Genomic DNA, 57,520 nt, shown 5'->3' with positions numbered 1-57,520 from the left:
AGTCCCGCATAGGCACGGTCCAGCGGCGCGTCCGCTTGGCCGTCCAGCACGGATCGCAGCGCAGTGCCTTCCAGGCGCGCCTCGAAGTCGTCGCGCAGCGCCGCCATCTCCCGTGGCGGGAGGTGCTGGTCCAGGCGCCAGCTCAAGCGGTAGGTTGCCATTCGCAACGAGCCTGCCGTGTTGATCGCGGCCGCGTCGCCAGCGCTGAACCACGCGATCGCCGCGCCGCTGAACGCGCTCGATAGCGCGAGCAGGGCGATCACGCTGACTGCGAGGCCTGCCCGGAACAGGATCGACCGGCCCAACCACCCTCTCATCTTCGTCCTACTCCTAAATAATCGCCGGCCCGAACGGCGTTGCCGCGCGGGCGTCCCACGCATGATAAGGCACTGAGCCGCATGGAATTTCTTCAGTGCTGCCACTACCTCCAACGAGGTAGGGGCAGGAACGCGCGCGGGGGGGCGGCCCACCACGTCTTGATGCAGGTCAATCGGCGAAAAGCCCGGCCCCTTAGTGTACGAATCAAGTCGTTACGTTGGACAGCGCATCATGGCAACACGCAAGACCGCACAATATTTCGTGCTCGGCATCAGCACCACCGCCTTCACCATCTGCTTCATGACGTGGATGATGTTCGCCGTGCTGGGCGTGCCGATCAAACAGTTGCTGCAATTGAGCGAAACCGAGTTCGGCCTGCTTGCCGCGGCGCCGGTCTTGACCGGTTCGCTGGTCCGGCTGCCGCTCGGCATGGTGGCCGATCGCTTCGGCGGGCGCCCGGTCTTCTTCTTCCTGATGCTGGCGTGCGTGCTGCCAGTCTATCTGGTTGGCGAAGCCACTCGCTACTGGCAGTTCCTGACGCTGGGCCTGCTGCTCGGACTTGCTGGCGGCTCCTTCTCGGTTGGTATCGCTTATGTCGCGAAGTGCTTCGACAGCGCGGATCAAGGCCTCGCGATGGGCATCTTCGGCGCCGGCAACGCTGGCTCCGCGCTCACCAAGTTCACCGCGCCCGCGATCATCGCCGTCGGCACCTGGCAACTCGTTCCCAAGGTCTACGCCGCGACGCTGCTGATCGCCGCGCTTGCGTTCTGGTGCCTGACGCCGGGGCGCGGGGCACAGCGCACGCAGGGCGTGCGCAACGGTCCGGATGCAGGGCAGGGTGCGACGTTGCGCGCGCAGCTCGCGCTGCTGCGCGACCCCGCCGTGTGGCGGTACAGCCAGTACTACTCGATCGTGTTTGGCGGCTATGTCGCGCTGGCGCTGTGGATGACGCAGTACTACGTTCAGGAGTACGGCATGTCGTTGCGGACGGCCGCGCTGCTGGCGACCTGCTTTTCGCTGCCCGGCGGCGTGTTGCGCGCCGTTGGCGGCTGGGCGTCCGACCGTTGGGGTGCCCAGTCCGTCACCTGGTGGGTGCTCTGGGTGGCCTGGGCCTGCCTGTTCCTGCTGTCGTATCCGCCTTCGCACGTCAGCATCGCGACCGTCGACGGTTCGCTGGGCTTCACCATCCGCCTCGATGCGATGGCCTTCACCGCGCTGATTTTCGTGCTCGGCACCGCCTTTGCATTCGGCAAGGCCTCGGTGCTCAAGTACGTGGCCGACGACTATCCCACCAGCATCGGCGTCGTGTCGGGCATCGTCGGCCTGGCCGGCGGTCTGGGCGGCTTCGTCCTGCCGATCCTGTTCGGCATGCTGGTCGACCTGACCGGCGTGCGTTCCTCCTGTTTCATGCTGCTGTACGGCGTGGTGTCCGTCTCGCTCGCCTGGATGTACCTCGGCGAGATCCGCCGTACCGCCGTCCTGGGACGCGCCGTTGGCGCCGCATCCCCATCCCCGTCGAAAGGAGATTCACGACATGACTAGCGCAAAAGCCGCAGGTAGGCAGATGCCGCTCGCCCCGCGCGGGCCATTGATCAATGACTGGCGGCCCGAGGATGCGCAGTTCTGGGCCAGTACCGGGCGACGCGTCGCGACCCGCAACCTGTGGATTTCGATCCCGGCGCTGCTGCTGGCGTTCGCGGTATGGTCACTGTTCAGCGTGGTTGCCGTCCGTTTGAACAGTGCCGGGTTTCGGTTCACCGACCAGCAGTTGTTCCTGCTCGCCGCGCTGCCGTCATTGTCGGGCGCGACGCTGCGCATCTTCTTCTCGTTCGCGGTGCCGGTGTTCGGTGGACGCCGCTGGACCGCCCTGAGCACCGCCGCGCTGCTGGTGCCGTGCGTCTGGCTCGGCGTGGCCGTACAGAATCCGCACACCCCGTACGGGGTGTTCCTGGCAATCGCGTTGCTGTGCGGCATCGGCGGCGGCAACTTCGCATCGAGCATGTGCAACATCAGCTTCTTCTTTCCGAAGGACCAGCAGGGCACGGCCTTGGGCCTGAATGCCGGGCTCGGCAATGTCGGTGTGTCGCTGCTGCAGTTCGTCGCGCCGCTCGTCGCCGGCATCGCGGTGTACGGCGCGTGGGGCGGCGCGGCACAGCACGGTGCCACCGGCGAAGCCGTGTGGCTGCAGAACGCCGGCTTGGTCTGGGTGCCGCTGCTCGCCGTCGTTGCGCTGCTCGCCTGGTTCGGCATGAACGACCTGGCCAGCGCGCGCGCCTCGCTCGCCGAGCAGGCGGTGATCTTCAAGCGCAAGCACAACTGGGTGATGTGCTGGCTCTACCTCGGCACGTTCGGTTCCTTCATCGGCTTTTCGGCGGCGTTCTCGATGCTGAGCAAGACACAGTTTCCAGCCATCAATCCGCTGCAGTACGCGTTCATCGGCCCGCTGGTGGGTGCGCTGAGCCGTCCGCTCGGCGGCTGGCTGGCGGACCGTTTCGGCGGCGCCGTGATCAGCCTGTGGAACTACGTGGTAATGGCGGCGCTGATCGGGGCGGTGCTGGTGTTCCTGCCGCACGGCGCTGCCGCCGGCAATTTCTGGGGCTTCCTCGGCGCGTTCGTGTTGCTGTTCTTCTTTGCCGGGCTCGGCAACGGGTCCACCTTCCGCATGATCCCGGTCATCTTCCGCACCGAATGGAACCGGCGCGCGGCACGCGGCGAGGCGAGCGCCGAGCAGGCAATGCGCGAGGCCGGCAAGGAAGCGGCGGCCGTGGTCGGCTTCAGCTCGGCAGTCGGCGCGTTCGGCGGTTTCTTCATCCCGCAGGCGTTCGGCCTGTCGCTGTCGGTCAGCGGCAGCGCCGAGGGTGCGTTGTTCGCGTTCGTCGCCTATTACGCCACGTGCGTGGCGGCGACATGGTGGTGGTACGCCCGCCGGCGCGCCGAGGTGCGTTGCTGAGCCCGTCTTAGCGAACCGTCCCCGCAGCACACCTGCTGACGGTGCGACCGCACGGGCGGCGCATCGCAGCGAGCGAGCCGGCGCCAGTCCGGCACAAGGAAAACATCATGAGCCATCTGCTCGATCAATTGCGCTTCTTCACCCGCAAGCAGGGCGAATTCGCCGACGGTCACGGCGAGACGCGCCAGGAATCCCGCGACTGGGAGAATGTGTACCGGTCGCGTTGGCAATACGACAAGATCGTGCGCTCCACGCATGGCGTGAACTGCACCGGCTCGTGCTCGTGGAAGATATACGTGAAGAACGGTCTGATCACCTGGGAGACGCAGCAGACCGACTATCCGCGCACCCGCGCCGATCTGCCGAATCACGAGCCGCGCGGCTGCCCGCGCGGTGCCAGCTACAGCTGGTACATCTACAGCGCGAACCGGCTCAAGTATCCAAAGATCCGCAAGCCGCTGCTCAAGTTGTGGCGCGAGGCGCGCCGCACGCACGCGGACCCGGTGCTGGCATGGGCCAGCATCGTCGAAGACCCCGTCAAGGCGCAGTCGTACAAGCGCGCGCGCGGCCTCGGTGGTTTCATCCGATCGAGCTGGGACGAAGCCAACGAGATCATCGCCGCGGCCAACGTCTACACGGTCAAGCAGTACGGCCCCGACCGCGTGGTCGGCTTCTCGCCGATTCCCGCGATGTCGATGGTCAGCTATGCGGCGGGCAGCCGCTATCTGTCGCTGATCGGCGGCGTGTGCCTGTCGTTCTACGACTGGTATTGCGATCTGCCACCAGCCTCGCCGCAGATCTGGGGCGAACAGACGGACGTGCCGGAATCGGCCGACTGGTACAACGCGGCGTACATCCTGGCATGGGGTTCGAACGTGCCGCAGACGCGCACGCCCGATGCGCATTTCTTTACCGAGGTGCGCTACAAGGGCACGAAGACGGTCGCGATCACGCCGGACTACGCCGAGGTGGCGAAGCTGACCGATCTCTGGTTGAACCCGAAGCAGGGCACCGATGCCGCGCTGGCGCTCGCGTTCACGCACGTGATCTTCAAGGAGTTCCACCTCGACCGGCCGAGCGCGTATTTCCGCGATTACGTGAAGCGCTATACGGACCTGCCGATGCTGGTCACCCTTGCCGAGATCGATGGCGGCCTGCGCGCCGAGCGCTTCCTGCGCGCGTCCGACCTCGCCGGCAATCTCGGGCAGGACAACAACCCGGACTGGAAGACGATCGCGCTCGACAGCCGCTCCGGCGAGCTGGTCTCGCCGCAGGGCGCGATCGGCTATCGCTGGGGCGAGACAGGCAAGTGGAACATCGAGGCGCGGGAAGGCGGCGCGAGCCGCGAGACCGACCTCGCGCTCAGCCTGATCGACGGCGGGGAAACCGCCGATGTCGCCTATCCGTACTTCGGCGGGCAGACGCACGAGCATTTCGAGCACGTTGCCGGCGACGCGGTCCAGTTCCGCCGACTTCCCGTGCGCACGATCACGCTCGCCGACGGCAGCACGGTGCGGGTGGCCACCGTCTTCGACCTGATGGCGGGCAGCCTCGCGATCGACCGCGGGCTGGGCGGTGCGAACGTTGCCGCGGACTACGACGACGCGACTGTGCCGGGTACGCCGGCATGGCAGGAGCGCATCACCGGCGTGAGCCGCGACAAGGTCATCATGGTCGCGCGCGAGTTCGCCGAAACCGCCGACAAGACGCAGGGGCGCGCGATGATCATCATCGGCGCCGCGGTCAACCACTGGTATCACATGGACATGAACTACCGCGGCGCGGTGAACATGCTCATGTTGTGCGGCTGCATCGGCAAGAGCGGCGGCGGCTGGGCGCACTACGTCGGACAGGAAAAGCTCCGCCCCCAGACCGGCTGGCTGCCGCTGGCGTTCGGGCTGGACTGGAGCCGGCCGCCGCGGCAGATGAACGGCACCAGCTTCTTCTACAACCACAGCTCGCAGTGGCGCCACGAGAAGATGAGCGCGCACGAGATCCTGTCGCCGCTGGCCGACAAGTCGCGCTTCCCGGAGCACATGCTCGACTACAACATCCGGGCGGAACGGGCCGGCTGGCTGCCGAGCGCGCCGCAGCTCGACCGCAATCCGTTGCAGATCACCCGCGATGCGGCGGCGGCGGGCATGAGCAGCAGGGACTATGTCGTGAAGTCGCTGCAGGACGGCACGCTGCGCTTCGCCTGCGAACAGCCCGACAAGCCGGCCAACTTCCCGCGCAACCTGTTCATCTGGCGCTCGAACCTGCTCGGGTCGTCCGGCAAGGGCCACGAGTACATGCTGAAGTACCTGCTCGGCACCCGCAACGGCGTGATGAACGAGGATCTCGGCCGGCAGGCGGACGGCGTCAAGCCGAGCGAGGCGGAGTGGCTAGAGGAAGGCGCGATCGGCAAGCTGGACCTGGTCACCACGCTCGATTTCCGGATGTCGTCGACCTGCGTGTATTCGGACATCGTACTGCCGACCGCGACCTGGTACGAGAAGGACGACATGAACACGTCGGACATGCATCCGTTCATCCATCCGCTCTCGGCGGCCATCGACCCCGCATGGGAGTCGCGCTCCGACTGGGAGATCTACAAGGGCATCGCGCGCACCTTCTCCGAACTTGCGGAGGGGCATCTGGGTATCGAGTCGGACCTGGTCACCCAGCCGATGCAACACGACACACCCGGCGAACTCGCCCAGCCGTTCGGCGGAATGGATTGGAAGACCGCCGGCGAGCCGCCGCAGCCTGGCCGGAACTGTCCGAACATGGTCGTGGTGGAGCGCGACTATCCGAACATCTATCGGAAGTTCACTTCGCTCGGTCCGCTGCTCGACACGCTCGGCAACGGTGGCAAGGGCATCAACTGGAACACCCGTGACGAGGTCGCGCTGCTCGGCGACATCAACTACCGGGTGCGCGATGTGGGCGTGAGCGAGGGGCGGCCGAAGATCGAGTCGGCCATCGATGCCGCCGAGGTGATCCTGTCGCTGGCGCCCGAGACCAATGGGCATGTTGCAGTGAAGGCCTGGCAGGCGCTCTCGGCGATGACCGGGCGCGACCACACCCACCTGGCCCGATCCTCCGAACACGAGGCGATCCGCTTCCGCGACATCCAGGCCCAGCCGCGCAAGATCATTTCCAGTCCGACCTGGTCTGGCATCGAGAGCGAGCATGTGAGCTACAACGCCGGCTACACGAACGTGCACGAGCTGATTCCATGGCGCACGCTGACCGGTCGCCAGCAGTTCTACCAGGACCATCCGTGGATGCAGGCGTTCGGCGAGCAACTGATGAGCTATCGCCCACCGGTGGCTACACGCTCGACCGAGCACATTTCGGGACGCAAGCCGAACGGTCAGCCGGAGCTGGTGCTGAACTGGATCACGCCGCATCAGAAGTGGGGCATCCACAGCACGTACAGCGACAACCTGCTGATGCTCACGCTGAGCCGTGGCGGTCCGATCGTCTGGCTGTCGGAGCGCGATGCGCAGCGCGCCGGCATCGAGGACAACGACTGGATCGAGGCGTTCAACGGGAACGGCGCGCTGACCGCGCGCGCGGTGGTGAGTCAGCGGATCAAGGAAGGCATGGTCGTCATGTACCACGCACAGGAGCGGATCGTGAACGTGCCGGGCGCCGAGACCACCGGCAACCGCGGCGGCCACCACAACTCCGTCACGCGCGTGGTGCTGAAGCCGACGCACATGATCGGCGGTTACGCGCAGCAGAGTTACGGCTTCAACTACTACGGCACGGTGGGCTGCAATCGCGACGAGTTCGTCGTGGTCCGCAAGATGGCGCGCGTCGACTGGCTCGACGGCACCGACGGCGACGCGTTGCCGCGCCCATTGCCCACTGACATCGAGTAAGGAGCGCGATCATGAAAATTCGCTCGCAAGTCGGCATGGTTTTGAACCTCGACAAATGCATCGGCTGCCACACCTGCTCGGTGACCTGCAAGAACGTCTGGACCAGCCGGGAGGGCATGGAGTACGCGTGGTTCAACAATGTCGAGTCCAAGCCCGGCATCGGCTATCCGAAGGCCTGGGAAGACCAGGGCAAGTGGCACGGCGGCTGGGTTCGCCACGCCGACGGCGCGATCCGGCCGCGCATCGGCGGCAAGTTCCGCGTGCTGGCCAACATCTTCGCCAATCCCGATCTGCCGTCCATCGATGACTACTACGAGCCGTTCGATTTCGACTATCAGCAGCTGCACACCGCGCCGCTCGGTCAGCATCAGCCGGTGGCGCGGCCACGCTCGGCGATCTCCGGCGAACGCATGGAGAAGATCGAGTGGGGCCCCAACTGGGAGGAAATTCTCGGCGGCGAGTTCGCCAAGCGACGCCGCGACAGCAATTTCGAGAAGGTGCAGGCCGACATCTACGGCGAGTACGAGAACACCTTCATGATGTACCTGCCGCGGCTGTGCGAACACTGCCTGAACCCGGCGTGCGCGGCATCGTGCCCGAGCGGCGCGATCTACAAGCGCGAGGAGGACGGCATCGTGCTGATCGATCAGGAGAAGTGTCGCGGCTGGCGCATGTGCATCAGCGGCTGTCCGTACAAGAAGATCTATTACAACTGGAAGAGCGGCAAGTCCGAGAAGTGCATCTTCTGCTATCCACGCGTGGAGGCCGGCATGCCGACCGTCTGCGCGGAAACCTGCGTCGGCCGCATCCGCTATCTGGGCGTGCTGCTCTACGACGCGGACCGCATCCGCGAGGTTGCCGCCACCGAGAGCACGCAGGACCTGTACGAGAAACAGCTGGAAATCTTTCTCGATCCATTCGATCCCGAGGTCATCGCCCAGGCGCGCCGGGACGGCATCGACGACTCGGTGATCGCGGCCGCGCAGGCCTCGCCGGTGTACAAGCTGGCAGTGGACTGGCGACTGGCGCTGCCGCTGCATCCGGAGTACCGCACCTTGCCGATGGTTTGGTACGTGCCGCCGCTGTCGCCGATCCAGAACGCGGCCGCCACCGGCCAGGTCGCGATGGCCGGCGGCCTGCCCGATGTCGACAGCCTGCGCATTCCGCTGCGCTACCTGGCCAACCTGCTGACTGCCGGCGACGAGCGGCCAGTGCGCCTGGCGCTCAAGCGCCTGCTGGCGATGCGCGCCTACAAGCGTGCGCAGCAGGTCGACGGCGTGCGCGATCTGGCCGTGCTCGACGATGTCGGCTTGAGCGAGGCGCAAGTGGAGGACATGTATCGCTATCTCGCGATCGCGAACTACGAGGATCGCTACGTGATACCGAGCGCGCATCGGGAGGAAGCGGCGAGTGATGCGTTTGCCGTGCGCTCCGGCTGCGGCTTCAGTTTCGGCAGCGGCTGCAGCGGCACTTCGGAGGTAAACATGTTCGGCGCGCGCAAGGCCACGCGCCGCGATGCCGTCAAGACCGTCCAACTGTGGGAGGAATGAGCGATGCGAATTCTGAAAGTCGCGTCCTTGCTGCTGGACTATCCGTGCAGCGAACTGGTCGATGGGCGCGAGGCGCTGGCCGACGCCATCCGGCAGGCGCGGGAAATCGGGCCGGATCGCCGACGGGCACTGCTGGCCCTGCTCGACGAGCTGACGATGAACGATCTGCTCGACGTGCAGGAGCGCTACGACGGGCTGTTCGACCGCGGCCGGCACCTGTCCCTGCTGTTGTTCGAGCACGTGCACGGTGAGTCGCGCGATCGCGGCCAGGCGATGGTCGATCTGCTCGCGCACTATCACGCGGCGGGCTTCGCGATCGGGCGCAACGAGCTGCCCGACCACATCCCGCTGTATCTCGAATTCCTGTCGACGCGCGACGCCGCCGGCGCGTGCGAAGGGCTCGCGGACGTCGCGCATCTGCTGGCGCTGCTGGCCAAGCGGCTTGACGAGCGGCAGAGCCCGTACGCAACGATCTTCCGGGCGCTGCTCGACATCGCCGGCCACGCTGACGGCGTCGACGCCATCGACGCCGCGGACGCCTCCGTCGATGGACCGCTCGGGCAGGGCGCCGGGGCCCACGCGGCACAGGATGACGATTCGCTGGAAGCCCTCGATCGCGCCTGGGCAGAGGAGCAGGTCAGTTTTCTCGCCGCTGGCCAGCAGGGCTGCGCAAGCGGCTGCGCATCCACCGAGCGCGCCGGCGGCCCGCCTCCGATGCCGGCCGAGCCTCCCGAGCCGCACGCGGCTCATGTGGCTCATGCGGCGCATGCGGCTCAGGGCCTGCCCGAGCCGATCGCGGTGCCGATGCACTGGGTGGATTTCGTCAGAACCCGAGGGGCCGAAGCGGCCCGGAGTTGAATCATGGACAAACTTTCGTTCCTGCTGTTCGGCGTCTATCCGTATGTTGCGGTCGCCGTGCTGCTGCTGGGCTGCTGGGCGCGTTTCGATCTGGCGCAATACACCTGGAAGGCACATTCGAGCCAGATGCTTGCGCCCCGTCACATGCGCGTGGCGAGCAACCTGTTCCACGTTGGCGTGTTGTTCATTCTGGCCGGACACTTCGTCGGCCTGCTGACGCCGCCCGCGCTCTATCATCATCTGATCAGCAGCGCGCACAAGCAGATGCTGGCGATGGTCAGCGGCGGGTTTTTCGGCGTCCTCGCGCTGGTCGGGCTCACGATGCTGACATGGCGTCGCCTGACGAACCTGCGCGTGCGCAAGAGCTCGACGTTCTCGGACATCATGATCCTGCTGGTGCTGCTGGTTCAACTGCTGCTCGGCCTGGCGACCATCTTCGCGTCGACGGAACACCTCGATGGCTCGGTCATGCTGTTGCTCGGTGCCTGGGCGCAGAACATCGTGACGCTGCGTCCCTACGCGGCAGCCGAGGCAATCGCGGCCACCAGCCTCGTGTACAAGGCGCATGTGTTCCTCGGACTGACGCTGTTCGTGCTGTTCCCCTTCACGCGGCTGGTGCATTTCCTCAGTGCGCCGGTCTGGTATCTGATGCGGCGCTATCAGATTGTTCGGCAGCGGGCCTGAGGAGACAATCATGAGTTGCTGCAACGACGCCACCGTGAGCGAGTTCGACGCCGCGCGCGGCGATACGGGAAGACGCCGGACGACGATCCCGCTGCATGCGGTGCCGGCCTTGTCCGAAGCCCCGGCGCCTCGCGACACCGGCCCGGCCGTGCGACCGCTGCGCGTCAACGGGGTCGAGATCTCGACGGCCGAGCTTGCCGCCGAATTGCAATACCATCCGGCTGGCGATCGCGAGACAGCGCTGCAACAGGCTTCGGTCGCGCTGGCGATTCGCGAATTGCTGCGGCAGCGCGCGCACGCGCTGGGCATCGATCCGCCAGCACCGGCGCGGGCCTGGCAGGCGCATGATCTCGCCGACGAAGCGTGTCAGTCCGTCGGCGCGGGCGCCGCCGGTGCCGCGCAGGACCGTCACGATGCTGCGTCGGCATGGCATGACGGCTCCGAATCTCATGCCGGCGAATCCCACGAGGAAGCTCGCACGCGCGCGTTGCTGGCCCGCGAGGTGGCTCTGCCCGACGTGGAGCAGCGGGCAGTGCTGCGTTACTACGAGGCCAACCGGGACCGCTTCCGCACCGCGCCGCTACTCGCCGTGCGTCATATCCTGCTGGCCTGTGCGCCGGCCGACGCCGCGGCGCGCAGCCGCGCCAGAGCGCAGGCCGTGGACCTGCTTGGCAGGTTACGCGACGGCGCGCCGTTCACGGCACTGGCCAGTGCGCATTCCGACTGTCCGTCACGGCAGCAGGGTGGCGCGCTTGGCCAGATCAGCAAGGGACAGACCGTGCCGGAGTTCGAGCGCGCGCTGTTCGCACTGCCGTGCGGCCTGTGCTTGCATCCGATCGAGAGCCGCTATGGCGTGCACGTGGTTATCGTCGACGAGCGCATGGAAGGGCGCGCACTGCCGTTCGAGGCAGTCCGCGAGGCGATACGCAGGCAACTGGCCGAATCGGTCTGGCGGCGCGCCGTCTCGCAGTATCTGGCGATGTTGGTCGGCGCGGCGCACATCGAGGGCGTGGCAATCGACGGTGCGACTTCGCCGCTGCTGCAATAGCGCGTCGCTGGCGAATTCGACGGCCGGCCTCGCGTCGAGAGCGGTCAAGGGAGGACGACGGGTGGCGAAGCGGGACGAAATGTCGAAAAGCAGGTCGAAACGGATCGAAACGGGACGAAAGAGGTTCGAACCGATCGCAAGCGTTCCAGATTGCTCGACATTGCTCGCTATTGTCTGGCGGGCGCGGCGATGCGGCGCGGCGTTAGCGCTGGCCGGCCGCCGCCTGCCGGCGGAAGCGGATGGCCGTGCCCTCGCGCTCGATCCGGTCCCACACCGCGCGCCGCTCGGCCTCGTTCATGAACACCCAGTTCGACACCTCGAGCGCGGTGCGTCCGCAGCCCTGGCAAACCTCGTCGAACAACGTCGAGCAGATGCCGATGCAGGGGCTGTCGGGGCGGTCGTGCAGGTCGGACATCGGGAACTCCAGCGGGCGTGGCCAAGCGGCCGGTGAGCAGGCAGGCAGACATTATCGCAAGGCAGGCCGCCGGGCATTGCCCCTGCCGCCGGTGCGGGCAAGCGTCAGCGCGCGATGCTGTAGCCGATCCGCACGTTCCAGTGCTGACGCCCGTTGTAATCCAGCAGGTCTTCGCCGTAGCCGTTGAAGTAACCGAGCCACAGGTAGCCGCCCCAGGCGCCGCCCAGCAGTTTTTGGAGCGGATAGGTCAACTGTGCATCGACGCTGCCGTTCCAGGCGTGGTTGCCCTTGCGCAGCGTGGTGCGCAGTTCAAGCGCGTCCGGACGACCATACTTGAATGTCAGGTCGGCGAAGCCGCGATACGCCATGATGTCTGGGTTCTCGCTCTTCTGGAGGTAGTAATAGAACTTCGGCATCAAGGTCAGTTGCGTCGCGGCCGGCATCGCGAAACGCACGATCGGCTGTACGTACGCGGTGTTGATGCTGCGCGACCGCTCGCCGGAGCGACCGTTCGATTCATGTTCCAGGCCGGCCTGGACGCCAAGCGACTCAAACCAGCTGGACTTGATGCCCAGGTCCGGCACGTAATAGAACAGCGACGGTTTGTAGCTGGTGTCGCGGAACGGACGGGACTCGGCGCTCAGGTCCCAGATCGAGGTCTGCGTGTAGCCGAAGTACAGGTTGTCGAAAAGCGCGCGCGAGCGCGGATCGGCCGGCATGATGACGCGGTACTTGAAGCTCAGCTGGAACCGCGCGTTCGTGTCGCCGTTGCGTCCCACACCGACATAGAACGGTTCGTAGAACGACAGGCGGCTTTCCGGCAGCGGCTGGGCACCCGCAGTGGTTGCCACCGGTGCCCCGGCGGCGGCCACCGCCGCGCCGCTGGCCGCTTCCGGGGCGGCGGCGATCCCGGCGGGCGGCGGCGCGGTTTCGCGCTGCGCCTGGTTGTCGGCGACGGTCTCGTCCTGTCGGCGCCCGCGATCGAGCGTGACGAGCGCCGGCGCCGTGTTGTAGCCCGCCACTTGCACCCTGACCGCACCGCGCAGCCGGTCGGGCCAGCTCGCCGTGTACGCGACCTTGCGGAAGCCGCCGGTATGCAGCGCCAGTTGCGCCGGCGCATTGCCGGCACGCTGAAGCGTCACTGTCTGCACCGCTTCGCTGTCGCCTTGTTGCACGGCCACCGCGATGGTCGGCGGCACGTCGAAACGCTGGACCCGCCCGTTGGCATCATCGTGGGAAAAGACCAACGTGACCGTGAGCGGCTGGTCGGCGGCAACCACGGCCGGCGGCTGCACGACCGCAACGTCCGCCCGCGCCCCGGCGGCCGCCAACGCGGTCGTTGCCAGCACTGCAGCGCGGAGTGATGTCGCGCGCAGCGGCGGGCCCGCCCGGCGGTGCGTGCGAAGTCGTTGAACGAGCGGGGTTGCGACGCCGGCTGGGGCGTCGGAAGGGGCGAGGCGGGCGGTCATCGGGTCCTTACGTCGGAAAGGCGGAACAGCGAGCGCCGGCTCCGGCCGGCGCGTGGCACGACTATACCCGTAACGCTGTCTTCCGACGTTGCCCGGCCGCCACGCGCGCGGCCGGCGCGGCTTACCGGGCGGCTTACCGGGCGGCTTACCGGGCGGCTCATCCAGCGGTTCGCCCGGCGGTTGTGGCGACGCCCCGTCGGCGGACCAGGGTCGGTCGCCGACGGGCGCCGGCGGCCTTATTCGATGACCAGTTCCACCGGCATGTTGCCGCGCGTGGCGCGTGAATACGGGCAGAACTCATGGGCTTTCTGCACCGCGGCTTCCAGTGCCGCGCGGTCGGTGCCGGGCGACGAGATGCGCAGCACGGTCGACAGCGCCAAACCCGGCTTGCCCTCGGCGTCGCCGATCGAGACTTCGGCCGTCACCTTCGCGTCCGGACTGATGCGCACGCCGTCCTTGCCGGCCAGCAGTTTCAGCGCGCCGAGGAAACAGGCGGAATAGCCAGCCGCGAACAACTGCTCGGGATTGGTCCCTGGCGCATCGGCGCCGCCGAGGCCTTTCGGGACGGTCAGCTTCAGGTCGATCGTGCCATCGTCCGAGCGGGAGCGTCCGTCGCGTCCGCCGGTGCTGGTGGCGATGCCGGTGTATTTGGTTGCCATTGTCATCTCCTTTGTGGGCGATTAATCGGGGCTTGCGTTGGGAACAACTTGCTCCAGGGAGCGGGCCCGCAAGCGGTGGCCCTTGCGCACTAGGCGAGCGTCTGCCAGAGCAGTGCGCCGTTGAGGATCACGAGACCGCCGGTGAAGGCCCATGCCGCGACCAGCGGCAGGCCGCGCACCCGCCACGGCCCCATCAGGGAAGGCCGAGTCGCGAAAATCATCATCGGTACGATCGCCAACGGCAACTGTAGCGAGAGCACCACCTGACTGCTGACCAACAGGCGATTCGAGCTGCCGTCGCCGAACCACGCGACCGCGGCGAGTGCCGGCGCGAGCGCGAGCGCACGCGTCAGCAGGGCACGCTGCCATGGCCGGATGCGCAAGCGGGTGAAGCCCTCCATCACCACCTGTCCGGCGAGGGTGCCAGTGACTGTCGAGTTCAGGCCGCATGCCAACAGTGCGGCGGCGAACAGCGGCCCTGCCCAGCCGGCGCCGACCAAGGGGGTGAGCAGCCGGTGCGCTTCGGCCAGATCGTCCAGCTGCGTCTGTCCCGCTTCGTGGAACACCGCGGCCGCGACGACCAGCAAGCCCGCGTTGATCAGGAAGGCAAACACCAGGGCGCCGATCGTATCGATGTTGACGCTGCGCAAAGCCAGACGGATCTGGCTCGGCATGCCGTCCGGCGCATGCCGTTTGACCAGCGCGGAATGCAGATACAGGTTGTGGGGCATCACGGTCGCGCCCAGGATCCCCGCTGCCAGCCAGACCATGCCCGCGTGACGAAGCAATTCCGGCGACGGGCGGACGCCGGCTGCCACGGCATGCCAGTCGGGGTGGGCGGCAGCCAGTTGCGCCGCCAGCGACGCGGCGACAAAAACGATCAGGAAGGTAATCGCGATCTCGACCGCGCGGGCGCCCAGGGAGCGCAGGGACAGCAGGGCGATCGTGCCGATCGCCGAGAGCAGTACACCGCTCGTCAGCGAAATGCCGAGCAAGAGCTGAAGCGCCACCGCGCTGCCGACCACCTCGGCCACGTCGCAAGCGACAATCGCGACTTCAGCCGCGAGCCACAGGGCGGTCGCGACTTTCGGTCCACAGTACTCGCGGCACAGTTCGGCTAGATCGCGGCGGGTGACCAGACCCACGCGCGAAGCGATCCACTGCAGCAACATGCCGGCGACGCTGGCCACCAACACGACGAACAGCAGGTTGTAACCGAACTGAGCGCCCGCGGCCAGATCGGTCGCCCAGTTGCCTGGGTCCATGTAGCCCACGGCAACCATGGCGCCCGCGCCGAGGAACGAAAACCAACGGCGTGTGGGTGGACGCGCCTGCGGGCGCTGGACTGCTTCGACGGTGCCTTGCAAAACGTTCATTGCGCCAATCCTCTCCAATAGCAACATGCTATCGAAAAAAAGGCGCGATAGGAAATAGCCCACCTTGATCGATGCGATAGCCAGCAGCGACTGACTTGCGACGCAAAGGGCGTTCCCGCGGCTGCGGCGTGCGTACTGAACCGCCTCCCGTCACGCGTCCCGCGTCACGCAGGCTTTGGGCTAGGCCGCATTGCAGCGACGTCGGTGCGCCGATCCGCCGAGACGCCGTTGCGCGCGCACTTGCGCTTGCTTCTTAAGATACGCCGGGCGGTCCGAACGAAAGCGCGCTGTCGCGGCAGGCGGCGCGGCGTCAGCAACGATGATGGATCGTGCGGGCAGGCGCTTGCGTAGCGGCGGGGGTCGACGAGCGACGACCGCGTGCGGCAGGCAGATGCCGTGCCCTCGGGCCGGGATCGCCGGCTTTCGCGCAGCTTCGGGGCGACCGGCAGCGGCATGGCCGGCGCCATGCCGCTCGTCGCCGGCGCCCGTTGCGCAGGACCCCGTGTCCGGTTCCGCCGCAATGGCCGGCGCGGCTGCCTCGCAGCGCGCGCCGGATGCGTGCCGGCGCAGCGCGGCGCGAGAGCCGGTCCGCATTGCGCAGGTTGAGGCTAGACCGCCGGGTGGCCCAGCCTCTCCATCAGGGCCGCCGAGCGCATCACCGACGCATACTTCTGCGCCATGTCGAAGAGGCTTGCCTCATGCGGCGCCAGCGCGCGGTCGCCGACACAGTCGGACAGTACCACCGGACGAAAGCCGCATTGCATCGCATCGACGACGCTTGCGCGCACGCAGCCGCTGGTCACGCACCCCGCGACGACAAGCGTCGAGACGCCGCGCATTGCGAGCCACGCCGCGAGCGAGGTGCCGAAGAAGGCCGATGGAACGTTCTTCCGAATCACCAGCTCGCCCTGCGCCGGGGCCAGTTCCGGCACGATCGCGCTGGCCGGCGAGTGCTCCTTCAACGTCAGCATGCCGGGCACTTTCAGCGAGAACACGTTCGCGTCCGAGTCGTCGTCGGCGTACACGATACGGCTGTGCGCAATCGGCCACTTCATCTCGCGCGCGGCGCGCAGGAGCGGGACCGTTCGTTCGATCGCGTCGGCAATGTTGCCGCCACCGAACACGGCGGGATCGGCAAAGCCGTTGACGAAGTCGATGATCAACAGTCCGAGTCGGCCGTCGATCTCCAACAGACTGCCGAAACCCTGGCGCGCGTATGTCGCTTCCTTTGTTTCAGTGGTCATCACGCGCCTCGACGGTCTTGCCGTTGCGCACCACTTCGACACCATCCAATGCGACAGTGCAGCGTCGCAGCGGAACATCGATGTGGCATGCGGTCGTGCGCTTGCCGCCGCCTTCGTTGTTCGGTCCGAGCGAGAACAGGAAATTGCCGTCGAACGCACGCGCATCCATGCCCAGCGTGGCCTCGCGATCGTAGAGGCCGAGGGTCGACCAGTACGCACGCTTCTGCAGGCCCCAGCCGATGTGCGAGATGGCGAACGCTTCCGGATCGCCGAACGACGCCATGTACTCACGCAACAGGTCGGCGTCCACGCCGCCTTCGATCCTGCGCGCGTAGCCCGCTTCGACGGTCAGTACGATCGGCTCGCTGCAGTAACGCTTCTGCGGGAGCAGGATGTCGCCGCGGTCGATCACGATGCGACCGTTCGCGCCGCCTTCGTCGGGGAAGGTCAGCGCGAAGCCGCTCGGCCAGTGGTCCCAGCGACCGGGCGCGTCGACGAAACCGTACTCGGCGATGGCCGCGAACTCGCCCATCGGACACGTCAGATCGGTGCCGGCCGCCGACGTCACGCGCATTTCGCGCGCGTTCTCGATGCGCTTGGTCGCCGCCAGCACGCGCGTCCGATCCGCCAGCGTCGGCGTCATCCGGACCAACACTTCCGGCGGTTCCACGGCCAGCAGGATCTTTGTGCCAGAGGCGAGGATCTCATGCTGCTCCGGGGAAAACAGCAGCGTCATCAAGTCCAGCACCAGGTCGCTCGCCTTCAACGCGGCGATGGCGGCATGATTGCCGGTGAGCGGCGTTTCACCGAGATAGGCCAGCGCATCGCGCGACAAAGCCTTTTCGCCGTTCACCGGCGGCAGGTCGAGCCGATTGACGATCGCGCCCATCGACTGCGTCGCGATCAGTGCGCATGCGAGCGTTTGCGGATGGGTGGCTGCGCCGGTGAGGATGGTGACCGACTGCCCGGGCTCGAGACGGGACAGCGTGAGGACCTCCTTCCAGGCCTCGACGAGTTGATAGTCGCTGATTGGCATGCGTGTGCCTCCAATTGGGTCTCAGGCGAGCGGCGCGCCGAAGAAGTCGCCGCAGGCGCGGTAAAAGCCTTCCTCGTCGTCCCACGGGATCATGTGGCCGGCGTCCGGAACCTTGGCCAACGCGAGCTGCGGCATCAGCACGCGCAACTCGGCGATGTCGTCCTCGCGGACCACGTCGCCCCGGCCGGCCACCATCAGCACGACCGGCTGTGTCACCAGCGGCATGTCGGCATGCACGTCATCGGCGTGGAAGCCGTCGTAGCTGGCGCGGATTGCGCGCTCGTCGCAGGTATGCAGCCACTCCGCACGCAGGCGCAACTGTTCCTGGCTCCAGGTCGGGCAGAACTGGCGCATGCCTTCCATGTCGATGCCTCCGCGGGCCAGCGCCATCGAGTCGACGTACCACGGCAATTGTGCTGGGTACGGACGGCGGCCCGGCCCGGACACGGGTGGGTCGATGAGCGCGATCCGCGCAACGCGCGCCGCGCGGCCGTCGGCCTTGCCGTGCCGCACCGCGCGCAGTGCAATGCGCCCACCCATCGAGTGGCCGAGCACGCTCGCATGCCGCAGGTCCATTGCGTCGAGGAAGCCGAGCAGGTCGGCAGCCTGTGCATCGAGGCTGTAGTCGAGCGTGTCCGACGCGCTCGACAGACCGCGTCCCCGTACGTCAAGGATGTAGGTGTCGAACTGTTTCCCGAAACGCTCGCCGACGAAGCCCCACGTGACGGCCGGACTGGTGATGCCCGGCACGATCACGACCGGATCGCGGCCTGGCCGTGCGCCGCCGTAGCGCAGGTAGTGTTGGCGAATACCGTTGGCGTTGACGTTGCCGCCGTAGAGATAGGCCGACATGTCAGTACGCACCCGAGAGCAGGGCGCCGGCGCCCGGCACCACCCGGCGCAGTCCGAGCTGCTTCAAAATCGCGTGGGCGGTGGCCACCGCGGCGGTCACCACGGGCTTGCCGGTCATCGCCTCGACCTGCGCGATCGCAGGCAACGACGGCATCTGCACGCACGCCGACAGGACGATGGCGTCGACGCCGTCGAGGTTCAGCTTCTTGACGATCTCGGGCAAGCGGGCCGGATCGTGCCGACCGACTTCGAGATTGTCGGCGATCTCCAGTGCGATGTAGTCGACCACTTCGAAGCCTTCGTGCCGGATGTAGTCGACCACCAGTTCGGTCAGCGGCTTCATGTACGGTGCGACGATCGCGACGCGCTTCGCGCCGATCGTCTTCAGTCCTTCGATCAGTGCGCCCGCGCTGGTGATGACCGGAGCGTCGGCACCATTGGCGGCGGTGTGCGCCTGCAGCCGCTCCTGCGACACGCGGTGATAGCCTCGGCCCATCGCCATGATCGCGACCAGGCATGCGTAGCCCAGCACGTCGACGCGTGCGTCGGACAACTCGACCGCACAGCGGTCCGACTCCGCGTCCATTTGAGCCAGCTCTTCCTTCACCACTTTCTTCATCCGCATCCGGCTCGAATGGAAGGTGAAGCGTTCCGGCTCGATGCTCTGACGGGCGAGCAGCATGGCCGGAATTTCGGTCTCCATCGTCGTGTTCGAGCTGGGGACGATCTGGCCGATGCGGTAGGACTTTGCTGTCATGTCGATTGGTCTCTCGATGAATGGTCAGGCGGCAGCCAGTGCACGCGGCGCGAAGTCGGTCGCGCTGTAGGCATAGACCCAGTTCGCCTGGATGCCGGACGCTTGCGGATTCAGGTAGGACTTGAATTTGTAGATGAGGTCGCGCTTGCGCTGCGCGAACGCGCTCGGCAGGTGGTAGGTCTTGCCGCGCGCGCGCGATTCCAACTGCACACGGCGGGTGCGCGGCAGGCGTTCGGCCTGGTAGTCGCGCAGCGCGCTCGCGATGTCGTTGCCATGCGCGCCGAGCGACTTGGCCAGCACGTAGCCGTCCTCGATCGCCATCGCCGCGCCTTGCGAGAGGAATGGCAGCATCGGATGGCACGCATCGCCGAGGAGGGTGATGTTGCCGCGCGACCACTCGGTCATCGGGTCGCGATCGAACAGGCCCCACTTGAAAACCGAGTCCGCGCGCTCGAACAGTCGCTGCAGGTTTGGATGCCAGCCCTCGAACGTGGCAAGCAGTTCTTCGCGGCTGCTCTTTGCATGCCACGATTCCTCGACCCAGTTCTCCGTTTCCGCGACCGCCACGATGTTGACTGCCTTGCCGCGGCGCACGTAGTAGGTCACGACGTGGGCATGGGGCCCAAGCCAGAACGAGGAATCGGGGCTCACGAAGGCGGGCATCGCGTCGAACGGGACGACCGCGCGGAAACACATATTGCCGGTGAAGCGAGGCGCTTCCTGGCCGAACAGCTTCGCGCGGACCACGGAACGCACACCGTCCGCGCCGACGATCAGGTCGGCTTCGAATTCGCTGCCGTCCTCGAACACCGCCACCGCCTTGTCATCTTCCTGCCGGACGTCGACGCAGGTCGTCGACAGCCGCGCGGCGTCGCTCGGAACGATGGTGGTCAGGATGTGATGCAGGTCGGCGCGGTGCACATGGAAGAACGGGGCGCCATACAGCTCCTCGCAAACGCCGGCGAGCGGGGTGCGGAAGCTCTCGCGCGCCGTTTCCCAGTCGCGTCCGACAATGGCCTGCGGCAGGAACGCGACGTCCGCGAGCGCATCGCCCAGACCGAGCGCACGCAGCACCTTGACTGCGTTCGGCGTCATCTGGATGCCGGCGCCGACTTCGCCGAACGCGCTGGCACGCTCGAAGAGTCGCACTTCGATGCCTTGTTGCGCGAGCGCGCCCGCCAACGCCGCGCCGCCGATGCCGCCGCCGATCACGCCGACACGAAGAGTTCTGCTCATATTGTCTCGTCCCTGGTGGGTGTAGTCTTGATCATGCGATCAATATTATATGGGCGTATAAATAAATGCAACGCGGATTCGACCCCAGTGCCGGCAACCGTGGCATTGCCGCCCGGACTCGAGAAAGCCCCGTAAAATATGGCGGTTATCCGCTGACCTCTGGGCCACGGACGGCAATGCGAAGCGCAAGATCACGTGCTGTGCGAGGCACAACAGGAAGCACGTGGCGACGCACCGCTCGAGACACACCCATACGGCAGAATCCGAAGGGCATGAAAAAAGAGAACATCCATCCCGCGCCTGTTGCCGCTGCAACGCGCGGCGCGCCCGGCGCGCGCAAGCGGCTCGGTCGCCCGACCGGCAACATGAATCAGCGCGAGAACATCCTCGATGCCGCCGAAGTCGATTTTTCGCAGCGCGGCTATGCCGGTACGTCGCTGAAGGAGGTCGCGGCGTCCTGCGATGTCACCCAGGCGCTGATCACGTATTACTTCGGCACCAAGCAGCAGCTGTTCGAACAGGTGTTCCTGCGGCGCGCGACATTGATTTCCGCCGAACGGATGGCGCGTCTGGCAGAACTGACCGAGAGCGGCGAGGCGGCCAGCGTGACGGAGATCGTGCGAGCCTTCCTGCTGCCCCTCGTGGCGCTGCGCAAGTCCGAAGGCGGGCGAGCGTTCATTCGGCTGCAAGCGCGGCTGCATACGGAGCCGCCGGAGATTTCCTACAGCCTGCGCAGTACCGCGTATGGCGATTCCACCGACACCTACGTGGCTGCGTTGCGTGCTGCGCTGCCGGCGCTGCCTGCGAAGGATCTGTATTGGCGCGTGACCGCGATGGTGGGCGCGTATCTGTACGCTTTTTCCGATACGCACCGCCTCGACGTGCTGTCGAAGGATGCCTGCGATCCGATGGATGCCGAGGAAACCCTGGCGCAACTGACCAGTTTCATCGTTGGCGGGCTGGAGGCCGCGGCCAGCGCCACCGCCACCAACACCGCCACCGCCCCCGCCACCGCCACCGCTCGAAGCCGGCCCGTGACCGGGACCGCAGCAAAGCGTGCCGCGGCCAAGTCGACGCGTGGCGCGCCAAGGAAGACGCCAAAGGCAGCGTCGGCCGCCTGACGTCGTTCAGCGCCGCAAGCCGATTTCCATCGAGTCGATGACCTGCCGGACCACGCCGTGCATCGCGTCGCGCGTCGCGGCGGACAGGTCGGACGACGAGGTTTCGCCGATGAGATCGCGCAGTGTTTCCTGCACGTCCGCCGAGGCCGATTGCGGCAGCGCCGCGGCGATGATGCTTAGCGCGGCGGTGAGGCCGTGCACCTTGCCCGTCAATGCATCGAGTTCCTGACTCATGTCTTCCTTTCCTTGGGTTGCATTCATTGAATGAGCGCCGGGCCGCCGGCGCGATACTTGACGAAGATCGCGAGGCCGGCGATCACGGACGGGATGGCGAGCAGCGCGAACACGGCGGGCAGGCCCAACTGCCACGCCGAGAACAAGCCGCCCAGCGCGACGCCGGCGATGCCGCCGAAACGACCGACCCCATACATCCACGACACGCCGGTGGCGCGGCTTTGCGTCGGGTAGAACATCGCGGCCAGCGAAGGCATCGACGATTGCGCCCCGTTCATCGTCGTGCCGGCCAGGAAGATCAGCGCGCTGACCAGCCCGATGCTGCCCATCGCTTGTCCGACGATGAAGATGAACACGGCGGTGAGCAGATACCCGAGCATCACGACGATGTTTGCGTTCCAGCGGTCCATCAGCCACCCCGACACAACGGTTCCGATGCCGCCGCCGAGCGGGAACAGCGCGGTCAGCAGGGCGGCGCGCGCGGGCGTGAAGCCGGCCTCGTTCATCAGCAAGGGCATCCAGCTCATCAGCAGGTAGAAGATCACCAGGCCCATGAAGTACGTCAGCCACAGCATCAGCGTGCCGACGCAGAAGCGCCGCGACAGAATCTCGCCGACCGAGGTCCTGGCCGCTGTTTCACCGCGCTCCGCCAGCCTGAATGCGTGCACTCGCGACAAATCGAGCGGCGCGATACGGCTGAGCGGCGCGTGGATTCGCTCCTTCGGCGCGCCGTGCTTGACCATGTAGCGGACTGACTCCGGCACCCACAGCACCACGCCGACCACCAGCACCAGCGGCGCGATGCCGCCGACCAGAAACAGGCTGTGCCAGCCGAACGTCGGGATCAACCACGACGAGATGAAGCCGCCGACGGCTGCGCCGACCGAGAAGCCGCAGTACGTGGTGTTGACGATGATCGCGCGGCTCCGTGCCGGCGCATATTCGGAGACGAGGGTGATGGCATTCGGAATCGCCGCGCCCAGGCCGATGCCGGTCAGGAAGCGCAGTGTCACCAGCGATTCGACCGAGCCGCAGAACGCGGTGGCGATGCTCATCGCGCCGAAAAACACGGTGGACGCGATCAACACGCCACGGCGCCCGAAGCGGTCGGCTGCCGGCCCGGAGACGACCGCGCCCGCGGCCAGCCCGAACAACGCGGCGCTGAGTACCGGGCCCAGCGCGGCCTTGCTGATGCCCCAGTCCCTCACCAGCGACGGTCCGATGTAGCCGATGGCGGCCGTGTCGACGCCGTCGACCAGGACGATCAGAAAGCACAGGCCCATCAACAGCCACTGGGAACGGGAAAATGGATGCGCGTCGATAAACCGCTCGACGACCACGTCTGCGCTCCACGTCTCGGCGCGACCGGGCGCCGGCGGGTCCTCCACGCGCGGCGGGAAGGTCGGCCCCGACTGAATCTGTGCTTGCGACATGTACAACTCCTCGTTGTCGACGGCGCGTGCCGTCCATGAATGCGTTCAAGCCGGCAGATGCCGGATCGTGCCGGGTCATGCTGGATCGTGCTGGATCGTGCTGGATCGTGCGAAGAGGGGCCCACCGTTTGCGACGTGTTTTTATTATATGTACCTATAATTAATAAGTGCAATCGATCAAAAATAAGTGAAAACGCCGACGCGTAGGTGCGCGTAGGCGCGCGCTGAACGGCTCGGTGCAACACTGCGCGCGGCCGCTTCGCATGCGTGAACTGACAGTCGTCCGCGGCACCTGCCTCGCCGCGTCGTGCCGATGCCGGGCTGCGCGAGTCGCGTGCTTGTCGGCACCGAGTGGGCACCACTCGTTGGGCTCACGCGCGTTGGATTGCGGCTCGCTTCGCTGCCGTGCATCGCGGTGTGCACTGCGCTTACGACGCGGAGATGGCGGCCTGCATCGCGTCGAGGTGCTTCACCGCCTGCAAGCACGCGCAGGCGGAGAGGGCCGTGTGTGAAGCGCAAGCCCGCACGAGCACGACATGCGGTGTTCGCGCTCGCGTGGTCGAGCGACGCTGATGCATGAGGTAGCTGCAGGAGGTTGATGCATAAGGTTGGAAAAACAAACTTGGCGCCGAGCTTTCCGCGCAAACTGGCGAGAGGCGCGGACGGCATGAAGCGTGCAGCGTGTGTCGCGCTCACCGGCCCACGCACGCGTGCATTGCCCTGGTGTCCGGCTTGCAGTCGGCAAGTCACGACCAGGCCGGCTGCGATGCGTCGGCGAATAGCGACAGTTCCGCCGGCGCAGGCCGCGGCGTCGACCGCAGTTACGGGATGGAAGGGCATCGCCTTCTGTTGCTCCGTCGACGCCACTGTCATGCGCATGTCGGCGTTCCCGGTGCAATGCCCCGACGCGATATCTCCGCGATATCTCCGCGAAAGCAGTATCATTCCGCGCCGAAGGCGCGTCGCCCACACGATGCGCAGTGCGAGGTCCCACCGGTTTCGCTTGCTGAGCGTGCGGCCTGTGCGGCATTTGCAGCAAGGCGACCGCCGGTGCCGCGCGAGTGCCGGTCAGCGGTAGCGGCGTAGGGCCAAGCGCGGCGCGCGTCGATGGGTGCCGTCAGTGAGCGCGTCATGCCGAGCGCATCGAACGTTGCCGCGCGCTCACTTGTCGATGCGGTCGATCAGCAATGCAGGCCCGTCGCGTTCGCGCTTGCCATCGTCATCGCTACGGGGGCTCGGGCATCGGCAAGTGCATGTGAGCGGTCTTGTCTTTCGAACCTCGCGACGGCGCCGTGTTCGATGCGAGGACGCGCTCGTGTCTGACGGTCTGCAGCCGGGGCAGGCGCACGATGAATGCGGTGTTCGCCGCGACGTGCGCCGGACGGCGAGCCGGTGTTTGAATTCAGGAGAGCGTTTTGATGGCAAGTCGCAGCTCAAGTGTCGGCCCGGGTGTCGAGCACCGCTGGTTCGTCTATCTCACCCTGGCCTTCGTGAGCGTCGCGTTCTCCGCGACCGGACCTGTGGCGATCATCATGACGGCCGCTCGGGATGCGGGGCTGTCCGCGCAGCAGACCTCGTCATGGCTGTTCGCGGCGCTGGCCGTCAATGGCGTGTCGAGTATCTTCGTCAGTTGGCGCACGCGCCAGCCGCTGCTGTTTCTCTGGACCATCCCGGGCACCTTGTTCGTTGCGCCGATCGTCAGCCATTACGGCTTCGGCGCGGCGATCGGCACCTATCTGTTCTGCGCCGCGGTGTTGATCGTGCTGGGCGTGACGAACCTGGTCGCCGTGCTCGACAAATGGGTGCCGATGCCAGTCGTGATGGCGATGATCGCCGCGCTGTTTCTCAAATATGTGGTGGACGTCGTCCATGCCAGCGTCAGCGCGCCGCTGGTCGGCGCCGCGATGCTCGGCGTGTTCTTTCTCCTGACATGGTTCGAACAGCGCGGCCGCTGCCCGCTGCCGCCGATCATCGGTGCCTTGCTCGCCGGCGCCATCACAGTGTCCGCCAGCGGTTTCTCGCTGCACAGCGGCAGCGGCGCGTGGATCGCCACGCCCGTGATCGTGTTACCGACGTTCCGCCTGAACGCTATCGCCGAAATGGCGGTGCCAATGCTGATCACGATGCTGTTTGTGCAGAATGCGCAGGGCATTGCCGTGCTGCGTGCGGCAGGCCATCCGGCGTCGCTGCGGGGCATCACGGTGGCCAGCGGCATTCTGACCGCGCTGACCGCGCCGTTCGGCGCTTGTCCGTCGGTGCTGGCTGGACCCTCCAATGCGATTCTGGTCTCGGCGGGCACGCGCGGCAAGCATTACATCGGTGCGGTGCTCGCCGGCGTGATGTTCGTCGCGATCGGCTTGTTCGCCACCGCTTATGCGCGGCTGCTCGCGACGCTGCCGACGGCGTTCGTGGCAATCATCGCCGGTCTGGCCCTGCTGCGCGTGCTCAAGAAATCGTTCGTCGCCGCCTTCTCTTCGACCGTTCCGCTCAGCGCACTGGTGGTGTTCGTGGTGGTGCTGAGCGGCGTGAGCTTCTTCGGCATCGGCTCGGCATTCTGGGGCGTGCTTGCCGGCTGTGCGGTCTGCCATCTGATCGAGACCGACCGGCCGGCCAGTTCGCCGCGGCGATAGCGGTTCCGCGCCGTATCGCACGACGGCGCGCGCTCGCATCGAGGGCGGGCGTGCCGCGCCGCCGCCAAGGTGAACGCGCCGGCCCCGGTGTGCCGGCGGCAGAGCAGGGCACGGCGCGTCCAGCGCGCGCCGACGAGCGCGTTCCGTCACCGCGCAAAATCCGGTGTTCCATCCCGCCTGCCCGCTGTCATTGAACCGGGCGCCGGCGTGGTCGGCCGGGGCCTGATACCTTCGGGGTTGGCGCCAGCACCGAGCAGGCAAGCACCGAACGGACGATCCCAGGCTATTGGCGGTCCAAGCCCGATAGAAATGACCGTCGCGGCGGTCGCCAAGGCCGGCCGTCAGCCGGCGGCACCGGGTGCGGAGGTGGCGCGCTCCCCTGAACAGGGCTTGACGGTGCACCGTTCGAGGTGATGCGGGCGACGGCCGGCCGACCTCGGCCGACCTCGGCGGGCCGCGCCAAGCAGACTTCCGCGCGTCTTTCGGGATGGCGCGGCCGGTACCGCAAATTTTTTTTGCGTGGCGTTCGTTTAATGGTAGCGTTCGGGTTTTTCGCGATTGTCGGGCGAGGCGCGCGACGGCACGTGGCGCGACTGGATTGAAAGGAGAATGCGATGAAGGCGGCACGATTGGCTGGCAACGATGCGGGCTCGGCGCGTCGTGGCGCGGGTCTCTTTGCGGGATGGATGGCCTCGCTGCGCCGTTCGTCCGTCCAGCCGGCGACAAGCGGCCGTGGGCCCGGACGCGCTGCCCTCGCTGTCCTCGTCGGCGCCACGCTGTGTTGCGTGGCCGGCGCCGCATCCGCGGCGCAGCTCAACGTTTACAACTGGTCCGACTACATCGCGAAGGACACCATCCCCAATTTCGAGAAGCAGACGGGGATCACGGTGCGCTATGACGTCTACGACAGCGACGACACGCTGCAGGCCAAGCTGCTGACCGGCAACTCCGGCTATGACGTCGTTGCGCCGACCAGCAACTACGCCGGCCGGCAGATCGCCGCCGGCCTGTTCGCACCGCTGGACAAGTCGAAGCTGCCGAATCTCAAGTATCTCGATCCGCAGTTGATGGCACTGGTGGCGGGTGCGGACCCGGGCAACAAATACGCGGTGCCCTGGGCGTTCGGCACCACCGGACTGGGCTACAACGTCGACAAGGCGAGAAAGATCCTCGGGCCGAACGTTGCGCTCGACAGTTGGGACGTGCTGTTCAAGCCTGAAAACATCGGCAAGCTGAAGAGCTGCGGCGTCTCGGTGCTCGACGCGCCGGACCAGATGTTCGCGGCCGCGCTGCATTATCTGGGTCGCGATCCGGCCAGCACCAAGCCGGCCGACTATCAGGCGGCCTACGAACTGCTGAAGACGATCCGGCCGGCCATCACTCAATTCAGTTCGTCGGGCTACATCAACGATCTGGTCGGCGGCGACATCTGCTTCACGTTCGGCTGGTCGGGCGACGTCTCGATCGCGCGGCGTCGGGCCGCCGAGGCACGCAAGCCGTACACGATTCAGTATTTCATTCCGAAAGGCGGCGCGCCGATCTGGTTCGACGTGATGGTGATCCCGAAGGATGCGAAGAACCAGCAGGAAGCGCTGCGCTGGATCAACTATATCGAGACGCCGCAGGTGCATGCGGCGATCACCAACGCGGTCTACTATCCGAGTGCCAACCTGGAGGCGCGTAAATACGTCTCGCCGGAGGTCGCGAAGGATCCGGCGATCTATCCGCCGCCCGAGGTGCTGAAGAGCCTGTTCCTGCTCAAGCCGATGCCGCCGGACATCGCGCGCCTGATGACCCGCCTCTGGACCCAGTTCAAGTCGGGTCGCTGAACGCCGGACGCGCCCACCACCGTTTTGAAAGCCGAAGCATGAGTGAGTCTCCCAGCCAGACGGGCGCGTCGGACGACGCCCGGTTCGTGCAGATCGTCGACGTGGTGAAGCGGTATGGCGAGACCACCGCGGTGCGCGACGTCAGCGTGTCGGTGCGGCGCAACGAGCTGTTCGCGCTGCTGGGCAGCTCCGGCTGCGGCAAGTCGACGCTGCTGCGCATGCTGGCCGGCTTCGAGACGCTGAGCGCGGGCCGCATCCTGATCGACGGCCAGGACATGGCCGACCTGCCGCCGTACCGGCGGCCGGTGAACATGATGTTCCAGTCCTACGCGCTGTTCCCGCACATGAATGTCGCGGCCAACGTCGCCTTCGGCCTGAAGCAGGAAGGCCTGCCGCGCGCCGATATACGCGAACGCGTCGCGCACGCGCTCGAGCTGGTGCAGATGTCGCGCTACGCCGGCCGTCGTCCGGACCAGCTTTCCGGCGGTCAGCAGCAGCGGGTCGCCCTTGCGCGCAGTCTGATCAAGCGGCCGAAACTGCTGCTGCTCGACGAGCCGATGTCCGCGCTCGACAAGCAGATCCGCCAGCGTACCCAGATCGAACTGGTCGAGATCCTCAAGCAAGTCGGCGTCACCTGCATCATGGTCACCCACGACCAGGAAGAGGCGATGACGATGGCCAGCCGCGTCGCGGTGATGAACGAGGGCGAGATCCTGCAGGTGGGCCGCCCCGACGAGGTTTACAACTATCCGAACTGCCGCTTCGTCGCGCAATTCATCGGGTCGACCAATCTGTTCGACGGGCGCGTCGTCGAGGACGAGCCCGACCACGTCTACGTCGAATCGCCGGACCTGCCGCGGCGCCTGTACATCAACCATGGCATCACCGGTCCGCTGGGCATGGCCGTATCCGTCTCGCTGCGTCCCGAACGCATTGCCGTCGTCGATCAGCCGCCGACGGGCGACTTCAACTGGACCGAGGCGCGCGTCGCGAACCGCGCCTACATGGGCGCCTACAGCCATTACCATCTGGTTCTGCCGAGCGGCAAGGCCGTGACGGCCCAGGTGTCGTCGGCAATGCCGGGCGAGGCGCTGCCCGCGGCGGGCGCGACCGTCTACCTGCGCTGGGGTGCATCCGCCGGCGTGGTCCTGCCGGCATGAGCGCGCTGCCGCCGCGCCGCTGGCGCCCGTCGGGTCGCAGCCTGGTCATCGCCGGTCCGTACCTCTGGCTGCTGCTGCTGTTCTTCGTGCCGTTCCTGCTGGTCGTCAAGATCAGCTTCGCCGAACTGGAACTCGGCGTGCCGCCGTACACGCCGCTGGTCGAGCTGCGCGACGCGACCCTGCACCTGACACTGCAGTTCTCGCACTACGTTTTCCTGCTGACGGACGGGCTGTATCTCGATACCTATCTCAGTTCGCTACGGATCGCGGCGATCTCGACGCTGTGCTGCCTGTTGATCGGGTATCCGATGGCGTACTACATCGCACGTTCGTCGCCGGCCGCGCGGCCGCTGCTGCTGATGGCCGTGATGCTGCCGTTCTGGACCTCGTTCCTGATCCGTGTGTACGCGTGGATCGGCATCCTGAAGAACAACGGTCTGCTGAATCAGGCGCTGCTCTGGCTGGGCATCACCCACGACCCGGTGGAGCTGTACCGCACCGAGTGGGCGGTGTACATCGGCATGGTCTATACCTATCTGCCATTCCTGATCATGCCGCTGTATGCGCATCTGGCGCGCATGGACGTGCGGCTGCTCGAAGCCGCCTATGATCTCGGCGCGACGCCGTGGACCGCGTTCTGGAAGATCACCTTGCCGCTGTCGCGCAACGGCGTGCTTGCCGGCTGCCTGCTCGTCTTCATCCCGGCGGTCGGCGAATACGTGATTCCGGAGCTGCTCGGCGGCGCGAACACGTTGATGATCGGGCGTGTGATGTGGAACGAGTTCTTCGGCAATGCGGACTGGCCGATGGCCTCGGCGGTGACTTGCGCAATGGTCGTGCTGCTGCTGGTGCCGATGGCGTTCTTCCAGCGTACCCAGGTGGCAGCCGAGGAGCGCCGCCGATGAGCACGCCGCTGCGTCCGAATCGCACGCTGCAGGTCGCCGCACTGGGGCTGGGCTTCCTGTTTCTGTACGCGCCGATCGTCAGCCTGATCGTCTATTCGTTCAACGCGTCCAAGCTGGTCACGGTGTGGAGCGGCTTCTCGCTGCGCTGGTATGCGGCGCTGTGGCAGGACGACGAACTGGTCCAGGCGTTCTGGCTGTCGGTGAAGATCGCCGCCGCCACCGCCTGCGCATCGGTCGTGATCGGCACCTGGGCCGGCTTTGTGCTGGCCCGCATGGGCCGTTTCCGCGGCGCGACGCTCTACGCGGGCATGATCAACGCGCCGCTGGTGATCCCTGAAGTGATCCAGGGCATCTCGCTGCTGCTGCTGTTCGTGGAAATGCAGAAGTGGCTCGGCTGGCCGGGTGGGCGCGGCTTCCTGACGATCTGGCTGGGCCACGTGATGATGTGCCTGTCGTACGTCGCGATCATCGTGCAGTCCCGCGTGCGGGAACTGGATCGCTCGGTGGAAGAGGCCGCTCTCGACCTGGGGGCGACGCCGTTGAAGGTGTTCTTCGTGATCACGGTGCCGATGCTGTCGCAGGCGCTCCTGGCGGGCTGGCTGCTGGCCTTCACGCTGTCGTTCGACGACGTCGTGCTGTCGGCGTTCCTGTCGGGACCGGGCTCGACGACGCTGCCGCTGGTGGTGTTCTCGCGGGTGCGTCTGGGCCTGAACCCAGAGATGAACGCGCTGGCGACGCTGGTGATCGCGGTGGTGACGGTCGGCGTGGTGCTGATCAACGGCGTGATGCTGGCCCGCGCCCGCCGCAGCCGGCGGCCGCGTCATCTCGCAACGGACTGAGCGGGCGCTCCCACCCTCGTATGTCCGGCGCCATCGGTGCGCTGCCGTTCCGCCGCGCTGGCCGCCGCACCGCGCCGCTGTCGTTCGCTACCGTGGGCTGCCGTGCGCTGTGTTGCCGTGCGTCGCGTCTAACCGAGCGGCCAGGCCAGCGCAGCCTGCCGGGAGGGCGCGCATGCCTGCCGGCATCCGTGCATCGGTGTCTGGCGCGCATCCGCCTGCATGCGTGCGCGAGGCGCTCAGTTGCGCTGTTCGCGCGCAGTGCGCGCCCGTTGCAGATAATGCGAAAAGACATCCGAACTGATATTGCTGCCGCACAGCATCAGGCCGACCCGGCGGCCCGCCAGGCGCGTGCGCAGGGGGCCGAGCAGGGCGGCCAGCGGTGCGGCGCATGACGGTTCGACACCCAGCTTGACCTGCTCGAACAGCGCCAGCATCGCGTTCGCAAGCGCCATGTCGCTCACCGTCACCACGTCGCTCAGCAGGCGCCGACATAATTCGAAGCTGTACGTTTCGGTGAATGGCGTCATCAGGCTGTCGGCGATACTGTTCATCTCGGCCAGCCGCACCGGATAGCCCGCGGCGAGGCTGCGCGATACGACGTTCGCGCCCTCCGGCTCGACACCGAATATCTCGCAATCGGGATGCGCATACCGAAACGCGAGCGCGACCGAGGCGGCCAGCCCGCCGCTGCCGACCGGCAGGATCAGCGCATCGAGGTTTGCCGACTGGGTCGCCCATTCGTAACCCAGCGTGGCATTGCCGAGCGTGGTCTGGTAGCCGCTGAACGGATGGATCAGGTGCAGGCCTTCGTCGACGCTCAGGCGCTCGGCGATCGCATAGGCCTGGGCGCCGTCGTCGGCGAAGACGATTTCCGCCTGCAAGCGCGCGCACGCCTCGACGCGCGCGAGCGGCGCGCTGCGCAGCATCACCGCTTTCGCGCCGACCCCGAGCCGGCGCGCCGCGTAGGCCACCGCGACCGCCTGGTCGCCCATGCTGACGCACACCACGCCGCGGCTGCGCTGCGCGTCGGTCAGGGTCAACATGTTCGAGAACGCCGCCCGCGTGCGGAAGGTGCCGGCCAGCTGCAACATCTCGAACTTGAACTGGACCGGGGTGTCCTCGAGCGAGAAGAAGTCATGCTTCTCGAAGACCGGCGTGCGCACCACCCAGGGCGCCAGCGCGTGGTGATGGCGCGCGATGTCGTCGAACGTCGGCACCCGAATGTCGCCGATCGCCTCAGGCAACGGAGCGTTGAGGACTGTCATCTTGTCTGGTATCCGTGCAATGCGCGAGCGCATCGTCCTGCGAAGCGGGGGCGCGGCCGGCCGGCATTGCTGCCCGCGACCACGCGGGGCGCACATGTCTGCATCGGTTTGTGTTTCAGGCAAACCCTAGCCGATCGTGTCGACGCTGACAAGTGCGGCACCGAACGCCGAACGTGCGCGGCGCGCGTCGCCAGGCACGCCGTGTTGGCGAAGGCGCCGCATGCTGCGGAGCAGCATGCGTGGCTCCGTGTCGAGCGCGCGCCCAGCGCCACGATGCCGCGCGATCCAAAGCCACCGGAACGGATCGGCAACGCGCGCACGCGCGGCTGCTGCCGGTGTCCGACGTGCCGTTGCCGGCCTCGCGATGGTCCGGCAGGCGCGCGTGCGCTCAACGCGCGGCGCCGGCCGTCTCGGCGCGCCCGAGTTGGCGCAGCGTGTCCTTCAGCAGCGCGATGCGCGCCGGCAGGTCCGGCGTGGGGATTTCCAGACGCAGGCGGTCCTGGCCGGCGAGCTTGACGTGGCGGTTCTTCTGCACCATCTCGATGATGCGCATCGCGTCGATCGGCGGGTCCGGCACGAACTGAATGCCCACCGCGACCTCGCTCGCGTCGATCTTCGCCACGCCGAGCGGTTTCGCCATCAGCCGCAAGCGATGTGTCTCGACCAGGGCCACGGCCTGCGGCGGCAGCTTGCCGAAGCGGTCGATCAACTCCTCGTGCACCGCGTCCACCGCATCGAAGGTCGTGCAGCTCGCCAGCCGCTTGTACAGCGTCAAACGCTCTTGCACGTCGCCGCAATAGTCAGCGGGGAGGATCGCCGGCACGTGCAGGTTGATCTCCGTCGTCGCGGCCAACGGCGCGGTCAGATCGGGCTCCCGCCCGGCCCGCAGCGCATCGACGGCGTCGGCCAGCATGTCCGTGTATAACTGGAAACCGATCTCGTGAATCTCGCCGGACTGCTTGTCGCCGAGCACTTCGCCCGCGCCACGGATTTCGAGGTCGTGCATCGCGAGGTAGAAGCCGGCGCCCAGTTCCTCCATCTGTTGGATGGCCTCCAGTCGACGCGTCGCCTGCGAGGTGAGCGTCTCCGGGTCGCGAACCAGCAGATAGGCGTAGGCTTGGTGATGCGAGCGGCCGACCCGGCCGCGCAACTGGTGCAACTGCGCCAGGCCGAAGCGGTCGGAGCGGTGAATCAGGATGGTGTTGGCGTTCGGCACGTCGATGCCGGTTTCGATGATCGTGGTGCAAAGCAGCACATTGGCGCGACGACCGATGAAGTCGCGCATCACGCGCTCCAGTTCGCGCTCGTTCATCTGGCCGTGCGCGACGACGATCCGCGCCTCCGGTACCAAGGCCTCGAGCATGGTGCGGCGATTTTCGATAGTCTCGACTTCGTTGTGCAGAAAGTAGACCTGTCCGCCGCGCTTGAGCTCGCGCAGCATCGCCTCGCGGATCACGCTGTCGTCCTCGCGGCGCACGAAGGTCTTGATCGCGAGCCGCTTCTGTGGCGCGGTCGCAATCACCGAGAATTCCCGCAGGCCTTCGAGGGCCATGCCGAGCGTGCGCGGAATCGGGGTCGCGGTCAACGTCAGGATGTCGACCTCGGCGCGCAGCGCCTTGAGAGTTTCCTTCTGGCGCACGCCAAAGCGGTGTTCCTCGTCGATGATCACCAGGCCCAGTCGCTTGAAGACGACGTCCTGCGAGAGCAGCTTGTGCGTGCCGATCACGATGTCGACGTCGCCGCTGGCCAATGCCTTCACCGCCTGCGTCGTCTCCTTGCCGCTCTTGAAGCGAGACAATTCCGCGATGCGCACCGGCCATTGCGAGAAGCGATCGGTGAAGGTCTGGAAGTGCTGTTCGGCCAGCAGCGTGGTCGGGCACAGCAGCGCGACCTGCTTGCCGCCGAGCACCGCGATGAACGCGGCGCGCAGCGCGACCTCGGTCTTGCCGAAGCCCACGTCGCCGCAGACGAGCCGGTCCATCGGCTGGCCCGACGTCATGTCGTTGATGACCGCGTTGATCGCCGCGGCCTGGTCCGGCGTTTCCTCGAAGCCGAAACTCTCGGCGAAGGTTTCGTAGTCGCGCGGCGACAGCTCGAACGCGTGCCCGGTGCGCGCGGCGCGGCGGGCATACAGATTGAGCAGTTCGGCCGCGGTGTCGCGGATGTGCTTCGCCGCGCGCCGGCGCGCCTTGTCCCATTGCCCGGAGCCGAGCGCGTGCAGCGGCGCGGTATCCGGATCGGCGCCGCTGTAGCGCGAGATCAGATGCAGATGAGCCACCGGCACGTACAGCTTGCTCGGACCGGCGTATTCCAGATGCAGGAATTCGGTGTCGCCTTCGCCCAGGTCCATCGTCGCCAGGCCGAGGTAGCGGCCGATACCGTGCTGGCTGTGCACGATCGGATCGCCGATCTTCAGCTCGGAAAGATCGCGCACCATCTCGTCGACCGAGCTGGTCTGCTCCTGGCGCCGGCGTTGCGTGCGGCGGGCCAGCGCACCGTACAGTTCGGTCTCGGTGACCACCGCGACGCGCGCGTCGGGCAGGACGAAGCCGGTGGCGAGCGGTGCCACGCCAAGGCCGAAAGCCACGTCGCTCGCCAGGAACGACGCGAAATCGTCCACCGGCGCGGCCGGCATGCGATTGTCGATCAGCAACTGCGCGATCGTTTCCCGCCGGCCGGCCGACTCGGCGGCCAGCAGCACGCGATAAGCGCCGTGCGTGAAGCCGCGCAAGGCGGCGAGCGGGTCGTCGGATCGGCGGTCCACCGACAGCGACGGCAACGGCAGTGCGACAGGCGCATGCTTGCGCGGCGCGCGTGCACTCGCCGCTTCGCCGCTCGGGCGGTCCGCGTGTGCCGCGCCCGCTGCCGTCGCGCTTGCCGCCGAGTCGTCAGTGCCGCCAGTGGCGTTGGCGGCGTCGGTGGCGTTGGTGGCATCGGTGGCGGGCACGTCGCGACGCAGCACCAGCCGGGCCAGGCCGCGCGCGCGGGCGAAGAAGGCTTCGCTGGAGAGGAAAAGGCGCGACGGATCGAGAATCGGACGCTCGCTGTCGTGCGACAGGAAGCCATAGCGCTGCTCGGTGTCGCGCATGAAGCGGCTCATCGCTTCGTCGAGATCGCCGACCGTGACGAGTTGCGAGCCGGCCGGCAGATAGTCGAACAGGGTCGCTGTCTCGTCGAAGAACAGCGGCAGGTAATATTCGATGCCGCCGGACGGCACACCGTTGCCCGCGTCGCGATAGATCGTCGCGCGGCTCGGATCGCCCTCGAAGGTTTCCCGCCAGCGCTTGCGGAAAGCCGTGCGCGCGGCTTCGTCGAACGGAAACTCGCGCCCCGGCAGCAGGCGGATGTCCTTCACCGGGTACAGGCTGCGCTGGCTGTCCGGGTCGAACGCGCGGATCGAGTCCACCTGGTCGTCGAACAGGTCGATACGGTAGGGCAGTGCCGAACCCATTGGAAACAGATCGATCAGGCTGCCGCGCACGCAGTATTCGCCCGGGCGCACCACCTGATTCACATGTTCGTAGCTGGCCAGCGTCAATTGCGCGCGCAGCTTGGCCTCGTCGAGCTTCTGGTTTTGCGCGAACTCGAACGTGTAGGCGGCCATGAACGCGGCCGGCGGCATCCGGTATAGCGCCGTGCTGGCCGGCACGAGCAGGACGTCGCAGCGGCCGGCGCTGAGATCGTGCAGGGTGGCGAGTCGTTCAGAGACCAGATCCTGGTGCGGTGAAAAGGTGTCGTACGGCAGCGTCTCCCAGTCGGGCAGTACCCGCACACGCGCCTGCGGCGCGAAGTAGGCGATCTCGGCGAGCAGGCGCTGCGCGTCGCTGGCATTCGCGCAGACCACTGCGAGCATCGCCAGTTGTGCACGGTGGCTTTGCAGATAGCGCGCGATGACCAGCGCGTCGGCGGAGCCGGCAATGCCGTCGACGACGTGACGGTGACCTTCTTTGACAAGGGAGACGGTGGCGGACGAAGACGGTTTCTTGTCGGACATGTTGGGCGCTTGGACTTCCGTGGCGTCCGCCGAGAATCGACGGCGCCCGACGGAACCGCTTATTATAGAATCCGTCCTCGACTTTCACCTGTAGCCGCGCCTTGAACGATCGACTGTTCGCCGTCATTCCCTGCGCCGGCACCGGCCAGCGCGCCGGTGCGCCGGTGCCCAAGCAGTACCGGACGGTGGCCGGGAAAAGCCTGCTGCAGCACGCGCTCGGCGGCTTCGACGGATGCCCCGAGTTTGCCCAGACCGTTGTCGCGCTGTCGCCGGAAGATGGGCATTTCGACCCGCGCCGCTTCGCCAACCTGCGTTACGCGGTGCGGCGCTGTGGCGGCGCGACGCGGCACGAGACGGTGCTCAACACGCTCCACGAGCTGCCGGACTTCGGTGCGCGCGACAACGACTGGGTGTTGGTGCATGACGCGGCGCGTCCGGGCATCACGCCAGCGCTGATTCGGCGGCTGATCGCTGCGGTGCGCGACGATGCGGTCGGCGGCTTGCTCGCCTTGCCGCTGGCGGACACGCTCAAGCGCGGCGAAGCCGATCTCCGCGACGCCGACGCGGCGCAGCGCGTCCTGCGCACCGAGTCGCGCGACGGTCTGTGGCTGGCACAAACGCCGCAGATGTTCCGCCTGGGCATGCTGCGCGAGGCGCTGGATGCCGCGCTGGCAAGCGGCGAAGCGGTGACCGACGAGGCAAGCGCGATCGAAGCGATGGGCCTGCGGCCGATCCTGGTGCCCGGCAGCCTGCGCAATTTCAAAGTCACCTGGCCGGACGATTTCGCGCTGGCCGACGACCTGCTGCGCTGATTCGGCGCGTTCAACAAGGAAGCAATGATGGATCTACGGATTGGGCAGGGCTATGACGTTCATCGTCTGGTCGACGGACGTCCCCTTGTGATTGGCGGCGTGACGATCCCGCACAGCCAGGGGCTGCTCGGCCACTCCGACGCCGATGTGCTGTTGCATGCGATCACCGACGCCTTGCTCGGCGCTGCCGCCCTTGGTGACATCGGCCGACATTTCTCCGACACCGACCCCGCGTTCGCCGGTGCCGACAGCCGCCGGCTCCTGCGCGAGATCGTCGCGCTGGTGCATCGCGACGGCTGGCAGGTGGTCAACCTCGACAGCACGTTGATCGCGCAGGCGCCAAAGCTCGCCCCCCATATCGAGACGATTCGCACGACCGTGGCAGCGGACCTCGGCATCGAGGCTGGCCGCGTCAACGTCAAGGCGAAGACCAACGAGAAGCTGGGTTATCTGGGCCGTGCCGAAGCGATCGAGGCGCAGGCTGTCGTCTTGCTGCAGCGCGCGTAGACGAGCGTAGGGGCGCATCGGAATCATGTGCTGAAGTAGCGCACCAGCACCGCCACGCCCGAGAACAGCACCAGTACGTTCACCAGCCGCACGAACTGCTCGCGCGACAGTCGCAGGGTGATATGCCGCCCAAGCCAGACACCGATCAGCATTGCCGGCAGCAGCAGGCCGGCAAGGCGCAGCAAAGCCGCGTCCGCGTACACGCCCGCGCCGGCGAACAGCAACAAGCGCGTCAGGGTCGAGAGGCCGATCAGCGTGCTTTGCGTCGCCCGTATCTGCGTCTTGTCGTCGAGCCGGCCCGCCAGGAAGATCGCATAGATGAAGCCGCCGCTGCCGAACATCGCGCTGAATACGCCGCCGACCGTTCCGAAGGCCCATGCCAGCGAGGCGCGGAAACGGCGCGCCGGCCGGTAGCCGGACAGCGCATATGCGGCGTAGGCGACGACGAAGATGCCGAGCAACAGTAGCAGCGTGTCGGGCCGCGCGATCAGTAGCAAAAGGGCGCCGAGCGCACTGCCGACAAGCATCGCCGGGACGATGCGCCGCAGCTCCGCAAGCTGGGCGCGGCGTCCCTCGCGCAGCAGGTTCAACGCGGCCGCGGAGAAGTCCAACAACGCCAGCAGTGGCACGATGCGGGAAAGCGGCATGAATTGCGCGAGCAACGGCGCGGCGATCAGTGCCGTTCCGAAGCCTGCGATGCCAAAGACCACGTAGGCGAGCGTCACGCCGAGCCAGATTATCGCCAGTTGTGCCGCGTCGAACGGCAACATGAACATCGCGGACATCGGTTTCTCCTGGTCGGATTGCGGCACGCGGCGAGCCGACCCGTCAAGCGTCGGCCCGTCGCCATTGACGGTTGCCGCTGACGGTTGCCATCGACGCTGGCGTCGGCGCCGCTGCGCCGCCGTGATCGTCGATCGCACGGCGGCAGTTCGGCACTGCAGCATCGCGGCCTTCCTGCGCCATTGCACTGTCGCTGCGCCTTTCTGCCGTCCCGCCTTTCTGCCGTCCTCGCGCGGCGAGGTGCAGCGCACACTGTATTAAGTGCGCGCTGGCCTGACCAATATCGTTTTGATGCGTATCCATCTTGAAACGGCATAATGCGTCGTTGCATCGACGGATACGATGGCCGCCGACGCGCGGATCAACGGTGAAGGTAATGGTGTCGCTCAGGCAGTTGCGGTATTTCGTCGAGGTGGTCGAAGCCGGGAGTTTCAGCGCGGCCGCCGAGCGTCTGTTCGTCGCGCAATCGGCGCTCAGCCGGCAGATTCGCGATCTGGAACAGTCCGCGCAGGTCGTGCTGTTGTCGCGTGCCGGGCGCCAGACCACACTGACGCCGGCCGGGCGGACGTTCTACGATGGCGCGAAGCGCCTGCTGTTCGGATTGAACGACACGCTGTTGCAGGCGCGGCAAACCGAGCGTGGCGGGGAGGGTATCGTCCGGCTCGTGCATTCCAGTTCGGTCGTGCTCGGTCGCGACCTGCTCGCGGCGCTGCAGCGTTTTCTCGATGCGCAGCCCGGCGCGTCGCTCGACGTTTCGCAGATGACCTCGGACCATCAGGCAACCGAGTTGGTCGAGGGTCGCAGCGACCTTGGACTGGTGCGTCTGCCGGTCACGCTGGTTCACGCTGACGTGAGTGTCGAAGCATTGTTCGACGAACGCTTGTATCTGGCCGTGCCGCCTGGCCATCGGCTGGCGAGACTGCCGTCCTGTTCGCTCGCCGATCTGCGAGACGAAGCGTTTGTCAGTCAGCCGCATGCCGAGCGAGGCGGGCTCGGTTTTCGCGTCGCGGAGTTGTGCCTGCGCCATGGTTTCTTTCCGCGCGGGGCACGCGCGACTTCTCGCAAGACCACGCAACTGAATCTCGTCGCAGCCGGTTTCGGCGTCAGCATCGTGCCGGACGGGATGCGCTTGATCGCACCGCCGGAGGTGGGGTTCGTCGTGCTCAATGACGTCGACGCCAGCACCACGGTGGGCATGCTGCGCAGGAATGACGCCGCGGCATTGACCGAAGCCTGCGCGGCCTCGCTTCGTGGCGCCGCGGCGCGACGCGGTGCCCGCGCATGACCGCGCATGACCGCGCATGACCGCGATGAGCCGACGCATGTCACGCGCGCCGGCGGCGGCGATGCGTCAGCGGCTGCCGTGCGCGATGCCGATTGGCACTGACGTCTGCGGGATCGGCGCAGGACCGGCTGGGGGCGGGCACGAGACCGCCACGAGACCGATACGCATGAGCCAGCGACATCGTCGCGTCGAAAGCAGAACGGCACCGCGCGACGTTTCCGCCGGCATCGGCGGACCGTCGGGCGGTGCCGTTCTGTGCGTCGCGGCCGGTTTTACTTGCCTTCGGCGACCAGGATCTGCGACACGGCGTTGATCACCGAGGCGATGCGGCCGGCGTCTTGCAACTGCTTCACTTCCATGCCTTCCTTGACCAGATTCTCGAAGTGCGACTTCACGCAGAAGTGGCACTTGCCGATGATCGAGGCGGCCAGCGCGTACAGCTCGAAGCGGCGCTTGTCGACGCCACCGTGCGTCGCGTAGGCGTTCATGCGCAGGCCGGCTTGCGCGGTGCGCAGGCTGGCTTCGCCCGACATCTCGACGAACGGGTAATAGACGTTGTTCATGCCCATCAACGCAGAGGCAGTCAGCACTGCGGTGACTTCTTCCGGCGCCAGCACGCCCGCGTTGCGGATGATCTCGACCAACTTCGGGCTCTTGGCAGCGAACGCCGCGGCCAGTGCCACGCCGGCAGCATCGCTGCCTTGCAGCGACGAGCGGCCGATTACGCTGTCCACGTTGAGACGGATGTCCTTCGCGTAGTCGGGGACGAGTTCTTTAATCGAGGCGAGGAATTCCATTGAAATCTCCTATCGGTTAGGCCGGAAAAAGCCCGCGCGAACGCGGGCTTGGGCACAAAGCTTACAGCGTGTTGCCGCCGAGCGAGCGGTTGCAAGCGCACAGTTCGCCAGTCTGCAGACCGTCGAGGATACGCAGCGTTTCTTCCGGATTACGACCGACGTCGAGGTTGTTGACGCTGACGTGCTGGATGACGTTTTCCGGGTCGACGATGAACGTGGCGCGCAGTGCAACGCCGGCGTTCTTGTCACGGATGCCAAGTTGGTCGACCAGTTCGCCCTTCACATCGGCGAACGAGTAGTGGTTCAGCTTGTCCAGATCCTTGTGCTCGCGGCGCCATGCAAGCTTGACGAATTCGTTGTCGACGCTGCCGCCGAGCAGGACCGCGTCGCGGTCGTTGAAGTCGTTCGTCAGCTTGCCGAATTCGACGATTTCGGTCGGGCACACGAACGTGAAGTCCTTCGGGTAGAAGTAGATGATCTTCCACTTGCCCGGGAACGACTGCTCGGTGATCGTCTCGAAGGCCGACACGCCATTTTCTTCGTGGTTGTTGAAGCCGGGCTTGGCAGCTACAACGGTGAATGCTTCAAGCTTATCGCCAACAGTCTTCATAAAAGCTCCTGATCGGTTGCGGAAGAAGCCACGCGGTCAAACGGATGCGCAGCGGACAAACGACAATTTATACCTATTAAAAGCGTTTTGCAATAGAAAATATTAATCATGACGCCCGGGACGGCTATCGCTCCGAGACAGAACGTTTCCCATCCCCGGCGCCCTCGTCACTCGCCGGCGAAGCGTCTCCGTCATCGTCGAGCAACGTGACTTCGTCCGCCAGCGGCAGATCGATCGACACCGCCAGGCCAGGGCCCGGTACCCGATTCCGCAACACTAGCTGGCCTTTGTGACGCGTGACCAGGCGCTCGACGATAGCCATGCCAAGGCCAGTGCCGTCGGCCTTGGTGCGGGCGGTGTCTACCCGGTAGAACGGACGCGTCACCAGCGCCAGTTGGTCTTCCGGAATCCCCGGGCCCTGATCGAGCACCTCGATGCAGACGCGACCGTCCACGCGCGCCACTTGGACCGTGATATGCGCCGGCGCATCGTCGGTGCGACCATATTTCTTCGCGTTTTCGAGCAGATTGACGATGACCCGGCGCAGATCCGTATGGTCGGCGCGCACCACCAGCGACGGTTCGATCCGCATCTCCACCGTGGCCTGACCGTCGTGGGCGATCCGCTGCGCCGCCTCGGCGACGAGCGTCGAGACATCGACGCGCTCGGCCTCGCGTTTCGCCGGCCGAGCGTAGTCGAGAAAGCGGCCGATGATCCGGTCCATCTGCTCGATATCGTCGATCATCGCGTCGCGGGACGCCTCGTCCACCGGACTCATCTCGGTTTCGAGCCGAAGACGGGCCAGCGGCGTGCGCAGGTCATGCGAGATCCCGGCAAGCATCAACGCACGGTCGGCGTCCAGGCGTTGCAGTTCGCGAACCATCTGGTTGAAGCTGCGATTGGTCTTGGCGGCGACGCCGAGCCCACGCTCGGGCAAGGGGTCGGGCATCTGGCCCAGGCCTACCTTGCGGGCGGCACGTGCAAGTCGGGCAAATGGCCGATTGACCAGGCTCGTGATGAACGCCGCGCCGAACAGCGACAGGAAGAAAGCAAAGGCCCCCCAGCCCAGCCACTGCAAACCCGTTACGTTGTCGAGCTGGTCGCGGTTCAACGCCACCCAATAATCGTCGTCGTCGATCTTGAAGCTGATCCAGACGCCACTGATGTTGTTGACCGAGGAAGCGAAGACGGTGTCGTCGCCCAGGCGCTGCCGGACCAGGGTTTCGATCGAATGGTTCAGTGGCTGCGCTGGCTGCGGTGTGTAGCGATCCGCGGCCTCGCGCGGATATACCCGCACGCCCTCGTTGTTCTCTAGGTCCTGCAACAGCGCGCGTCGCAGGTCCGGGTCGGAATAGAGCAGCGCCGCGCGCGTCAGCTTGACGATGCTGATCAGTTGCAGCGCGACGCGCTGCGCCCTGGGTTCCCGCTCGATGACCCGGAAGCTTTGAAACCATGCGCCCAGACTGACCGTAATCAGCAGCGCGATCAGCAGGAAGGTGCGCCAGAACAGGCCGCCAAAGGCGAGGGTGGAGAGGCGTCGATCGAAGCGCATCGCCGGAGCGGTGAGGGGGAGTAGGACGGCAATGTTGCTTGGGGCCGTGTTTGACGCTTGGCGCTGCTTGAGTGCGCGGCAGCTGCGCCGCGCCGATGCCGCATCTTCGGCGGCAGCGGATAAAGTGTTGCAAGGGTGGGCGCAGCCTGTCTGACCGGCCCCTGGGTTCGCCGAACCCGGTCAAGACGTCGGGCGGTTGGACGATCGGTCGGGCGGCGCTTGTGCGAAGCAGCGCGCCGTTGCAAGGCAATCCGACTCGTTGCGCTACCTGGGCGCGCCACCCAAGCATGCTACCCGAGCCTGCGATCCATGCGTGTCACCTGGCGCGCGTTGCAACCGAAGCCGGCCACTGGTGGCCGCTTGCGCCCGTCGCGGCGCGCGGAGCCGGCCCGTACGCCAGGCCACCGCGCCGTCGCCATGGTTGCCGTTACCCCCAACGGCGGGCCGGGTCTGCCACAATCAAGCCGCGCCGTCGGGGATGAACACGTAGCCCAGCCCCCAAACCGTCTGGATGAAGCGCGGGCTGCTCGGATCCGGCTCGATCAGCTTGCGCAGACGGGAAATCTGCACGTCCAGGCTGCGATCGAAGACTTCGTATTCACGACCACGCGCCAGTTCCATCAGCTTTTCCCGCGACAACGGCTGGCGCGGGTGCCGCGCGAACACCTTCAATACGGAAAACTCGCCAGTGGTCAACGGCACTTCCTGGTCGCGCTTGGTCAGCGTGCGCGTCGCGAGATTCAACGAAAACTCGCCGAAATCGAAGCTCTCCGCAGTCTCGGACGGCGCGCCCGGCAATTCGGCTGGCGCACGGCGGCGCAAGACCGCGTGGATGCGGGCGACCAGTTCGCGTGGATTGAAAGGCTTGGACAGATAATCGTCGGCGCCCATTTCGAGGCCGACGATGCGATCGACGTCTTCGCCCTTGGCCGTCAGCATGATGATCGGCGTACGGTCGTTGCCACCGCGCAGACGCCGGCAGATCGACAGGCCATCCTCGCCAGGCAGCATCAGGTCGAGCACGAGCAGGTCGAAGCGTTCCCGTACCCAGAGCTTGTTCATCGCCGGCGCGTTCTCGGCGACGTACACATTGAAGCCTTGCTCCGTCAGATAGCGGCGGAGCAGGTCGCGCAGGCGCGGGTCGTCGTCGACGACCAGAATCTTCGAAGCGTTTTTATTGTCCATCGCACCATATTAGCGTGTTTGATCGGGCGCGCCGCGGCGCGCCGGCACTGACTAACAAACGGTTACAGGAATTACTCTAGCGCCAGTTCGTTCTCGGCGCACGCCGTGGCCGGCGCCTCATGCGAAGCGGGCGCTGCGCCATGCGCGAAGCAGCATGCGGACCGGCGTCACGTCGATGCGCTGATGCAGCACCGCGAAATCCGCGCGCGCGATTTCGTCCAGGCGCTGCTCGGCAAGACCGAGGCACGCCAGCAGCGTGCGCTGCGAACGACGTCCCGCCGGCGGGATCGACGCGCGCGCCTGCTGAATCGACTCGCGCGCGCGCTCCGCCTGATGCCGCATCAGCGGCACGAAACCATCGACATAGCGCCGGGAAGCGATGTCCGCCGCCGTCACGTTGAAACGCTGCATCTCGTCGACCGGCAGATAGAGTCGCCCGTGGCGGGCGGCGTGCCCGACATCGGCAACCACGCCCGCCAGCGCCAGTGCGAGGCCGGCACCTCGCGCCCACGCGATGACCTCGGAGGAGGCCATCGGATCGCTGGCTCGTGCGAGACAAGCCGCGAACGCGCCCTGGGTGGATCGCGCGTAGTGCTGCAGCGCGTCGAAATCGAAGTAGCGCCCCTGGTGGAAGTCGTTGTCGTAAGCGTCTACCAGTTGTTTGAGCGCGGTGACCGCGTCGCTGTGTGCCCCCGGCGCCGATGCCGCCGCCAGCGCGCGGCTGACAGGATGCGTCGGCGCGCCTGCTGCCATTGCGTCGAGCTCGCCACGCCACCAGGCGAATTTCGCATCCGCCACTGGCGTGTCGCTGCTCGACTCGGCCGTATCCAGCAGTTCGCGCTGCAGCGCGAGCAGCGCCCGCAAGCCTGCACGCCGGCTCGCGGGCGCCTGCAGGATTGCGTAGTAGGCAGCGCTGCCAGGCGGCGCTGCCTTCTGCTGGCAGTACTGGTCGGGACTCACGGGAGACGGCTCTTCGAACGAACAATCGGCGATCTTATCACTGCGCCGTTGCCGGCCTTGCCGTGCCGCGCGCAAACGGCAGGCGTACCTGACCGATGCGCCGTCGGCGCGAACACGCACCGACGCGCCGGCAGGCTGAACGCACGCCAACGCGCCACTGGCTAAGCCGAAGCAGGCGAGCTCGTACCAGCCCGTGCCCGCGCGGCAGGCGCCGGACGAATCCCGAGACAAGCGGCGAAAGCTTGGCTAGAATAGCGACCCTGACGAGGCGGGCCTGCTGGCCTGTCGCGTGAGTGTGCGAGGATGGCGAAATTGGTAGACGCACCAGGTTTAGGTCCTGACGCCAGCAATGGTGTGCGGGTTCGAGTCCCGCTCCTCGCACCACTCATTCCAATGTCGGCAAGCGCGTAGCGATGCAACGTAGCTTGAACACGCTCCAGTTCCCGGTTGCTTGAGTGCCGGACATGAGTGTCGGACAGTCCGCGGACAGTTTTCGACAACGGGCCTATTCCGCTGACCGTCTCGCGGCAGCATTTGGCCTCGGCGGCCTCGCGCCTCGGCGAGCGTTGGCTTTGCGCCCGCGTGACGAGGTTGCGATGCGCGGTCTGCGTCGCCTCTGCAACCGAGTGTGCCAGCCAATGCCAAGCGTTGGCGCGGCGCTTATCCCGGGCGGTCGTTAACGTCGACTTTGCGTTTCACGCAGCGCGTCGAGCGTTTAATGCCTAATAACCTCTGACGGTTTGCGGTCGGCTGCGGCAGCGTCCGCGCTGTGTCTGAAAGCCAGCACGGCGGCCTGCGCCGTGATGGGCGTCGGCATTCGCAGGGTATCCGCTGCGACTCGATAGTCGGTGGCAGGAAAGCGGTAAGCGGAAGGCGCTGGCCACGCGAGCGGTGCCGAGGACCCCCTCAGGCGGTGCGCGCTCGTACTTGATCATCAAGAAAACAGTGGCGACACGGCGCTTACCAGCACGACCCTTCGCCGCGAGGCGCGCATATGTGCGCCTCGCTTACTGCCAGGCAACGCCTCTTACGGTGTTCCTCCCCGCGCGCTTTGCTTCGTACAGGGCTCGGTCTGCCGAGGCTATCACCCGATCCGGATAGTCCTCGGCAATTGGCGGCGTGAGAAGGGTGTAGCCGACGCTGCATGTGAAATTCAGTAATTGATCGTCGAATGGCACGCGTAGCATTGAGATGCCTTCGCATATCTCGTGCGCGATGCGCGCTACGTCGCCGGCGTCCTTGACCTGGGCGGCCACGATGAATTCTTCCCCGCCGTAGCGCGCGAATAAATGACATGCCGGCGACAACAAGCGGTTTAAAAAGGCGCCTAGCGCGATCAGACAGGCATCGCCCGCCGCATGCCCCAGTCCATCGTTGATTTGCTTGAAATGATCAATATCGAGAAGCAGGACCGCAAAGCATGATTGTGCTTCTGCTGCAGCTTTGCATTTCTCGGCAAAGAGTTGGTAAAAATAAAGCCGATTCGGAATGCTCGTCAGGTGGTCCGTCACGCTCAGTACGCGGTTCGAATCAGCCTGATCCTGGATTCTCTGCCGCGCCTCGGCGAGGGTCCAGTAATCGCGGCTGATATTTTCCGAACTCACGATCAAATAGGTGACGAAGATGGCGGCCAAAGGCAGGATGGTTGGGCTCTCGTCATCCGGCGCGAGTGCCAGGAAAATGGCCGGTGGCACCACGGTCAACACGGGAATCAAGATCCGGGCAATCCGATCGACGCAGAGATTTAGGGTCGCGGCGGCACAGAGCACAGCGGTTATCAGAATCAGCGAGTCGTGCGCAGGGTATAACCAGTCCGTGGACAAGGACAGCGCCGACAATGCACCCAACGAGATAGGTCCCGGGGCGAGCAATAGAAGAAAGGCCAACCTGGCGGTCTCGATCTGCCGCAAAACTTGTCTTTCGTACTTGAGATGGAGCGCCAGACGTGCCGCGAAAATAACCAGGAACCACCCGGTCACTGCCAGCGAAGGTAAGGGAGCGGCATGGTACAGGTTTTCGGCGTAGCAGACGATAATCCACGACGCGGGATAAGCAGCGACGCCGGCGAATGCGCGCCGTTCAATCTCGATCAGTGCTTGCTGTCTTATAGAAAGAGACAGAGTTTCAGGAAAAGCCATCCACGAAAGCACGACATCTTTGACGCGCATAAGACGGCTCCATCGGGCGGCTGGATTGACGCTCAGCGACGCGAGAATTAGGTATCGAGCGTAGTTGAATAAAACCAGATGGATTTATTCTGATTTTTCATTATCCGCAGCTGGCCCGTCGAGTCAATTGCGGAAAAATGAACCTCGGCGTGCTGCGCCGATGCCGTCCGTCCTCGGCTCCGCGCAGGTGCGCGGCGGGTGTATCGACGCCCCGAATTTTGTAGGCCGTGTGGTACCACTTGCCTCCAATGGACCGCCTGGCAGCGGTGGCTGCTGCATGAGCCCGCTGTACCCACATCCGACGTGGCCGACTCTGCTGCCTTCTCGTCCGTTCGCCTACACGCCGGAACGCTCAACGTCTGATCGCTCGCCGGCTTGCCACGCTGGCTAGGCCGGCTCAGCGGATCAACACATCGGCAGAACCACGACCCTACGTTCAGGCCGGTAGCGCGTGGGCGAGGGCAGTGCTTGCGAGGCGAGCCGTTGCCAGCAGCCGTTCGACGCCATGTCCGCGACGGGCGCTGGCGGACAGTCCGCTCATGACGGTGCCGACGAAATCGGTCAGGCGCTGGGCCTCGCCGGGATGACGCTCGGCGATGTAGCGATGGAGCGTCTGCTCGGCGGCCGCATGATAAGCACAGGCGGCGGCTCGGGCGATCGGATCGCTGCTGCGGATGCCTTCCAGAACGAGGCAGCCGGCCGACATCGGGTCTTCCGCATAGCGGCGTGCCGCGTCGTCGAGTACCGCCGCCAGGCACTCGGCGACCGGCCGGTCATCGCGCAACAGGCGGTCCAACGGCACTGCATTGCTCGCCGCATAGTGCGTCAGCACGCGCTCGTACAAGCCGGCCTTGCTGCCGAACGCGGCATAGAAGCTGGGCGGGTTGATGCCCAGTGCCTCGGTAATGTCCGCCACGCTCACCGCATCGTAACCGCGCGCGTGGAACAAGGCCTGCGCGGCGCCTATCGCCTGTTCCGGATCGAATATGCGGGGCCGGCCGCGCGGGCGCCGAATATTTGTATTGTTCATTACAAAAATACTTGACGTAGCTGCTTAAGCTTTTTTATAGTGTACCTTACATTAATCGAGGAGCAAACGATGGCTGCGTTCACAGGGAAGTCAGTGTTGGTGCTGGGGGGGAGCCGCGGCATCGGGGCAGCGATCGTGAAGCGCTTCGCGGCCGATGGCGCGCGGGTGACGTTCACCTATGCCGGCTCGCGCGAGGCAGCGGTGCAACTGGCGGCGGAAACGGAAACGACGGCGGTGATGACGGACAGCGCGGATCGCGACGCGGTGATCGCCCGTGTGCGGGATAGCGGGCGGTTGGACGTTCTGGTAATCAACGCTGGCATCGGGCTGTTCGGCGATGCATTGGAATTGGATCCAGATGCAGTGGATCGCCTGATCCGGATCAATGTGCACGCGCCTTATCATGCGTCGGTGGAGGCCGCCCGTCACATGAAGGAAGGCGGCCGGATCATCGTGATCGGTTCCGTGAACGGCGATCGGATGCCGTTCGCCGGCGGCGCCGCGTATGCATTGAGCAAGTCGGCATTGCAGGGCATGGCACGCGGTCTCGCGCGCGATTTCGGGCCGCGCGGCATCACGATCAACGTGGTCCAACCCGGGCCGATCGACACGGACGCGAATCCCGCCGACGGTCCGATGAAGGACCTGATGCACAGTTTCATGGCGCTCAAGCGGCATGGACAGCCGTCCGAAGTGGCGGCGATGGTCGCCTGGCTGGCCGGCCCCGAGGCTGGCTTCGTCACCGGTGCGATGCACACGATCGATGGCGCGTTCGGTGCCTGACCGGACGGGGCCGTCGCTTGCGCTGTACGGCGTGGGGGTGAACGGTCGGCGCCGGGCCAACGGCGTTTGACGCGGGCACAGCAGCGCGGTACGAGTCCTGCGTGTCAATGCGCGGATGCGCTACCTGACAGGAGTTGCTATGTGCGGCCGCTTCTCGCGCAGTCGGACGGGCGTCGATTACGTCGAACCGCTGATGACCGACGATCGCTATCGCAGGTGGTCGTTCGATCTCGGCATGTTCCGACGCAGCTGGAACATCGCGCCAGGAACCCGGCAGGTGATTCTGAAGCCCGACGGCGCGCGCCTGGAGTTCTGGGGCTACCGCCCCTTCTGGGCGGTAACGCGCGATGTGCCGATGATGATCAACGCGCGCCTCGACAAGGCGCAGTCGAGCACATGGAAGCGCTTGTTCAATGCCGGCCGCTGCCTGATTCCAGCGGACGGCTGGTATGAGTGGGTGACCGAACGCTCGCGCAAGCAACCGTATTACATCCAGCCGAAAGCGTCGGTGCCACTGTATTTTGCCGGGCTCAGCAGCGTCGCGACGGAGCGGCGCGAGACGTCGTCGGCCCCTGCTTCCGGCACGGTGGACGGCTTCGTGATCGTCACCGACGCGGCGGCGGGCGGCATGCTCGACGTGCACGACCGACGCCCCCTAGTGTTGAATCCGGAGGAGGCAATGGCGTGGCTGGACCCAGACACGTCATTCGAGGAAGCGACGCATATCGCGAACAATGCGCGCACGCGCGCCACCGATTTTCGCTGGTTTCGTGTTACGCCGCAGGTCAACCGCAGCGGCGTCGGCAATGACGATCCATCGTTCAGTCTGCCACTCGAACGCGATGACGACTCAAGCAATCGCGCGTCCGATGGCGCGCACGACAAGCCGCGCAAGCACGTAGCCGATCGCCGGGGCGATAAGGCGCCCGACGACCGCGAGGACGGAAGCGACGGAAGCGACTGAAGCGACGGCACGTCGTGCCGGCTGTCGGCGACAGCCGATGCTATCGGGCAGGTGGCTGCGTCCATTCGAATGCTGCCGAAAGCCGCTGACGTGGCGACACCGGCAGGCAGCACTGCGCACAACGCTGATGCGCGGCACCGCGGCGGCGGTACTGGCGATGCCGAGTGCAGCCGTTAGAGCCGTTGATCTCGGCGCTCGCCGGTGCTTGCGTTCCAGCATTCGCATTCCGCCATTCGTCCGGGTGCGGCGCCGGCGGCGCGACGCCAACGATCGCGTGGCGCGAAACCCGTGCGAGGTGTGGGCAAGGCAGGGGCAGCGTCTGTGCGAAGGTTCGGCGCGCAACGGTATGCCACGGCGTCACCGCGGCTTGCGCCGCGGTGACGCCGTCCGTATCCGTCAGAACTTGTGACGTACGCCAACCCGCACGGCGACCTGGTTCTGCGATCCCGTACCCGACGGCTGGAAGAAGCTGGACGCGGAACTGCCGATCTGCGCCTGCAGTGCATCGCCGTTCGGCAAGGTGCCCGATGCGCGTTGATAGACACCAAGCAGGTAGACGTCGGTGCGCTTGCTGAATGCGTAATCCACGGCCGCGTTGAACTGATTCCAGTGGCCGCCGAACGAGCCGGAGGCGCGCGAATAGGTGTAGCCCAGGCCGGCCGAGAGAGCCGCCGTCAATGCATACTTGCCGCCGCCTTCGAAGGCGTTGTACGTGGTCGAGGCGCCGGTCAGCGGCTCGAAGCGGGTATTGGTCCACAGCGCCCAGAGGGTTGCCGGTCCGATGCTGTAACGACCGCCGACACCGAAGGTACGCAGGTCGCGCACCGTGCCGGTCGAGGCATTCGCGAGCGACGTGGAGAAGCTCGGGCTGGCTTGCCCCGGGTAACGAATGTCGGTGTAAGCGGCGCCGACGTTGAACGGGCCGTATGCATATTGCGCACCGAGGCTGTAGGTGCGCGAGGATCCCGCGGTCGACCCCAATGCCGGGGCGCCGGCGAACGCGCCGGCCTGGTTCGAGAAGCCGTAGAGACCGCCGAAGCTGAAGCCGCTGAAGTTGGCGCTGACGAACTTGATCGCGTTGTTGATGCGGCTGGACGTCAATTGGTCCACGTCGTTGACGTGATACGCGTAGTTGCCGGCCGGCGTGTTCGCACCGGTCGAATAGCCGGCGCCCAGAATATCGGTGCTCATCGAGTATTGGCGACCGAACGTCAGCGTACCGATGCCCTTCTGCGAGAGACCGACGAAGGCCTGCCGACCGAACATCGCGCCGCCTTGGCCGGCGGTACCGTTGCCGCTGTTGAAGCCGTTCTCGAGAACGAAGAGCGCCGACAGGCCAGCGCCCAGATCTTCCGTGCCGCGCAGGCCCCAGCGGCTGCCGGATGCAACGCCGTCGCCGTACTGGAATGCGTGGCTGCTGCCCCCACTGCTGTTCTTCGTCTGGCTGACGTAACTCACGCCAGCGTCGATCAAGCCATACAGCGTGACGCTGCTCTGTGCATGTGCTGCGGAGACCGCCCCCGCACACACAACCCCGACGATGATTTTCTTGTTCAAGAACTTTCTCCAATATCAGAACGCCACGAAGCGATGTCTGCTTCTCGCCCGCAACGGCACGGATTCTATGCATCGGTCTGTGTGATGCCGATGACAGGGCGCCGATAAAACGCAGGAAGGTATGAAGTCGGCTGCGAATCGCTTGTTGCGAAACAAGAAACCGAGTAGGTCGGTCTGTCGACGATGCGAAGGGTGAGGCGGCGGGCCGGCGCCTTATGCTTTGTTCGACGCCGAGACATGGACGCGTCGCGGTCGCGTTTTGCCCACGTTGCCAACGATTTCGTCCGGCGGGTTGGCCACTGCCTGAATCGGATCGTTCTGGCAGGAGTAGCCGGTGCAAATTCGTTGCACCGGCACAGGGTGTACGGGTGCCAATTCGCCGTCGACGATTTTGTGGTTTTCGCGAGCGAGGATGCACGCGGTGACGAACGTCACGCGCATTTCGCTGGGCCGCTGCGCGACCGGTCCGCCAGTGGGTTTACTTGCTGTGCACGTCCATCGTGTCGGTTTGCATCAAACGAAATCGAACGAACCGAACGGACCGAACGGATGACAGCGCCGCGTCGCCTCGCATCGTCGATCCGCGACGAGGCGTGACGCTTACAGCAGCACCGCAGCGATGCGTAGCAAGACATTGGCGCGAGGCATCGGCACTGAGCGTCGGCACTGAGCGTCGGCACTAAGCGTCGGCACTGAGCGTCGGCACTGAGCGCGTGGATGGGCATCGCCGTTGAGCATCAGTATCCGCATCGGCATGGGGCAACGGGCAACGGCAAGGCGCGTCGGAGGGAGGCTGCAACGCGCGGTTCGCTGCCGGCCATGTGCATGCAGCGCTGGACGATCGGCAGCCTCGCGAGCGCCCGCGCCACGCAAATGCGTGTGGCGGAACGCGACGTTCAAGCGCTGTGGCCGCGCTGCCAACCACCCAGCAGCGTGGCTGCGCGACTGCCATGCGTCGCGCATCGCGTCCGGCGTCGGTCGTGCGATCGGCGCTGCCAGTGCCAGTGCCAGTGCCAGTGCCAGTGCCAGTGCCAGTGCCAGTGCCAGTGCCAGTGCCAGTGCCAGTGCCAGTGCCAATGCCAATGCCAATGCCAATGCCAATGCCAATGCCAATGCCAATGCCAATGCGGCTGGCGGCATTCTGCCACTTTGCACTAATTGACCAATGCGGCGCGCTGTGAACCCTGTCCGCGAGCAACGTACTTTTCTTTGAAGATTCGTTACCTGCGTGGCAGGGCCTTGTCTTGGCGCGGATGCGTGCCAGCGGCCGGGATAACACTGCACGGCGACGCGGCCGGTCATCAGCGCGCCGGTCCATCCCTCAACGCAATGCTGGGCTAGGCATTACGATCGTCATTGCTGATAAAGGAATAGCGGTCGATATCGTGCCGCTGCATCCAACCATGTCGGTTCCAAAAGGCGGCCCCGGCCGCATTTTCCTTGAACACGTCGACGTGGCACTTCACGATGTCGAGCGCTTGCAGCGAGGCGACGCATTGCGCGACCAGTGCGCTGCCGAGTCCGGCCCGTTGCTGAGCGGGATCGACGGCCAGGTGTTGCAAGTAGCCACGTCGGCCATCGTGGCCGGCCATCAAACATCCTGCGAGCCTGCCATTGCGCAGTGCAACGAGACTAAGTCCAGGGTTGCGCTCGAGGTAGCGCCGAAAGGCGTCGGGCGTATCGGCACTGCGCAATGCGACACCGGGCAGTTGACGTAGCAGGGTGAACACCGCATCGTAATCGTCGGCATTCATTGGACGGATGATCGTATCGGTGTTCATCTATGGCGATTGAGGCCGGAGAAGGGCTGAACGGACAGGGCGTCTCAGTGCGTCGTGGCGAGCACGGAGACGCGCTTGCTGCCGCTGGCACGACAGCGTCGGGTCATTCGAAAGAGCATGATGGCGTGCGCCTCGACAATTGCCGAGGCGACGAAACGACCAGCGTACACACCTGCAACGTCATTGCTTTCGGCAGCGTTCCAGACATGGTGCGCGACGCGCGGACAGAGCGCAATGCCGACCCGGCGATTGGGACACGTCGTCGGTTGCACGCGACGCTAGCGCGTTCCACACATGGACCAGTTCGCGTTCACCGGGTCTGGCACGGCCGAACGGTTGCACGTCGGCGTAACGGAATACGCGGGAAGGGGCCGGAGCAGGCCGGGGCGGTAATCAACCAGGGCGGGGCAGTCGTGGCTGGCCGTGGCAGTTGGAGCGCGATGTACGCAGCCTCATGCAACCGGCGCGGGACGGCCAGGCGTGGGCCGGCCAACGCCCGTGACCATCATGACCATCAGGCGCACCGTTGCGTTCATCCAGCGGCCTGCCGCGACTTTGCGTTCGGCTGCGGGTGCGCGTTCGGAAGGGGCGCTCACTTGCCGCGCCACGCGTAGTCCTGGCGATGTGGCATGCCGTCGATCCAGCCTGAAGGCCTATGGAGAATGCCGGATTGCAGCACGCGTTTTTCTACAGGACAATGCAGTCGCTCGTCTGCCAAGGTGCAGATTGGCTCAACCACTTCATCCGTCCGATGGCGCGCGCCGGCGGCAGACGAACAACCATTACAAGGATTGCCAACGTGTCTCGAAAAGTCGTTTTCTCGCCCAAGCGGCGGGCCGCCCTCGGCGCCGTCGCGGCATTGCCCTTGCTCGGCCTGAGCGCCTGCGGCGGATCGTCGGATGTATCCTCGAAGCCAAGCCCGACCCCGACGCCCGGTTCACAAGCGAAGACCACGCTGCTGGTCTACATGGTGGCGTCCGATCTCGAAACGAGGGGCGAAGCAGCAACGCTCAATATCGCGCAAATGAAGCAGGCGGCCGGCAGTTCGGACGTGCAGGTGCTGCTTCAAACCGGCGGCTCGGAGTCAGCCGGTTTCCAACGCACGATGCGCTCGCAGTTGAAGGACAAGCAGTTGCAGACCATCCAGGATCTGGGCGCCACCGACATGGGGCTGCCGGCCACGCTGGTCGATTTCATCACCTGGGGTGTCCAAACCTATCCGGCCGACCAGTACATGTTGGTGTTGTGGGACCACGGCGGTGGGCCGATCTGGGGCTTTGGTGCCGATGAGAATACCGGCAACCACATCACCGGCATCCAATTGGTCGATGCGATGAAGTCGGCCCATGCCGCGACAAATGTCCAGTTCGAGCTGATCGGATTCGACGCGTGCCTGATGGCGAGCGTGGAAGTGGCCGCGGCACTCGTGCCGTACGGCCATTATCTGCTCGCCTCGCAGGATATCGAGCCGGGAGAGGGTTGGGAATACACCTCGTTGATCAATGCGCTGACCGCCAACCCGTCGCAGGACGGCGCAACCTTCGGCAAGACGATCATCGATGGTTACTACGCGCAGAACAGCCACGGCAACGACAACAACCTGCTGACCGCGTCGCTCGTCGACTTGACCAAGATCGGACCCATCACGACCAGTCTGTCGACGGTTGCCGAGCAGTGGCGTCAGCAGATCGCCAGCGAAGGCGTGTCCGGATGGTCGCCGCTGCTCGCCGCGCGCAACGATGCGGACAGGTTCCAAAGCAGCCGCTTGCCGCTTCCGTTCCAGTATGAATTGTTCGACCTTGGGCAACTCGTGGCAAGTCCATACGCGACAAGCGGGACGGCGGGCGCCGCGTTGCAAACCGCGCTGTCCAACGCGGTGATCTACAAGCGCAACGGTGCAGGACACGGCGACGCGACTGGACTCACAGTCTATTTCCCGGCGCAGGGGCTGACCGAGATCCAACCGAAGCAAACGCAAACGCAGGTACAACGCTACCTGAATGCGAATGCCATTCCGGGTTATTCGTCATTCCTCGAGGCCCACCGCGACTTTGTGGCCGCCTCTACCGAAATCAAGCCCGTGCTGACGCCACTCACGCTGCAGAATGGGAGCTACCAGGGGACGTTCTCGAATGCGTGGGGCTCGACCGCGCAGTTTGGCGTATTGATGGACCCCACCGGCCAATTCGTCCAGAGCGTGATGGATCTGGTGCCGGACGGGGATGGCACGCTGTCGCTGCCGCCGTCGACCGCATGGCCGACGCTGAATGGCCAGCCTGTCCTGCTGCAGCGGGAGTGGTCGCCCAGTTCAAGCCAGGTGGCCAAGGACGTGCCTGGCCGCTACTCGATCCCGGTGTACTTCGAATGGAAAGATGGGGACGATGGTCTGAGCGGCGGCATCCTTCGCTTGAGCATCGACAGCATCACTGGCGAAACCGTACTGCACGACCTGCTCGAGGTCGGCTTGCAGGACGCCGGCCCATCGGCGTCGCGCGGTGTCGATATCGCTTCAGTGCCGGGCCTGATCCGGTCGATCGCACCGCTCTATTTCACGACGGGCGGGCGGTTTGCGCTCAGCAGTCAGCCGCTCGACTTCAGCAATGGCTTTACGGTCGGTTCCGCTGCCGTCGCGGCGGGCTCGCACCTGGTGACGGTCGGTGTGTCCGATTACGCTGGGCGGTGGACGCTTGCGGCCAATCCACAGCCGTCAAACTGATGCCTGCCAGTTGACGTGCTGCCAGTTGACGTGCTGCCGGTTGATGTAATGCCGGTTGATGGGACGCCGGCGGACGCGGTCGGCTGTGCGTGAAGGGGAAGATACTGGCTGGCGTTGCAGCGTGCTCTGACCGCGCTCGACTGCTTCGCAACGAACGCAGGGCGCATGGTGGAAGTGCCACGTCAGCGGGTGTCATGCCAGCGAAGCTTGCGGGTCGGTCGATTCTCGCCGGGCCGGCGTGGTTGCAGCGGCGGCGGGCGATGTCCTCTCGGCGGTGTCCGGCTGCCGCGATTCGAAGCGATCGTGCGGCACCGGCACCGGCACCGGCACCGGCGGTAATGGCGCGACAGCGGCGATGGCGATCAGGGTGATAACCGCGGCCGGCTGGTCAGCCGGTGCAGTCGTATGACCGCTTGCTGCCCCGTCCGACGGCGGGCGCGGTAACAACGCGCGCGTCGTCTGTCCGAACTGATCCGGCCCGAAGCGTCAAGGAACCGGGCTGCATCTGGCGGCGGCAAAACTTCATGGCGGCTACCTTTGCGGCTTGCGAAGGCGACTCAAGGCGACCTCGGGCCGCCTTGAGGGGACCTTAAGTGGCTTTGAGATGCCTTGAGTCGCCTTGATTGGCCTCCAGCGACGGCGGACATCAGACGCGGGTCGAGGCATCCGTCGATGCGCGGCACCGATGGAACCCGCAGGCGTTTATGCCGTGCGCGGGCGTTCTAGGGCCTCACGACCCCTGCAAGCGGGACATCAATTCCAGATGTTCGGCCGCCGCAGCCGAGCGCAGCCGGGTCGCGTAGCGTCGCAGATGGTCGGCGATGGCCACCAGCGCCTCGTCGACCAGTGGCAGGCCGCATTCCTCGGGATGTGCGAAACGGAAGCCTTCGATGACGAGCGCACCTGACTCGTCATGCCGCAAGGTTCCAAAATGATCGATGGTCCAACCGTTCATGGTCCAGTCTCGAAAGAGCGTGGCAAATGTACGATGACGCATGGCTAGGCGCGCACGGCAAGGTGCGGCGGAACAGCTTGGCTAGCGGCACGTGCGAACTGCTGCCATGTCCGGAAGGATGCGGCGCAGCGTGCAGACCGGCAGACGTTATCAGTCCGCGAGCGGACCGGCAATAGCGTCGGAATCATGCAACGTTGCTGTGACGCGTCACAGCACACCAGCGTCGGGTTATCCGAACAGGTAGCGTGCCAACGCGAGGCCACCTGCAAGGCCTGCAAACGAGACCAGCAGGCTCGCGCCGAGATAGGTCAGCGCGACGCCAACATCCCCTCGCTGCCAGAGCGTGAAGAAGTCGAGCGAAAACGCCGAGAACGTCGTGAAACCGCCAAGGATGCCGGTGGTGATGAACAGTCGGGTGCTTTGGGAGAACCATTCGCCTCGGAATGCGAACAGACTGCTGACGAAACCCATGCAGACGCAGCCGACCACGTTGACGAACAGCGTGCCCGCCGGAAAAGCAACACCGACCGACATCAGGGAAAGACGGTTGGCAGCCAGCCGCAGGGCGCTGCCGATGCCGCCCCCGACGAAGACGAGCAAATAGAGCGGAAGAGTTTGCATTGCGGTGGACGGCGCGTCGGAAACGATCTGCGAATTCTATGCGATGTCCGTCGGTTGCCGCCGAATGCGCGTCGTCTCGCCCGCGCATCGTTGCCGAATCGAACCAAGCCAAGCCAAGCCAAGCCAAGCCGGCCCCGACCGTACATGACCCGATCAGACCGGGCCAGACCGCTGCCGCATCTTGCCGTGCCTTGTCCGCGACTGGTCTTGATGACATCGCGTCAGGCGATCTGTCGATAATGTTCGATCAGGCAGCGGAAATGCAGCAGACGAACTTCCGCCGAGCCGAAATCGATATCGGCATTGTGCAGCAGACGCGCCACGTCCTCCGGTGCTTCCCCGCTGACGATTAAGCGTTCGGCGAGCGACGCTGCGCGTTCCGCAAGCCGAATCGTGTCCAGCCAAGGGGGCGCTTCGGTGGGTTGTCGGCCCAGCCAGTCGCGGATGGCCGACGCACGTTCAATCGCGGTGAGGAACTGACCACGCCTCTGCAGGGCCGCCAGTTCGAGCACGGTCAGGAAACACAGCAACCGCGTCGAGAGAACGCGTTGTACCGAGGGCATGGCCATGTCGAAATGTCTTCCGTGTGTCGAGTGATATGCGCCGCGCCGTGCAAGTGGAAAATCGAACCTGCCGAACCTGCCGAACCTGCCGAACCTGCCGAACCTGCCGAACCTGCCGAACCTGCCGAACCTGCCGAACCTGCCGAACCTGCCGAAC

Annotated in this window: 48 protein-coding genes and 1 tRNA gene (1 of these 49 cut by a window edge); 20 read left to right on the top strand and 29 right to left on the bottom strand. The window is 65.8% G+C overall.

Annotated elements, in window-relative coordinates; translation table 11 throughout:
• Positions 1-317 carry the 5' portion of a histidine kinase gene (locus BLU54_RS18130; RefSeq protein ID WP_091911566.1) on the bottom strand. 1,504 nt of this gene lie to the left of the window's left edge, so 317 of the gene's 1,821 nt are visible here — the first part of the coding sequence; the start codon lies at positions 315-317; the stop codon falls past the left edge of the window.
• 232 nt (positions 318-549) lie between these two features.
• Between BLU54_RS18130 and BLU54_RS18125 the strand changes: the two genes are divergently transcribed.
• From BLU54_RS18125 to BLU54_RS18095, 7 genes are all read left to right on the top strand, one after another.
• Positions 550-1,860: an MFS transporter gene (locus BLU54_RS18125; RefSeq protein ID WP_091911563.1), complete on the top strand. Its 1,311-nt coding sequence runs from the start codon at positions 550-552 to the stop codon at positions 1,858-1,860.
• Positions 1,853-3,268: a NarK family nitrate/nitrite MFS transporter gene (locus BLU54_RS18120; RefSeq protein WP_211435373.1), complete on the top strand. Its 1,416-nt coding sequence runs from the start codon at positions 1,853-1,855 to the stop codon at positions 3,266-3,268. The genes BLU54_RS18125 and BLU54_RS18120 overlap by 8 nt, the downstream gene beginning before the upstream one ends.
• Positions 3,269-3,375: 107 nt before the next feature.
• Positions 3,376-7,140: a nitrate reductase subunit alpha gene (locus BLU54_RS18115; RefSeq protein ID WP_091911785.1), complete on the top strand. Its 3,765-nt coding sequence runs from the start codon at positions 3,376-3,378 to the stop codon at positions 7,138-7,140.
• An 11-nt stretch (positions 7,141-7,151) separates the two neighbouring features.
• Positions 7,152-8,690 (top strand): nitrate reductase subunit beta, encoded by a 1,539-nt coding sequence (gene narH / locus BLU54_RS18110; RefSeq protein ID WP_091911558.1) that lies wholly within the window; start codon positions 7,152-7,154, stop codon positions 8,688-8,690.
• 3 nt (positions 8,691-8,693) lie between these two features.
• Positions 8,694-9,548 (top strand): nitrate reductase molybdenum cofactor assembly chaperone, encoded by an 855-nt coding sequence (narJ, locus tag BLU54_RS18105; protein WP_091911555.1) that lies wholly within the window; start codon positions 8,694-8,696, stop codon positions 9,546-9,548.
• A gap of 3 nt (positions 9,549-9,551) precedes the next feature.
• Positions 9,552-10,232: a respiratory nitrate reductase subunit gamma gene (gene narI, locus BLU54_RS18100; protein WP_091911553.1), complete on the top strand. Its 681-nt coding sequence runs from the start codon at positions 9,552-9,554 to the stop codon at positions 10,230-10,232.
• A 10-nt stretch (positions 10,233-10,242) separates the two neighbouring features.
• Positions 10,243-11,280: a peptidylprolyl isomerase gene (locus tag BLU54_RS18095; RefSeq protein WP_091911551.1), complete on the top strand. Its 1,038-nt coding sequence runs from the start codon at positions 10,243-10,245 to the stop codon at positions 11,278-11,280.
• A gap of 202 nt (positions 11,281-11,482) precedes the next feature.
• Here BLU54_RS18095 and BLU54_RS18090 read toward each other — a convergent pair whose 3' ends face one another.
• The 9 genes from BLU54_RS18090 to BLU54_RS18045 all read right to left on the bottom strand — a co-directional run bounded on the left by BLU54_RS18090 (position 11,483) and on the right by BLU54_RS18045 (position 20,324).
• Positions 11,483-11,695 (bottom strand): DUF1289 domain-containing protein, encoded by a 213-nt coding sequence (locus BLU54_RS18090; RefSeq protein ID WP_091911548.1) that lies wholly within the window; start codon positions 11,693-11,695, stop codon positions 11,483-11,485.
• 104 nt (positions 11,696-11,799) lie between these two features.
• Entirely contained in the window at positions 11,800-13,044 is a 1,245-nt protein-coding gene (locus tag BLU54_RS18085; protein ID WP_235838019.1) for a phospholipase A, read from the bottom strand.
• Positions 13,045-13,400: 356 nt separating this feature from the next.
• Positions 13,401-13,823 carry an organic hydroperoxide resistance protein gene (locus BLU54_RS18080; protein ID WP_211435372.1) on the bottom strand — a complete coding sequence of 141 codons (423 nt, stop codon included), beginning with the start codon at positions 13,821-13,823 and terminating at the stop codon, positions 13,401-13,403.
• Between the two features lie 89 nt (positions 13,824-13,912).
• Positions 13,913-15,199: an Nramp family divalent metal transporter gene (locus tag BLU54_RS18075; RefSeq protein WP_091911539.1), complete on the bottom strand. Its 1,287-nt coding sequence runs from the start codon at positions 15,197-15,199 to the stop codon at positions 13,913-13,915.
• Positions 15,200-15,807: 608 nt separating this feature from the next.
• Complete coding sequence (locus BLU54_RS18065; RefSeq protein ID WP_091911533.1) at positions 15,808-16,443, bottom strand: N-carbamoylsarcosine amidohydrolase; 636 nt, start codon at positions 16,441-16,443, stop codon at positions 15,808-15,810.
• Positions 16,433-17,479, bottom strand: a complete 1,047-nt coding sequence (locus tag BLU54_RS18060; RefSeq protein ID WP_091911529.1) for a M29 family metallopeptidase — start codon at positions 17,477-17,479, stop codon at positions 16,433-16,435. The genes BLU54_RS18065 and BLU54_RS18060 overlap by 11 nt, the downstream gene beginning before the upstream one ends.
• A 21-nt stretch (positions 17,480-17,500) precedes the next feature.
• Complete coding sequence (locus BLU54_RS18055) at positions 17,501-18,331, bottom strand: alpha/beta fold hydrolase (protein WP_091911525.1); 831 nt, start codon at positions 18,329-18,331, stop codon at positions 17,501-17,503.
• A 1-nt stretch (position 18,332) separates the two neighbouring features.
• On the bottom strand, positions 18,333-19,088 hold the full coding sequence (locus BLU54_RS18050) for a maleate cis-trans isomerase family protein (protein ID WP_091911522.1): 756 nt from the start codon (positions 19,086-19,088) through the stop codon (positions 18,333-18,335).
• 24 nt (positions 19,089-19,112) lie between these two features.
• Entirely contained in the window at positions 19,113-20,324 is a 1,212-nt protein-coding gene (locus BLU54_RS18045) for an FAD-dependent monooxygenase (RefSeq protein WP_091911520.1), read from the bottom strand.
• A 272-nt stretch (positions 20,325-20,596) separates the two neighbouring features.
• Here BLU54_RS18045 and BLU54_RS18040 point away from each other — a divergent pair, with 272 nt between their 5' ends.
• A complete protein-coding gene (locus tag BLU54_RS18040) occupies positions 20,597-21,445 on the top strand; it encodes a TetR/AcrR family transcriptional regulator (RefSeq protein WP_091911517.1) in 849 nt (282 codons plus the stop codon).
• A gap of 6 nt (positions 21,446-21,451) precedes the next feature.
• Here the strand turns inward: BLU54_RS18040 and BLU54_RS18035 are convergent, their stop codons facing one another.
• Both BLU54_RS18035 and BLU54_RS18030 read right to left on the bottom strand, forming a co-directional pair.
• On the bottom strand, positions 21,452-21,679 hold the full coding sequence (locus tag BLU54_RS18035) for a hypothetical protein (RefSeq protein ID WP_091911515.1): 228 nt from the start codon (positions 21,677-21,679) through the stop codon (positions 21,452-21,454).
• 23 nt (positions 21,680-21,702) lie between these two features.
• Complete coding sequence (locus BLU54_RS18030; protein WP_091911513.1) at positions 21,703-23,112, bottom strand: aromatic acid/H+ symport family MFS transporter; 1,410 nt, start codon at positions 23,110-23,112, stop codon at positions 21,703-21,705.
• 1,418 nt (positions 23,113-24,530) lie between these two features.
• Here BLU54_RS18030 and BLU54_RS18025 point away from each other — a divergent pair.
• The 5 genes from BLU54_RS18025 (at position 24,531) to BLU54_RS18005 (ending at position 30,475) form a co-directional block, all read left to right on the top strand.
• Positions 24,531-25,742: a benzoate/H(+) symporter BenE family transporter gene (locus tag BLU54_RS18025; protein WP_091911510.1), complete on the top strand. Its 1,212-nt coding sequence runs from the start codon at positions 24,531-24,533 to the stop codon at positions 25,740-25,742.
• A 614-nt stretch (positions 25,743-26,356) separates the two neighbouring features.
• A complete protein-coding gene (locus BLU54_RS18020) occupies positions 26,357-27,571 on the top strand; it encodes a polyamine ABC transporter substrate-binding protein (protein ID WP_235838018.1) in 1,215 nt (404 codons plus the stop codon).
• Positions 27,572-27,609: 38 nt separating this feature from the next.
• Entirely contained in the window at positions 27,610-28,731 is a 1,122-nt protein-coding gene (locus BLU54_RS18015) for an ABC transporter ATP-binding protein (protein WP_091911508.1), read from the top strand.
• The gene (locus BLU54_RS18010) at positions 28,728-29,636 is read left to right on the top strand and encodes an ABC transporter permease subunit (protein ID WP_091911506.1); all 909 of its coding nucleotides are present in this window, start codon (positions 28,728-28,730) and stop codon (positions 29,634-29,636) included. Before BLU54_RS18015 ends, BLU54_RS18010 begins: the two co-directional genes overlap by 4 nt.
• 8 nt (positions 29,637-29,644) lie before the next feature.
• Positions 29,645-30,475, top strand: a complete 831-nt coding sequence (locus BLU54_RS18005; RefSeq protein WP_091911781.1) for an ABC transporter permease subunit — start codon at positions 29,645-29,647, stop codon at positions 30,473-30,475.
• A 236-nt stretch (positions 30,476-30,711) separates the two neighbouring features.
• Here the strand turns inward: BLU54_RS18005 and BLU54_RS18000 are convergent, their stop codons facing one another.
• Both BLU54_RS18000 and mfd read right to left on the bottom strand, forming a co-directional pair.
• Positions 30,712-31,740: a threonine ammonia-lyase gene (locus BLU54_RS18000; RefSeq protein WP_091911780.1), complete on the bottom strand. Its 1,029-nt coding sequence runs from the start codon at positions 31,738-31,740 to the stop codon at positions 30,712-30,714.
• Positions 31,741-32,128: 388 nt separating this feature from the next.
• Entirely contained in the window at positions 32,129-35,734 is a 3,606-nt protein-coding gene (gene mfd / locus BLU54_RS17995; RefSeq protein ID WP_091911503.1) for a transcription-repair coupling factor, read from the bottom strand.
• Between the two features lie 101 nt (positions 35,735-35,835).
• On the opposite strand from mfd, the gene ispD reads away from it, so the two are divergent.
• Both ispD and ispF read left to right on the top strand, forming a co-directional pair.
• Entirely contained in the window at positions 35,836-36,546 is a 711-nt protein-coding gene (gene ispD, locus BLU54_RS17990; protein ID WP_091911500.1) for a 2-C-methyl-D-erythritol 4-phosphate cytidylyltransferase, read from the top strand.
• Positions 36,547-36,573: 27 nt separating this feature from the next.
• Positions 36,574-37,053 (top strand): 2-C-methyl-D-erythritol 2,4-cyclodiphosphate synthase, encoded by a 480-nt coding sequence (ispF, locus tag BLU54_RS17985; protein WP_091911497.1) that lies wholly within the window; start codon positions 36,574-36,576, stop codon positions 37,051-37,053.
• Between the two features lie 23 nt (positions 37,054-37,076).
• On the opposite strand, the gene BLU54_RS17980 is transcribed toward ispF, so the two are convergent.
• Complete coding sequence (locus BLU54_RS17980; protein WP_091911494.1) at positions 37,077-37,838, bottom strand: sulfite exporter TauE/SafE family protein; 762 nt, start codon at positions 37,836-37,838, stop codon at positions 37,077-37,079.
• 374 nt (positions 37,839-38,212) lie between these two features.
• Here BLU54_RS17980 and BLU54_RS17975 point away from each other — a divergent pair, with 374 nt between their 5' ends.
• A complete protein-coding gene (locus tag BLU54_RS17975; RefSeq protein WP_091911492.1) occupies positions 38,213-39,121 on the top strand; it encodes a LysR family transcriptional regulator in 909 nt (302 codons plus the stop codon).
• 272 nt (positions 39,122-39,393) lie between these two features.
• Here BLU54_RS17975 and BLU54_RS17970 read toward each other — a convergent pair whose 3' ends face one another.
• The 5 genes from BLU54_RS17970 to BLU54_RS17950 form a co-directional block, all read right to left on the bottom strand.
• Entirely contained in the window at positions 39,394-39,918 is a 525-nt protein-coding gene (locus BLU54_RS17970; protein WP_091911490.1) for a carboxymuconolactone decarboxylase family protein, read from the bottom strand.
• Positions 39,919-39,979: 61 nt separating this feature from the next.
• Complete coding sequence (locus BLU54_RS17965) at positions 39,980-40,528, bottom strand: peroxiredoxin (protein ID WP_091911488.1); 549 nt, start codon at positions 40,526-40,528, stop codon at positions 39,980-39,982.
• A gap of 124 nt (positions 40,529-40,652) precedes the next feature.
• Positions 40,653-42,080 (bottom strand): ATP-binding protein, encoded by a 1,428-nt coding sequence (locus tag BLU54_RS17960; protein ID WP_091911486.1) that lies wholly within the window; start codon positions 42,078-42,080, stop codon positions 40,653-40,655.
• Positions 42,081-42,539: 459 nt separating this feature from the next.
• Positions 42,540-43,265 carry an osmolarity response regulator transcription factor OmpR gene (ompR, locus tag BLU54_RS17955; protein ID WP_091911484.1) on the bottom strand — a complete coding sequence of 242 codons (726 nt, stop codon included), beginning with the start codon at positions 43,263-43,265 and terminating at the stop codon, positions 42,540-42,542.
• Positions 43,266-43,382: 117 nt separating this feature from the next.
• The gene (locus BLU54_RS17950) at positions 43,383-44,225 is read right to left on the bottom strand and encodes a squalene/phytoene synthase family protein (protein ID WP_091911482.1); all 843 of its coding nucleotides are present in this window, start codon (positions 44,223-44,225) and stop codon (positions 43,383-43,385) included.
• 297 nt (positions 44,226-44,522) lie between these two features.
• Between BLU54_RS17950 and BLU54_RS17945 the strand changes: the two genes are divergently transcribed.
• A tRNA-Leu gene (locus BLU54_RS17945) sits at positions 44,523-44,609 on the top strand.
• 623 nt (positions 44,610-45,232) lie between these two features.
• On the opposite strand, the gene BLU54_RS17940 is transcribed toward BLU54_RS17945, so the two are convergent.
• Positions 45,233-46,393 (bottom strand): GGDEF domain-containing protein, encoded by a 1,161-nt coding sequence (locus BLU54_RS17940; protein WP_091911480.1) that lies wholly within the window; start codon positions 46,391-46,393, stop codon positions 45,233-45,235.
• Positions 46,394-46,829: 436 nt separating this feature from the next.
• Positions 46,830-47,423, bottom strand: a complete 594-nt coding sequence (locus tag BLU54_RS17935) for a TetR/AcrR family transcriptional regulator (protein ID WP_091911478.1) — start codon at positions 47,421-47,423, stop codon at positions 46,830-46,832.
• Positions 47,424-47,492: 69 nt separating this feature from the next.
• Between BLU54_RS17935 and bdcA the strand changes: the two genes are divergently transcribed.
• Positions 47,493-48,206, top strand: coding sequence for an SDR family oxidoreductase (gene bdcA, locus BLU54_RS17930; RefSeq protein ID WP_091911475.1), 714 nt, complete (start codon positions 47,493-47,495; stop codon positions 48,204-48,206).
• Positions 48,207-48,345: 139 nt separating this feature from the next.
• A complete protein-coding gene (locus BLU54_RS17925) occupies positions 48,346-49,170 on the top strand; it encodes an SOS response-associated peptidase (RefSeq protein WP_091911472.1) in 825 nt (274 codons plus the stop codon).
• A gap of 396 nt (positions 49,171-49,566) precedes the next feature.
• Here BLU54_RS17925 and BLU54_RS17920 read toward each other — a convergent pair whose 3' ends face one another.
• The 4 genes from BLU54_RS17920 to BLU54_RS17905 form a co-directional block, all read right to left on the bottom strand.
• A complete protein-coding gene (locus BLU54_RS17920; protein ID WP_091911469.1) occupies positions 49,567-50,727 on the bottom strand; it encodes a porin in 1,161 nt (386 codons plus the stop codon).
• A gap of 213 nt (positions 50,728-50,940) precedes the next feature.
• The gene (locus BLU54_RS17915) at positions 50,941-51,162 is read right to left on the bottom strand and encodes a hypothetical protein (RefSeq protein ID WP_139169748.1); all 222 of its coding nucleotides are present in this window, start codon (positions 51,160-51,162) and stop codon (positions 50,941-50,943) included.
• 165 nt (positions 51,163-51,327) lie between these two features.
• Positions 51,328-51,867 (bottom strand): hypothetical protein, encoded by a 540-nt coding sequence (locus tag BLU54_RS24030; RefSeq protein ID WP_091911464.1) that lies wholly within the window; start codon positions 51,865-51,867, stop codon positions 51,328-51,330.
• Positions 51,868-52,064: 197 nt separating this feature from the next.
• Positions 52,065-52,508 (bottom strand): GNAT family N-acetyltransferase, encoded by a 444-nt coding sequence (locus tag BLU54_RS17905; protein WP_211435371.1) that lies wholly within the window; start codon positions 52,506-52,508, stop codon positions 52,065-52,067.
• Between the two features lie 799 nt (positions 52,509-53,307).
• On the opposite strand from BLU54_RS17905, the gene BLU54_RS17895 reads away from it, so the two are divergent.
• Positions 53,308-55,224: a clostripain-related cysteine peptidase gene (locus BLU54_RS17895; RefSeq protein WP_170845210.1), complete on the top strand. Its 1,917-nt coding sequence runs from the start codon at positions 53,308-53,310 to the stop codon at positions 55,222-55,224.
• A gap of 730 nt (positions 55,225-55,954) precedes the next feature.
• Here the strand turns inward: BLU54_RS17895 and BLU54_RS17890 are convergent.
• From BLU54_RS17890 to BLU54_RS17880, 3 genes are all read right to left on the bottom strand, one after another.
• Entirely contained in the window at positions 55,955-56,179 is a 225-nt protein-coding gene (locus BLU54_RS17890) for a hypothetical protein (RefSeq protein ID WP_091911456.1), read from the bottom strand.
• Positions 56,180-56,407: 228 nt separating this feature from the next.
• Entirely contained in the window at positions 56,408-56,800 is a 393-nt protein-coding gene (gene crcB / locus BLU54_RS17885) for a fluoride efflux transporter CrcB (protein ID WP_091911454.1), read from the bottom strand.
• 221 nt (positions 56,801-57,021) lie between these two features.
• A complete protein-coding gene (locus tag BLU54_RS17880) occupies positions 57,022-57,363 on the bottom strand; it encodes a hypothetical protein (protein WP_139169746.1) in 342 nt (113 codons plus the stop codon).
• Positions 57,364-57,520 lie beyond the last annotated feature (157 nt).

Origin of the sequence: Chitinasiproducens palmae, assembly GCF_900095735.1 — a bacterium.
GTDB lineage: Bacteria > Pseudomonadota > Gammaproteobacteria > Burkholderiales > Burkholderiaceae > Chitinasiproducens > Chitinasiproducens palmae.
Note: the sequence above shows the minus strand (reverse complement) of the source record. Positions and strands in the feature narration are given on the sequence as shown.

What these genes read in the sequence shown, in the direction of transcription:
- BLU54_RS18125 (WP_091911563.1), top strand. Translation starts at nt 550, where the DNA reads ATGGCAACACGCAAGACCGCACAATATTTCGTGCTCGGCATCAGCACC.
- BLU54_RS18120 (WP_211435373.1), top strand. Translation starts at nt 1,853, where the DNA reads ATGACTAGCGCAAAAGCCGCAGGTAGGCAGATGCCGCTCGCCCCGCGC.
- BLU54_RS18115 (WP_091911785.1), top strand. Translation starts at nt 3,376, where the DNA reads ATGAGCCATCTGCTCGATCAATTGCGCTTCTTCACCCGCAAGCAGGGC.
- narH (WP_091911558.1), top strand. Translation starts at nt 7,152, where the DNA reads ATGAAAATTCGCTCGCAAGTCGGCATGGTTTTGAACCTCGACAAATGC.
- narJ (WP_091911555.1), top strand. Translation starts at nt 8,694, where the DNA reads ATGCGAATTCTGAAAGTCGCGTCCTTGCTGCTGGACTATCCGTGCAGC.
- narI (WP_091911553.1), top strand. Translation starts at nt 9,552, where the DNA reads ATGGACAAACTTTCGTTCCTGCTGTTCGGCGTCTATCCGTATGTTGCG.
- BLU54_RS18095 (WP_091911551.1), top strand. Translation starts at nt 10,243, where the DNA reads ATGAGTTGCTGCAACGACGCCACCGTGAGCGAGTTCGACGCCGCGCGC.
- BLU54_RS18090 (WP_091911548.1), bottom strand. Translation starts at nt 11,695, where the DNA reads ATGTCCGACCTGCACGACCGCCCCGACAGCCCCTGCATCGGCATCTGC.
- BLU54_RS18080 (WP_211435372.1), bottom strand. Translation starts at nt 13,823, where the DNA reads ATGGCAACCAAATACACCGGCATCGCCACCAGCACCGGCGGACGCGAC.
- BLU54_RS18075 (WP_091911539.1), bottom strand. Translation starts at nt 15,199, where the DNA reads ATGAACGTTTTGCAAGGCACCGTCGAAGCAGTCCAGCGCCCGCAGGCG.
- BLU54_RS18065 (WP_091911533.1), bottom strand. Translation starts at nt 16,443, where the DNA reads ATGACCACTGAAACAAAGGAAGCGACATACGCGCGCCAGGGTTTCGGC.
- BLU54_RS18060 (WP_091911529.1), bottom strand. Translation starts at nt 17,479, where the DNA reads ATGCCAATCAGCGACTATCAACTCGTCGAGGCCTGGAAGGAGGTCCTC.
- BLU54_RS18055 (WP_091911525.1), bottom strand. Translation starts at nt 18,331, where the DNA reads ATGTCGGCCTATCTCTACGGCGGCAACGTCAACGCCAACGGTATTCGC.
- BLU54_RS18050 (WP_091911522.1), bottom strand. Translation starts at nt 19,088, where the DNA reads ATGACAGCAAAGTCCTACCGCATCGGCCAGATCGTCCCCAGCTCGAAC.
- BLU54_RS18045 (WP_091911520.1), bottom strand. Translation starts at nt 20,324, where the DNA reads ATGAGCAGAACTCTTCGTGTCGGCGTGATCGGCGGCGGCATCGGCGGC.
- BLU54_RS18040 (WP_091911517.1), top strand. Translation starts at nt 20,597, where the DNA reads ATGAAAAAAGAGAACATCCATCCCGCGCCTGTTGCCGCTGCAACGCGC.
- BLU54_RS18035 (WP_091911515.1), bottom strand. Translation starts at nt 21,679, where the DNA reads ATGAGTCAGGAACTCGATGCATTGACGGGCAAGGTGCACGGCCTCACC.
- BLU54_RS18030 (WP_091911513.1), bottom strand. Translation starts at nt 23,112, where the DNA reads ATGTCGCAAGCACAGATTCAGTCGGGGCCGACCTTCCCGCCGCGCGTG.
- BLU54_RS18025 (WP_091911510.1), top strand. Translation starts at nt 24,531, where the DNA reads ATGGCAAGTCGCAGCTCAAGTGTCGGCCCGGGTGTCGAGCACCGCTGG.
- BLU54_RS18020 (WP_235838018.1), top strand. Translation starts at nt 26,357, where the DNA reads ATGAAGGCGGCACGATTGGCTGGCAACGATGCGGGCTCGGCGCGTCGT.
- BLU54_RS18015 (WP_091911508.1), top strand. Translation starts at nt 27,610, where the DNA reads ATGAGTGAGTCTCCCAGCCAGACGGGCGCGTCGGACGACGCCCGGTTC.
- BLU54_RS18010 (WP_091911506.1), top strand. Translation starts at nt 28,728, where the DNA reads ATGAGCGCGCTGCCGCCGCGCCGCTGGCGCCCGTCGGGTCGCAGCCTG.
- BLU54_RS18000 (WP_091911780.1), bottom strand. Translation starts at nt 31,740, where the DNA reads ATGACAGTCCTCAACGCTCCGTTGCCTGAGGCGATCGGCGACATTCGG.
- mfd (WP_091911503.1), bottom strand. Translation starts at nt 35,734, where the DNA reads ATGTCCGACAAGAAACCGTCTTCGTCCGCCACCGTCTCCCTTGTCAAA.
- ispF (WP_091911497.1), top strand. Translation starts at nt 36,574, where the DNA reads ATGGATCTACGGATTGGGCAGGGCTATGACGTTCATCGTCTGGTCGAC.
- BLU54_RS17980 (WP_091911494.1), bottom strand. Translation starts at nt 37,838, where the DNA reads ATGTCCGCGATGTTCATGTTGCCGTTCGACGCGGCACAACTGGCGATA.
- BLU54_RS17975 (WP_091911492.1), top strand. Translation starts at nt 38,213, where the DNA reads ATGGTGTCGCTCAGGCAGTTGCGGTATTTCGTCGAGGTGGTCGAAGCC.
- BLU54_RS17970 (WP_091911490.1), bottom strand. Translation starts at nt 39,918, where the DNA reads ATGGAATTCCTCGCCTCGATTAAAGAACTCGTCCCCGACTACGCGAAG.
- BLU54_RS17965 (WP_091911488.1), bottom strand. Translation starts at nt 40,528, where the DNA reads ATGAAGACTGTTGGCGATAAGCTTGAAGCATTCACCGTTGTAGCTGCC.
- BLU54_RS17960 (WP_091911486.1), bottom strand. Translation starts at nt 42,080, where the DNA reads ATGCGCTTCGATCGACGCCTCTCCACCCTCGCCTTTGGCGGCCTGTTC.
- ompR (WP_091911484.1), bottom strand. Translation starts at nt 43,265, where the DNA reads ATGGACAATAAAAACGCTTCGAAGATTCTGGTCGTCGACGACGACCCG.
- BLU54_RS17940 (WP_091911480.1), bottom strand. Translation starts at nt 46,393, where the DNA reads ATGCGCGTCAAAGATGTCGTGCTTTCGTGGATGGCTTTTCCTGAAACT.
- BLU54_RS17935 (WP_091911478.1), bottom strand. Translation starts at nt 47,423, where the DNA reads ATGAACAATACAAATATTCGGCGCCCGCGCGGCCGGCCCCGCATATTC.
- bdcA (WP_091911475.1), top strand. Translation starts at nt 47,493, where the DNA reads ATGGCTGCGTTCACAGGGAAGTCAGTGTTGGTGCTGGGGGGGAGCCGC.
- BLU54_RS17925 (WP_091911472.1), top strand. Translation starts at nt 48,346, where the DNA reads ATGTGCGGCCGCTTCTCGCGCAGTCGGACGGGCGTCGATTACGTCGAA.
- BLU54_RS24030 (WP_091911464.1), bottom strand. Translation starts at nt 51,867, where the DNA reads ATGCCGCCAGCCGCATTGGCATTGGCATTGGCATTGGCATTGGCATTG.
- BLU54_RS17905 (WP_211435371.1), bottom strand. Translation starts at nt 52,508, where the DNA reads ATGAACACCGATACGATCATCCGTCCAATGAATGCCGACGATTACGAT.
- BLU54_RS17890 (WP_091911456.1), bottom strand. Translation starts at nt 56,179, where the DNA reads ATGAACGGTTGGACCATCGATCATTTTGGAACCTTGCGGCATGACGAG.
- crcB (WP_091911454.1), bottom strand. Translation starts at nt 56,800, where the DNA reads ATGCAAACTCTTCCGCTCTATTTGCTCGTCTTCGTCGGGGGCGGCATC.
- BLU54_RS17880 (WP_139169746.1), bottom strand. Translation starts at nt 57,363, where the DNA reads ATGCCCTCGGTACAACGCGTTCTCTCGACGCGGTTGCTGTGTTTCCTG.